The sequence below is a fragment of the Haemophilus sp. 27098_8_127 genome, assembly GCF_041433495.1.
Taxonomy (GTDB): domain Bacteria; phylum Pseudomonadota; class Gammaproteobacteria; order Enterobacterales; family Pasteurellaceae; genus Haemophilus_D.
The window spans coordinates 288358-336410 of the sequence record NZ_JAPWBP010000002.1 but is presented as its reverse complement, the minus strand read 5'-3'; the positions used below and the strand labels follow the sequence as shown (position 1 = coordinate 336410).

The following is a 48053-nucleotide window of genomic DNA, read 5'->3' as shown; positions in this document are numbered from 1 at the left end:
TCAGCTACTGCGGCAGCATCTTCTGCAACAGCAGCAGAAAGTTCAGCGAAACGTATTGAAGATTCAGGCTTGATCAGCAAAGATGGTAAAACCGCATTTGCAGCGGATAACACCAGCAAACGTGATAGTGCGAAAGCGAAAGGTAAAGATGCAACAGCGGTTGGTTATGGATCAAATGCAAGTGGCGAAAATGGCACTGCATTAGGTAATAACTCTCAAGCTTCAGGTAAAAACTCAACCGCTGTGGGACAGGGGGCGAAAGCAACTGCGAATAACTCAGTAGCGATTGGTCAAGGCTCTGTAGCGAATGAAGCCAATACCGTTTCAGTTGGTTCGGTCGGTAATGAACGTCGAATCACTAATGTTGCAGATCCAGTTCGTGGTACGGATGCGACGAATAAACAATATGTTGATCGTTCTGTTGGTGCCGTTCGTAGCGAATTGAAGAAAACTGATAAGAAACTTCGTGGTGGTATCGCAGGGGCAACTGCTGCAGCGAATATTCCACAAGTGACTAAACCAGGCGGTTCAATGGTTGGCCTTGGAGTCGGTAATTACAAAGGTGAAAGTGCCGTTGCAGTAGGTTACTCCCGTGCGAGTGATAACAATAAAGTTATCTTCAAAATGAGCGGAGCCGCAACTACACAAGGTGATTACAATGTCGGTGCCGGTGTAGGTTATCAATGGTAATGATCGACTAAACTAAATAAATCACTCGGGTAGGAATTATCCGAGTGATTTTTATTATTTAACTTATTGAAAAACAGTTTTATTTTTGGCCATACTTTTAGATAATTTAGGTAATAGAAGAAGGAAAAAAGCATGCGTAAATATAAAATTGGGATCACGTTTAATCTAGAGTCAAAAGTAACCGACATTTGGGCAAATGGTGCTAATCAAAATGCGATCCATCTTTTTCATCTATTTCAACATTCATCTATGGTGGAAGATGTTGTTTTTGTTTCTTGGGGACCAGAAAAACGAACTACTCCTCCAGATGGTTTTATGTTAGATGGATTGAATCTTAAATATGCCTATATTGAAGATGTCATTGATCAATTAGATGTATTAATTGAAGGTACATTAGTTATTGAACCTCATCAAGTTAGCCGTATGCATGAGCATGGTGGTAAAGTCGTTTGTTATAAAATGGGCAATGATTTTATTATGGATGTGGAAAACTTCCTTTTTGAGAAGGAAGTGGGCAGAGTATTTAATGGTACATTATTTGATGCTGTATGGATGATTCCACAACATGAAAATACTTGTAAATCTTATTTTTCTATTATGTATCGCTGTTCTACTTATGTTGTGCCTGCAATTTGGTCACCAGTATTTTGTGATAAAGTAATTAAACGAATCAAGGATCAGCACAATCTTATTTTTGGTTATAAACCAGATGCTGAGAAAAAAGCAAAACGTATTGCATCTTTTGAAGCAAATATTAATGTAGTGAAAACCAGTTTTATTCCTATTTTAATTGCAGAGCAGGCTTATAGAGAAGCGCCAGAAAAAATTAAAAATGTTTATATGTGTAATACTTACGACAAAAGAGATAATCCAACATTTTTTAATTTTATTGGTCGAACTAATCTTGTAAAAGACGATGTGATGACAGTAGAAGGGCGTTATCAAATGCCTGATTTTCTTACCCGTTATGTTGATGTAGTATTAAGCCACCAATGGGAAAATGGTCTGAATTATGCTTACAATGATGCGTTATATGGTGGCTATCCTTTTATTCATAACTCCAAGTTATTACCAAAAGGTGTCGGGTATTACTACAATGAATTTGATGCATTTGAGGGCGCAAAAGTTTTACTTGATGTGATTGATAATCATGATAAAAATCATGATAAATATGTAAAACGCGCAAATGAATATCTCGATTCGTTGTTACCAACAAATCCAATGAATATTTATCTTTACGAGAAAGAGCTCAAAAGACTTTTTGAATAAAAAAGAAAATCCTTTGCTAAAGTGGCAAAGGATTTTTTATTAAGACGTGATTATCTTGGTAACCTTGTTGTGGCTTTTAACGCTATATACCCCACAATCGCAGAAACAGTGGAGCCTAATAAGATCCCTAATCGAGAAAGGGAGTTAATGCTTTCACCAGCATCAGCATTAAAGGCTAGGCTTGCTAAGAACATTGACATGGTGAAGCCGATACCACACAAAATTGCCACGGCAAAAATTTGTTTGAAGTTGATGCCTTGTGGAAGTTTTGCAATGCCAAGTTTAACGGAAAGATAACTGAAACCAAATACGCCGAGTGGTTTTCCGATAATTAAGCCAAGCGAAATCGCGAGCAATAATGGTGATGTCAGCATGGTGAGATCAATGCCATCGAAGCTTACACCTGCATTAGCAAACGCAAATAATGGCAGGATAACAAAGGATGACCAAGGGGCAAGAATGTGCTCAAAGTCGTGTAATGGTGTTTCGCCATTTTTGCCTTTCAATGGAATACAAAATCCGATGATAACCCCTGCAAGAGTGGCATGTACGCCTGATTTTAATACCGAAGCCCATAAGATTGTTCCCACCAGCATATAGGCACAAAGTGCGGTCACTTTAAAGCGATTTAATGCAATAAGTACAGCAATTGCAATGGCAGCAAAGACGAGTGCTTGCACGCTTAATCCATGGGAGAAGAAGAGTGCAATCACGACAATTGCACCTAAGTCATCAATAATGGCTAAAGCAAGTAAAAAGATCTTGAGTGGGAGTGGCACTTGTTTACTTAATAACGCCATGATTCCAAGTGCAAAGGCAATGTCTGTTGCCATTGGAATTGCCCAGCCATCGGCTAAAGCAGGATCGTGTTGGGCGATAAATACATAAACTAATGCAGGAATGATCATTCCCCCCACCGCTGCAATAGCGGGGAAAATCGCTTGTTGATAGCTTGAAAGGGAGCCCTCAAATAATTCTCTTTTGACTTCCATTCCAACTAAAACAAAGAATACCGCCATAAAACCATCATTAATCCAGTGAATTAAGGTTTTATCGATAGAAAAAGTCCCTACTTGAATGCTGACTGGTAAGTTTAAAAAGTCGTTATAGCTTTGATTGAGCGATGAATTGGCTAATAACATTGCAACTACCGCTGAAAAAAGTAATAAAATTCCGCCAGCTGATTCCAATTTGAAAAAACGCTGAATTTGTTGAATCAAACTCAGTTTATTCATTCATTCTCTCCTAAAAAATTAATAAAAAATAATAAAGCTTAGATACTATCACAAATTTACTGATTTTGGAAAAAGCGTCGCTGGATAATGTGAGATTTAATCGGAGTGTGATAGATTTCGTGATCTATTTCACAAAATTTATTTTCATTTTTGGAATAAAAAACAATTTAATAGTAAAATTCTTAAAATTTATTTATTCGAGAATGCTTATGTTTTCAAAAAAAGACATCATCGTATTAGGTATGATGATTTTTGCTTTATTTTTAGGCGCAGGAAATATTATTTTGCCACCGATGGGAGGTTACTCCGCAGGTAACCATTGGGCAACCGCTTCGCTAGGATTTGTGATAACAGGCGTACTCATGCCATTTATTACATTAGTTGTTGTGTCAGTATTAGGACGTGGTGAAGAACTGACTAAGGACTTACCCAAGTGGGCAGGCGTATCCTTCTTAACCATTCTTTATTTAGTCATTGGTTCAACCTCTGCAATGCCTCGAATTACCAATGTCGCTTATGAAATGGCATGGTTACCATTGGGGCTCGTTGAAGATAGTGCGACGACACGTCTTATTTTCTCTGTGATCTTTAATATTATCGGCATGGGATTCATGATTCGCCCAAGTACCATTATTTCAACGGTGGGTGAAGTGATGACGCCAGCATTGTTGGTATTATTACTCGTTGTTGGGATCACGGTTTTTGTTTCACCTCTTTCTGACATTGTTGCCCCGTCGCAGGCCTATGCCGAGAATTCAGCATTAACCACAGGATTAATTAGTGGTTATCAAACAATGGATGTACTGGCTGCGATTGCCTTTGGTGGCATTGTTGCACGGGCGTTGTCTGCAAAAAATGTGACCAATCCACAAAAGATTGTTCAATATACGATTTCAGCGGGTTTTGTATCTGTCATTTTATTAGCTTGTCTATATTTTGCTTTATTCTACTTAGGGGCGACTTCTGATGCGGTGGCACAAGGTGCAACAAATGGCGGCCAAATCTTCTCTCGTTATGTGAACAGTTTATTTGGCACGGCGGGAACCTGGATTATGGCGGGTATTATTACTTTAGCAAGTCTAACCACATTAGTGGGCGTAACCAGTGCGTGTGGTGATTACTTCTCCAAGTTTTCGACGCGTTTTTCTTATCCATTTTGGATTGTATTCTTCACTGCCATGACGACAATTATTTCACAATATGGCTTAACAAAATTACTCCGAGTGACGATTCCTGCCTTGTTGTTGATTTACCCAATGGCGATCATGTTAGTAGTTTTACAGCTAGTGCGTAATAAATTGCCTTCTATTCGATTGAGCTATTACGTGACCATTTTAGTGACGGTTTGCTTTAGTTTAGTTGATAGTTTAAAAAACTTGGATGTCTTGCCGGAAGGCTTACATCAAATCATGACTCATTTCCCGCTCTATTCACAAGGGCTTGCCTGGCTTGTACCCGCATTATGTACTTTAGTGCTTTCCATGATATTCGGGAAAACGATTTCAAAATAATAAAAATGCTGATAATGATTTATCGGCATTTTTTATATTAAGTGCGGTTGTTTTTTCACGTATTTTTAGGCGGCAAGACGTTGTCTCACAATTTCAAATAAACATACGCCAGTCGCAACGGAAACATTCAGGGATGAAACTGAGCCCGCCATTGGAATACTAATGAGTTGATCACAATGTTCACGCGTGAGACGACGCATCCCTTCACCTTCGGCTCCCATCACCAAGGCTAGAGAACCCGTGAGTTTACTTTGGTAAATGGTTTCTGTTGCTTCGCCAGCTGTACCCACCACCCAAATATTATGATTTTGTTGTAGATCTCGCAAAGTACGCGCTAAGTTAGTAACACGAATTAATGGCACAGTCTCCGCAGCACCGCAAGCCACTTTACGTGCAATAGACGTGAGTTGAGCGGATTTATCTTTTGGCACAATAACAGCGCTCACGCCGGCAGCATCTGCAGTACGTAAACAGGCACCCAGGTTATGAGGATCTGTCACGCCATCAAGCACCAATAAAAGTGGATTTTGTTTACGAGTAAGAAGTTCATCCAAATCATGTTCATTCAGCTCTTTGGCTTCTTGCACACGCGCAATCACACCTTGATGTACTTCACCGTTGGATTTTTTATCTAATGTTTGACGATTAACAAATTGCACTGCAATGCCTAAAGCATAGAGTTCATTAAGTAAGGGTTGTAGGCGTTTATCTTCACGGCCTTTCAGCACAAATACTTCAATTAAACGCTCAGGGCTATTTGCTAAAATGCTGTTTACAGCATGGATACCATAAATATTTTCTGACATAGGGTTCTCTTATTTATTATTTTTTCCGTTTTCTCGTCGGTTTCTTAGAAACATCTTTATTTTTAACCGCACTTTTACGTTTTTTTGACGCGTTAGGTGGCAGTTCCTTAAAGACTTTTTTCGCTTTTTGTTTCGCTGTTTTTCCCACACGACGTGGTTTTCTCGCACTTTCGACTAAACTGAAATCCACCATTTTTTGTTCTAAATGAACGGCGACCACGCGAATTTTGACTTTATCGCCAAGTCGATAAATCATACCACTATTTTCACCGATTAAACGTTGTTTTGCCGCATCAAATTGATAGTAGTCGTTATCTAAAGTGGAAATATGGACTAAGCCGTCAATGAATAAATCATCCAAACGAACGAATAAGCCAAAGCCCGTTACAGATGAGATCACTCCGCTAAATTCAGCGCCCACGTGATCTTGCATATATTCACATTTCAGCCAATCTGCCACTTCGCGAGTGGCATCATCGGCACGGCGTTCTGTCATCGAGCAGTGATCGCCTAACAAATCCATTTCATCAAAAGAATAATGATAGCCGCCAGTATCCGTCGTTTTACGTTTAGCACCTTTTTCTTTCGCTAATAAATACTTAATCCCACGATGTAGGGTTAAATCTGGATAACGACGAATCGGGGAAGTGAAGTGTGCATATTCTTCTAATGCCAAACCAAAGTGACCGATATTATCCGCATGATAAACTGCTTGGCTTAATGAACGGAGCAACATGGTTTGAATGAGTTCGTGATCTGGGCGATCTTTCACTTGCTCTAACAATTTTGCATAATCTTTTGTGGTCGGTTTCATGCCGCCTTCAAGACTTAAACCGCATTCACTTAAGAATGCACGGAAAGACGTCAGTTTTTCTTCACTCGGTGTGGCATGAATACGATAGAGTGCAGGCTCTTTATGTTTTTCCATAAAGTTTGCTGCTGCAATATTTGCAAGAATCATGCATTCTTCAATGATTTTGTGAGCATCATTTCGCACAACAGGTTCAATGCGATCAATTCGTCCCATGGCATTGAAAATAAATTTGGTTTCAATGGTTTCAAAATCGATAGCACCACGTTGTTTCCGTGCATTGAGTAACGCTTGATAGAGATGATGTAATTCTTCTAAATGTGGTACTAGCCCTTGATAACGGGTGCGGAGCTCATCATCGCCGTCTAAAATCGCCGCGACTTTCGTATAGGTTAAACGTGCATGAGAATTCATCACCGCTTCATAAAAACGATAGTCCGTGAGTTTACCTTTGGCAGAAATGTGCATTTCACACACCATACACAAGCGATCAACTTGTGGATTCAGTGAACACAATCCATTTGATAAAATCTCCGGTAGCATTGGCACAACACGATTTGGGAAGTAAACGGAGTTACCTCGGTTATAAGCTTCAGTGTCTAGTGCAGAACGCAAACGCACATAATAGCTGACATCGGCAATCGCCACCCAAAGTTTCCAGCCTTTACCGCTTTTTTCGCAATATACGGCATCATCAAAATCGCGTGCATCTTCGCCATCAATGGTAACCAGTGGTAGATTGCGTAAATCCACACGGCCTTTTTTGGCTTCTTCAGGCACTTCTTCCGTGAATTTTTTAACGTATTTTTCGACCGCACTTGGGAATTGGTGAGGAATGTCATGATTACGAAGGGCGATCTCCACTTCCATCCCTTTTGCCATATTGTCACCCAGAATTTCGGTGATGATGCCAACTGGTTGAGTAAAGGATGCAGAGCGTTCCTGCAATTCAACCACGACAACTTGCCCCATTCGTGCCCCATTGCGGTGTTCATTAGGGACTAAAATATCTCGTCCGATACGACTGTCATCAGGCACCACATAGCTAAAACCATTTTCTAAGAAGAAACGGCCGACAATTTGTTTTTTGCGACTTTCAAGTACGCGAACAATACGGACTTCACGACGGCCACGACGATCTAAGCCAGCAGGTTGGGCTAATACAAAATCACCATGCATTACACGTTGCATTTGGTGATTAGGAATAAAGAGCTCCTCTTTTTTACCTTCGATTTGTAAAAAGCCATAGCCTTCGCGATGGCCAATGACCATGCCTTTGAATAAATCTAATTTTTCAGGCAAGGCATAGCGTTTACGTTTAGTGAAAACTAATTGTCCATCATTCTCCATGGCGCGCAAGCGGCGGCGCATGGCTTCTTGTTGTTCGTCACTTTTAATTGAAAGTGCGGTCAGAATTTCTTCCCGACTCATCGGGGCATTATTTTCACGGATAATTTGCAGAATGTAGTCTCTGCTTGGGATCGGATTACCGTATTTGGCTAATTCTTTTTGATAATTTGGATCCGCTTTTTTAAAAGATTTTTTGGTCATTTATTGTTTATTTTATGATTAATTTTTAAGTTGTGGGGTAGTTTACAGGTTAAAGGGGGGAATGCAAGCTTGTTATCAGACGTTTGTGGTAGGACGGTTTAAGACAAACAAAAACCGCACCAAAGTGCGGTTTTATTTTTAAGCTGTTTTAGTGCTTTAATTACGCTAATTTTTTGATTTGAGCAGCTAATTTAGCTTTGTGGTTTGCTGCTTTGTTAGCGTGGATTAAGCCTTTAGAAGCCATACGGTCAACAACTTTTTGCATTTCAACGAATGCTGCTTCAGCTGCTGCTTTTTCACCTGCTGCTACTTGAGCATATACTTTTTTGATGTAAGTACGCATCATAGAGCGTTGGCTTGCGTTGTGTTGGCGGCGTTTTTCAGATTGAACCGCGCGTTTTTTTGCTGACTTGATATTAGCCAAGGTCAAACTCCTAAAATTTCTGTTAGATGATTATGACAAAATAAGGGCGTAGAATATGCCGATTTTTTATACTTTTGTCAATGAATAATTTGTGTTGATTTCGGTGAGACACAACCGAAAGTAAGCATCGTTATTTAAAAAAAGCGCTTTCTATTGGCTCACACAAACGATGTGGGCAGGATTTTATCAGTTTTTTTCGTTGGAATATAGCGTAAAAACAAAAATTCTATACAATTAAGGCAAATTTTTTTGAAGAGACCCCTATTTTGAGTAAACGACTTTTAAAATCCGGCATTATCGTGAGTGGGATGACATTAGTGTCCCGAGTGTTAGGTTTAGTCCGTGATGTGGTTATAGCCCATTTGATCGGTGCAGGCGCGGCGGCAGACGTGTTTCTATTCGCTAACCGTATCCCAAACTTTTTACGTCGTTTATTTGCGGAAGGCGCATTTTCTCAGGCTTTCGTTCCTGTATTAGCCGAATATCAAAAATCGGGCGATCTTTCTAAAACCCGAGAATTTATCGGGAAAGTATCGGGTACGCTAGGTGGTTTAGTCAGTATTGTCACTTTACTTGCTATGGTAGGTTCACCTGTTGTGGCGGCGATCTTCGGGATGGGGTGGTTTACCGATTGGCTAAATGACGGGCCCGATGCACACAAATTTGAACAAGCGTCTTTACTCTTAAAAATTACTTTTCCTTATTTATGGTTTGTCACCTTTGTGGCACTTTCAGGCGCGATTTTAAATACGATAGGCAAATTTGGCGTGATGTCGTTTTCGCCTGTTTTACTCAATATCGCCATGATTGCAACTGCACTTTTCCTCGCGCCAAGATTAGACAATCCTGATCTTGCCCTTGCTATCGGGATCTTCTTAGGTGGTTTATTACAATTTTTATTCCAAATCCCTTTCTTGAAAAAAGCCGGCTTGCTCGTAAAACCAAAATGGGCATGGCATGATGAAGGGGTAGCCAAAATTCGTCGATTGATGATTCCTGCCTTGTTCGGGGTTTCCGTAAGTCAAATCAACTTGCTACTTGATACGGTCATTGCCAGTTTCTTAATGACGGGATCTATTAGTTGGCTTTATTATTCTGATCGTCTATTAGAGTTTCCACTTGGTCTATTTGGTATCGCCATTTCCACCGTGATTTTACCGACACTTGCTCGCCATCACGTGAATCGAGAAGACAATTCTTCCCAAAGTGCGGTTGATTTTCGCGATACCATGGACTGGGGCGTGCGAATGATTTTATTACTCGGTGTGCCTGCCGCGATTGGGATTGCCGTGTTAGCCCAGCCGATGTTACTGGTATTGTTTATGCGTGGCAGTTTTACCTTAACAGATGTGCACGCAGCCTCTTATTCTTTATGGGCATTCAATGCTGGTTTGCTTAGCTTTATGCTGATTAAGATCCTAGCTAATGGCTATTACGCACGCCAAGACACTAAAACGCCCGTGAAAATCGGGATCATCGCCATGGTGAGCAATATGGGCTTTAACGTATTGGCGATTCCATTTAGTTATGTGGGCTTAGCGATTGCTTCTGCCATGTCAGCAACCTTAAATGCTTATTTGCTTTATCGTGGTTTAGCTAAAGAGGATGTATACCATTTTTCACGTAAAAGTGCGGTCTTTTTTCTGAAAGTTTTAGGTGCAGCCTTAGCCATGGGCGGCTTGCTTTGGTATAACTGCCCATCAATTGAAGAATGGGCAGCCATGACATTTTTAATGCGTATCTATTGGTTAGCTTGGTTAATCGGACTGGCTGCGGTCGTTTATTTAGGTGTATTGGTGCTATTGGGTGTTCGTAAACACCATTTACTGACAAAACATTAAGTTACCGCTATAATGCACCGATTATTTTTCGTTTTTTGGAATAAGATGTAATGCAATTAATTCGTGGGCTTCATAATTCACAGCCATATTTGTCAGGGTGCGCATTAACCATTGGCAATTTTGATGGGGTGCATTTGGGGCATCAGGCGATTTTGCGTCATCTTCGTCAGAAAGCGAATGCGCTGAATTTACCCATGGCGGTGATGCTTTTCGAACCACAACCGCGCGAATATTTTATGGGCGACAAAGCGCCCGCACGCTTAATGCGATTAAGAGATAAGTTGCATTATTTGGCTCAGGCGGGTGTGGATGTGGTCATCGTCGCGAAATTTGACCGCACTTTTGCTAATCTTCCTGCAGAACAATTTATTGAAGATTGGCTTGTGCGCAAATTAAATGTGAAGTTTCTCAGCATTGGCGATGATTTCAAATTTGGTGCGAAGCGTTTAGGCAATTTTGCGATGTTGCAAGAAGCCGGAAAGCAGTTTGGTTTTGAAGTAGAAGACAGCCGCACCTTCTGTTTAGATGAGTTGCGTATTAGTAGCACCGCTATTCGTGAAGCGTTGGCTAAAGATGATTTACAGCATGCGCAAAATTTACTCGGCAAGCCTTATCGTATTTTTGGACGAGTGATCCACGGCAATAAATTAGGCCGAACCATTGGTTTTCCTACCGCGAATGTTCGTTTACATCGCCAAGTGAACCCAGTAAAAGGGGTTTACGCGGTGAAAGTGCGGTTGAAATCAGGTGAGATTTTTGACGGCGTCGCCAACATGGGGAAACGCCCAACCATTAACGGTACGATACAATTATTAGAAGTCCATTTGTTTGATTTTTCTAAGAATATTTATGGACAAATGGTCGAAGTGGAATTCTGCCATAAGATTCGAGATGAGATAAAATTTCCTTCTTTTGAGGCGTTGAAAGCTCAAATTGAACAGGATGTAAAAACAGCGAAAGCATTTTTTGCAAAATAGAATTATATTGAAATATAAAATTGGAAAATAACATGACAGTTGATTACAAAAACACGTTAAATTTGCCTGAAACAGGTTTCCCAATGCGTGGCGATCTAGCCAAACGCGAGCCTGTAATGTTAAAAAATTGGTATGACAAACAGTTGTATCAAAAAATCCGCCAAGCGACGAAAGGTAAAAAATCCTTTATTTTGCATGATGGCCCTCCATATGCGAACGGTAACATCCATATCGGTCACGCCGTTAATAAAATTCTGAAAGATATTATTATTAAATCTAAAACGGCGTTAGGTTTTGATTCGCCTTATATCCCAGGTTGGGACTGTCACGGTTTGCCAATTGAATTAAAAGTAGAAGGTTTGGTGGGTAAACCAAATGAGAAAGTGACCGCTGCTGAATTCCGTCAAAAATGTCGTGAATATGCGGCAGAGCAAGTAGAAGGTCAGAAAAAAGATTTTATCCGTTTAGGCGTGTTAGGCGATTGGGATAATCCTTATTTAACGATGAACTTCAACACCGAAGCAAACATCATCCGTACACTCGGTAAAGTGATTGCGAATGGTCACTTATACAAAGGTTCAAAACCGGTGCACTGGTGTTTGGATTGTGGCTCTTCTTTAGCAGAAGCAGAAGTGGAATACGAAGACAAAGTTTCTCCGTCTATCTACGTGCGTTTCCCTGCTGTAAGTGCGGTTGAAATTGAAGAGAAATTTAACGCAGTAGGCAAAGGCCATGGCAAATTATCAGCAGTGATTTGGACTACCACACCTTGGACAATGCCATCTAACCGTGCGATTGCGGTAAATGCAGACTTAGAATACAACTTAGTACAACTTGGCGATGAGCGTGTGATTTTAGCTGCTGAATTAGTGGAATCAGTGGCGAAAGCGGTGGGTGTAGAACACGTTGAAGTGTTAGGTTCAGTAAAAGGTCAAGCACTTGAGTTATTACGCTTTAACCATCCGTTCTATGATTTCACTGTACCAGTAATTTTAGGTGATCACGTGACCACTGATGGTGGTACAGGTTTAGTTCATACCGCGCCAGACCACGGCTTAGACGACTTTATTGTAGGACAAAAATATAATTTACCAATGGCGGGTCTTGTATCTAATGACGGTAAATTTATTTCAACGACTGAATTCTTCGCAGGCAAAGGTGTATTTGAAGCTAATCCATTGGTTGTTGAAAAATTACAAGAAGTGGGCAACTTATTAAAAGTTGAGAAAATCAAACACAGTTACCCACACTGTTGGCGTCACAAAACTCCGATTATTTTCCGTGCGACACCACAATGGTTTATCGGCATGGAAACACAAGGTTTACGCCAACAAGCATTAGGCGAAATCAAAGGTGTACGTTGGATTCCTGATTGGGGTCAAGCACGTATCGAGAAAATGGTTGAAAACCGCCCAGACTGGTGTATTTCTCGTCAACGTACTTGGGGCGTACCGATGACCTTATTCGTGCACAAAGAAACTGAAGAGCTTCATCCGCGTACTTTAGAGTTACTTGAAGAAGTAGCGAAACGTGTTGAGAAAGCCGGTATTCAAGCATGGTGGGATTTAGATGAAAAAGAATTATTAGGTGCGGATGCAGAAACCTATCGCAAAGTGCCTGATACCCTTGACGTATGGTTTGATTCAGGATCAACCTATTCTTCTGTTGTCGCGAATCGTCCAGAATTTAATGGCCAAGATATCGATATGTATTTAGAAGGTTCTGACCAACACCGTGGTTGGTTTATGTCTTCTTTAATGCTTTCTACGGCAACAGACAGCAAAGCACCATACAAACAAGTATTAACGCATGGTTTCACGGTTGATGGTCAAGGCCGTAAGATGTCAAAATCTATCGGTAACATCGTGACCCCACAAGAAGTCATGGATAAATTCGGTGGTGATATTTTACGTTTATGGGTCGCTTCTACCGACTATACCGGTGAAATGACCGTTTCTGATGAGATCTTAAAACGTGCCGCGGATAGCTATCGTCGTATTCGTAACACCGCACGTTTCTTACTAGCAAACTTAAATGGTTTTGATCCGCAACGTGATGCAGTTAAACCGGAAGACATGATTAGCTTGGATCGTTGGGCGGTAGCTTGTGCGTTAGATGCACAGAAAGAAATTAAAGACGCGTACGATAACTATCAATTCCACACGGTGGTACAACGTTTAATGCGTTTCTGTTCTGTGGAAATGGGCTCGTTCTACCTTGATATTATCAAAGACCGTCAATATACCACCAAAGCAGACAGCCTTGCGCGTCGTAGCTGCCAAACAGCGTTATGGCACATTGCGGAAGCTTTAGTTCGTTGGATGGCACCAATCCTGTCATTCACGGCAGATGAAATTTGGGGCTACTTGCCACAAACGGCGACGCCACGTGCTGAATTTGTCTTTACTGAAGAATTCTACGAAGGCTTATTTAGCTTAGGAGAGAATGAAAAATTAGACGATGCTTACTGGCAACAGCTCATTAAAATCCGTTCAGAAGTGAACCGCGTATTAGAAATCGCCCGTAACGACAAAGTGATCGGTGGTGGTTTAGAAGCAGAAGTAACAGTTTATGCTAACGATGAATATCGTGCATTGTTAGAACAATTAGGCAATGAATTACGTTTCGTGTTAATTACCTCAAAAGCAGAAGTGAAACCATTAGCTGACAAACCAGCAGATGTAGCTACGGGCGAGTTAGAGGGAATAGCTGTAAGCGTCGCACGTTCTAACGGTGAAAAATGTCCACGTTGCTGGCATTATTCTGACAAAATCGGTGTGAACCCTGAACATCCGACACTTTGTCCACGTTGTGTGGAAAACGTAGCGGGTAACGGCGAAGTACGTCAGTTCGCGTAAGCTTAACATCATAAAGAAAAAGAGCGGTCAAAATTGACCGCTCTTTTTTTATACTGAAATGAACAAAAATAAAAAAGGCTGACATGAATCAGCCTTAAAGATTTTATTGGTTAAAAGTATTACACACAGAAGGGTTGGCGCTTTGTAAGCCTTTTCTGAACCATTCTAGACGCTGTGCAGATGTACCGTGAGTGAAACTATCAGGTACCACATAACCTTGGCTGCGTTTTTGTAAACGGTCATCACCCACAGCTTCTGCTGCATTAAACGCTTTTTCTTCATCACCGCGTTCAAATAAACCACTTTTTACCGCTTGGCTCGCCCAAACACCGGCGAAGCAGTCAGCTTGAAGTTCTAATTGAACAGAAAGTTGATTTGCAGTTTTACGATCGCTGCTTTGTTGTGCGCGATTCACTTGCGGCAGAATGCCGAGCATATTTTGTACGTGGTGACCGACTTCGTGCGCAATCACATAAGCAAAGGCTGAATCACCAGCTGCACCCAATTTATTTTTCATTTCGTTATAGAATGATAAATCAAGGTAAACTTTGCGATCGCTCGGGCAGTAGAATGGACCCATTGCAGATTGACCCGTACCACAAGCGGTTGGCGTTACACCATTGTAAAGTACCATGGTTGGCTCGCTATAAGTTTTACCCATTTGTCTGAAATATTGTCCCCAAACGGTTTCAGTATCTGCTAATACAACTTTAGAAAGACTCGCAAGCTGCTGTTCTTCTTGGGTTTCTAATTGTTGAGAGCTTTGTCCTGAAAAATCAGGCGTACCCACTAAGCCTGAAAGATCCACACCATAATAAGCGCCGACTAAAAGAATGATAATACCGAGCACACCGGTCCCTCTTCCGCCACCGAAGTTACCGCCGCCAGAGCCACGTCTATCTTCAATATTTGAGCTTTCTCTACGACCTTCCCAACGCATAATTTGTCCTTTTTCAGTGAGTAAATTAAAAATCGGCGTATTCTATCAAAGTGCGGTCAATTTTAGATCAGTTTTCTTGAAATATTTACATAGCTTTACACTCTGATTTGTAGACTTCTGAAGGGAATTTCAGTATCGTAATACTCCCTTAAACAAACATACAAAAGGAACTTTAAAATGGGTTTATTTGATTTTGTCAGTGACATAGGTAAGAAAGTTTTCTCTAAAGAAGAAGAGGCGTCTAAAGCAGTGACTCAACACATCGCAGAAGACAATCCAGGTGTGGAAAACTTATCTGTTACCGTTGAAAATGGTGTAGCAAATATCCAAGGTGTGGCATCAACTGCAGCGGCACTAGAAAAAGCAGTATTAATGGCGGGTAACATTCAAGGTATCCACTCAGTAACGAGCGATGCAAGCATCAATAACGGTGAAACCTTAGGCAGTGATGAAACATTCTATGTAATCCAAAAAGGTGACACCTTGTGGAAAATCGCTGAGAAAGCTTACGGAAATGGCGCAAAATATACCGCTATCGTTGAAGCGAACAAAGAAGTGATTAAAGACGCGGATAAGATTTTCCCAGGTCAAAAAATTCGTTTGCCGAAAGGTTTATAATTCGATAAAAAGTGCGGTTATTTTTGACCGCACTTTTTTCTTTATCAAAAATTGTTGATAAATTGTGCAATTTTAGCCGGTTTTCCATTGAATTTTCCGGTTTCTATCGACTGTTTGATTTTCTTTCGCTATAATTTGGCAGTTTTTTATTTTTACAAACAATAACGTGTTCGGTGTGGTTTTTACCGAGTGCAACATTAATTGAGGTTACAAATGTCATTAAATATTGAAACAACTCAAGGTTTAGAGCGTCGTGTGACGATCACCGTTCCAGCTGAAGCTGTAGAAAAAGCAACTCGTGAAGAATTCAAACGTGCAGCAAAAAATGTACGTGTTGATGGTTTCCGTAAAGGTCACGTGCCAGCTCACATCATTGAACAACGTTTTGGCGCATCAATTCGTCAAGATGTATTAAACGATTTATTACCACGTCATTTCTTTGATGCAGTCATCGCTGAGAAAATCAACATCGCAGGTCGTCCAACTTTCGCTATTGAAACATTCGAACCTGGTAAAGATTTATCATTCACTGCAACTTTCGAAGTATACCCAGAAGTTGAATTAAAAGGCTTAGAAAATATCAAAGTTGAGAAACCAACTGTTGAAATCACTGAAGTTGATATCGATAAAATGATTGAGGTATTACGTAAACAACAAGCCACTTGGGTTGAAAGCAAAGCCGCAGCGAAAGCAGATTCTCGCGTAACCATCGACTTCGTTGGTTATGTTGATGGCGAAGAGTTCGAAGGTGGTAAAGCAACTGATTTCGTTCTATTCATGGGCCAAGGTCGTATGATCCCTGGTTTTGAAGAGGGCATCGTAGGCCACAAAGCAGGCGAACAATTTGATATCAATGTGACTTTCCCAGCGGAATACCATTCTGAAAACTTAAAAGGTAAAGATGCAAAATTTGCGATCACCTTGAAAAAAGTAGAAGAAATGGAATTACCAGAATTAACTGATGAATTCGTTGCTAAATTTGGTCCAAACACCAAAACTGTGGCAGATTTACGTGCAGAAATCCGTAAAAACATGGAACGTGAATTGAAAAACGCATTAGTTTCTCGCGTTAAACAACAAGTCATCAACGGTTTAATCGAACAAAACCCAATTGATGTTCCAGCTTCTGCAGTAGAAGAAGAAATCAATGTATTACGTAACCAAGCAGCACAACGTTTCGGTGGCAATGCACAACAAGCGGCACAATTACCACGTGAATTATTTGAAGCGGATGCAAAACGTCGTGTTCAAGTCGGTTTATTATTCTCTGAAGTGATCAAATCAAACGAATTGAAAGCGGATGAAGAACGTGCGAAAGCAATGATCGCGGATATCGCTTCTGCTTACGAACAACCAGCTGAAGTAGTTGAATATTACAGCAAAAATGAAGAGTTAATGAACAACATTCGCAACGTAGTATTAGAAGAACAAGCAGTTGATGCCGTTCTTGCTAAAGCTCAAGTGACTGAAAAAGCGTCTTCATTTGATGAGATCATGAATCCACAAGCATAATAATTGATAGAACGTGAATTAAATTCACAGGTATATCATCGAAAAGTGCGGTCGTTTTTTTCAATGAAAAGCGACCGCATTTTGTTTTTACTGATTTTCGGGTAGAATATTGCCCGATTTTTTAGCACATATTTAGGGGCAAAAATGAGTGTAATTCCTATGGTTGTCGAACAAACCTCTCGTGGTGAACGTTCGTATGACATTTATTCCCGCCTATTAAAAGAGCGCGTGATCTTCTTAAGTGGTGAAGTGGAAGATCGTATGGCAAATTTGATCGTGGCACAGCTACTTTTCTTAGAATCAGAAGATCCGAAAAAAGATATCAATATTTATATTAACTCACCAGGCGGTTCAGTGACTGCGGGTATGGCAATTTACGATACCATGCAATTTATTAAACCGGATGTGCGTACTCTTTGCATTGGTCAAGCTTGCTCAATGGGCGCATTTTTACTTGCAGGAGGTGCAGCAGGAAAACGTGCGGCATTACCGAATGCACGAGTGATGATTCACCAACCGTTAGGTGGTTTCCGTGGACAAGCATCAGATATTCAGATCCACGCACAAGAAATTTTAAAAATTAAACAAACCTTAAACGAGCGTCTTGCTTTCCATACTGGTCAAAGTATTGAACGTATCGAAAAAGACACCGATCGTGACAACTTTATGTCGGCAGAAGAAGCAAAAGCTTACGGCTTAGTGGACGATGTGTTGATTAAACGTTAAGGATTTAACATGACAACAAATGATAACGATCTTCACTGTTCTTTCTGCGGAAGAGAAAAAAGTGAAGTAGGTAAATTAATTGCGGGTACAGATGGTTATATTTGTAACGAGTGTATCGAGCTTTGCCACAGTATGTTAGACGACAGTGGTGAAATCGAAACACCTAGCGAACTGGCAGTTGAAGAAAAATTACCAACCCCACACGAAATTCGTGCTCACTTAGATGATTATGTGATTGGGCAAGATTATGCGAAAAAGGTCTTGTCAGTGGCGGTTTACAATCACTATAAACGCTTACGCACGAACCACCAAAGCAATGATGTGGAATTAGGTAAAAGTAACATCTTGTTAATTGGTCCAACAGGTAGCGGTAAAACCTTATTAGCACAAACCTTGGCGCGTCGTTTAAATGTGCCTTTTGCTATGGCTGATGCGACGACGTTAACTGAAGCGGGTTATGTGGGCGAAGACGTGGAAAATGTGCTGCAAAAATTATTGCAAAACTGCGATTACGATACAGAAAAAGCAGAGCAGGGCATTATCTATATTGATGAAATTGATAAAATTAGCCGTAAATCAGAAGGCGCATCTATTACTCGAGATGTGTCTGGTGAAGGTGTGCAACAAGCCTTGTTGAAATTAATTGAAGGCACTATTGCGTCTGTACCGCCACAAGGTGGACGTAAACATCCTCAACAAGAAATGTTGAAAGTGGACACCTCAAAAATCCTCTTTATTTGTGGTGGGGCATTTGCCGGCTTAGATAAAATTATCGGTAAGCGTACACAAACTGATACTGGAATTGGTTTTGATGCGAAAGTAGAGAAGGAAGAAGAGAAAGAAAATCTTTCTGAATTATTCCGTCAAGTTGAGCCAGATGATTTAATGAAATTTGGTTTGATTCCAGAATTTATTGGTCGTCTTCCAATGATTGCGCCATTAAGCGAATTAGATGAAGAAGCGTTGATTCAGATCCTTACTCAACCGAAAAATGCACTGACCAAACAATATCAAGCATTATTTGGCTTAGAAGATGTAGAGCTTGAATTTACACCAGAAGCATTGAAAGCGATGGCGAAAAAAGCTCTTGAACGTAAAACCGGTGCGCGTGGTTTACGCTCAATTGTTGAGGCTGTATTGTTAGATACGATGTATGATTTACCTTCAATCGAAAACTTGAAAAAAGTGATTGTGGATGAAGAAACGATCGTTGACAACAAACCACCAAAACTCGAATATAAAAATTAACAGAAAGTGCGGTTGTTTTTTCTGACATTTTTCATAGGCAATTCCGAAAGAAAATGCTACAATCGCACGTTCTGAAATTAATCTAAAAATTATTTATCCCTTATTTTATACGGATTCAATTATGGCAACTGAAATTGTTGAGAAAAAGAAACACGACCAAGAACAAGTCGTAGAAGGAAAATCAAAAGGCTTAAACACGCTTCTTTGGATTCTTTCTGTGGCATTTTTTACCGCAGCAGCAATTGGTAACGTTTATTTTAAAGAAGTCTTTTCTTTACCTGTGCGTGTAGTTGGCGTAGTTGTCGCCTTATTAATTGCCTTTGGTTTCGCTGCAATTACTAACCAAGGTACAAAAGCTCGTACATTCTTTAGCGAAGCAAAAGTTGAAGGTCGTAAAGTGGTATGGCCAACTCGTGCAGAAACACGTCAAACAACTTTAATCGTTATTGCGGTAACGGTGCTTACTTCTTTATTCTTCTGGGCAATTGATTCAATTATCATTGCATTGATTAACTTCTTAACTGATTTGAGATTCTAAAATGAGCGAAACTGAAAACGTATCCAAAAAACGTTGGTATGTATTGCAAGCATTCTCAGGCTTTGAGAGTCGTGTTGCAATCACATTGCGTGAATATATCAAACAACAACAAATGGAAGATCAGTTTGGCGAAGTGTTAGTGCCGACTGAAGAAGTCGTTGAAAACGTAGCAGGTAAACGTCGTAAAAGCGAACGTAAATTCTTCCCTGGCTATGTATTAGTTGAAATGGCAATGAACGATGACACATGGCACTTAGTGAAAAGCGTACCACGTGTAATGGGCTTTATCGGTGGTACACCAGATAAACCAGCACCAATTTCTAAACGTGAAGCGGATTTAATTTTAAATCGTTTAGAGCAAAGTGCTGAAAAACCACGTCATCGTAAAGAATATCAACCAGGTGAAGAGGTGCGTGTGACAGAAGGTCCATTCGCAGACTTTAATGGTACGGTTGAAGAAGTAGATTACGAAAAAGGCCGCTTAAAAGTGTCTGTATCTATCTTCGGTCGTGCAACACCAGTTGAGCTTGAATTTGGTCAAGTGGAAAAAACACGTTAATTTCCTTTTTCCAAAACAAGAGATTTAATGACCGCACTTAAACAATAAAGTGCGGTTGTTTTTCGAGTAGTTTTTCTACTTGAAATTTCGAGGCTGATTAATTAAAATACAGCCTTTCATTAACAGGGGAGCCGATTTCGGCGTTATCACCCATTTAGAGGAAACTAAAAAATGGCAAAAAAAGTCCAAGCATACGTTAAGTTGCAAGTTGCAGCTGGTATGGCAAACCCATCACCACCAGTTGGTCCTGCATTAGGTCAACAAGGTGTGAACATTATGGAATTCTGTAAAGCATTCAACGCTCGTACTGAGAGCATTGAAAAAGGTTTACCAATTCCAGTTGTTATCACTGTATATGCAGACCGTTCATTCACTTTCATTACTAAAACTCCACCAGCAGCAGTATTATTGAAAAAAGCTGCGGGTATCAAATCTGGTTCTGGTAAACCGAACAAAGATAAAGTGGGTAAAGTAACTTTAGATCAAGTTCGTCAAATCGCAGAAACTAAAGCAGCAGATATGACTGGCGCGACTATCGAAACTAAAATGAAATCAATTGCTGGTACTGCTCGCTCAATGGGCTTAGTGGTGGAGGAATAATACGATGGCTAAATTGACTAAAAAAATGAAAGCAATCAAAGCTGGCGTAGATTCTACTAAAGCATACGAAATCAACGAAGCAATCGCGTTATTAAAACAATTCGCAACCGCTAAATTCGTTGAAAGTGTTGACGTTGCAGTAAACTTAGGTATCGATCCTCGTAAATCAGACCAAAACGTTCGTGGTGCAACAGTATTACCACACGGTACTGGTCGTGAAGTACGCGTAGCTGTGTTCACCCAAGGTGCTAACGCAGATGCAGCTAAAGAAGCTGGTGCTGATTTAGTAGGTATGGAAGATTTAGCAGAGCAAATCAAAAAAGGCGAAATGAACTTTGACGTTGTTATCGCTTCTCCTGATGCAATGCGTGTTGTTGGTCAATTAGGTCAAGTATTAGGCCCACGTGGTTTAATGCCAAACCCTAAAGTTGGTACCGTAACACCAAACGTTGCTGAAGCAGTTAAAAATGCTAAATCTGGTCAGATCCGTTATCGTAACGATAAAAACGGTATCATCCACACAACAATTGGTAAAGCAAACTTCTCTGAAGTTCAATTAAAAGAAAACCTTCAAGCATTATTGGCTGCTTTAAACAAAGCAAAACCAACTACTGCAAAAGGTATCTTTATCAAGAAAGTAAGCATCTCTACAACTATGGGTGCTGGTGTGGCTGTTGATCAAGCTTCACTATAATTAAGCGTTAAAACTTAATTCAAATTAACCGCACTTTGGGTAACTAAAGTGCGGTTATTTTTTACATGCTTTTCAATAAAGTGAAATATTGAGAATATAAAAAGAACGGTCAAATTCAAAATACAATGGAATTTGACCGCTCTTTCTTATGAGAGGTTATTTCGCTAAAGCGAAAATGGCTTCAATAGCTTCTTTAGTATACGTTTTTTCCACTTTCGCTCTGATTGCAGTTTGAGCCGCATTTTCAATAATTTCAGCTAAGGTTTCATCATCAATACCAAGTTGTTCAAGACTCGTTGGTGTGCCGATTTTATCAAACCAGGCTTTTAAGGCTTGAATACCATCTTCAGCCTTATCTAAGCCAAATATTTCTTTAGCAAAGCGTTTGAATTGAGCAGGTCTTTGAGATTGGTACCATTGCATCCACGCAGGCATAATCACAGAAAGCCCTGCGCCATGTGGCACATCTGAAATCGCACTCATGGAATGCTCAATCATATGATTTGGGAAACCGTAAGGTGAGATACCTAAATGCGTTAAACCATTTAACGCAAGTGTAGCCGCCCAGGCAAATTCACCACGTGCATTGAGATCTTGTGGATCATTAAGCAAGATTTCGGTGGTGCGAATAACGGTTTTAATATTGCTTTCTACTAAGAAATCAATAATTTCAGGTCGATATTCCGCCGTGAAGTAGGCTTCAATAGAATGAGCAATAATATCCGCAGCAGAATACACTAAATAATCACGGCTGACGGTCGCTTGTAATTTTGGGTTAATTACCGATACTTTCGGGAATAAATGATTGTTGTGAATCGAATATTTTTGCTGCGTTTCTTCATTGGTAATGACTGAGCCCCAGTTCATTTCACTGCCTGTTGCTGCAAGGGTGATTACATCAAAAATCATCAATGCTTTTTGCACCGGTGTGCCTTTAAAGAAGTCCCAAGTATCACCGTCATAGCAGGCACCAGCCGCGATTGCTTTCGCACTATCAAGGCAAGAGCCTCCACCGATACTCAGCACACTATCTGCACCAAAGGCTTTCGCCATTGCAACAGCTTCACGGACTTTGCTGATTGTCGGATTGCTTTTCACCCCGCCACATTCAACGTATTCAATTCCATGCTCACGCAAGCTTTTCGCCACATCTTCAAATAAACCGGATTGTTTGACACGCTCACTACCATAGATAATTAAGGCCTTTTTTGCACCGTATTCGTGCATATATTTCCCCATCTCTTTTTCTTTATCGAGACCAAATTCAATGCGAGTAGGGTTTTGAAAACTAAATGGATACATATTTATCTCCTTATTATCTATTAAGTGCGGTCAGTTTTTGCGTTGTTTTTATTCTATAAAGTAATGCGGAATAAAGTGGCTATCATTGCCGGTAACTGGGGTAAAATCTTCTCTTAATCCGATGCCGCATGCCACATCACCCACTACCCAAGAACCAATCATAGGGTACATGCCATCAAAATTTGGCAGTTCAAATTTTTGTTGATAGATGTAACCAGCTTGATCGTAAAAGGCTGAATGTTCGCTACCTTTGGCGGCAAATTCTAGACCATTACGTTTTTCATAGTAAGAAACATTGGCCCCCTCACGGCCCAGCGTCGGTTTTTTCACCCATATTGATTGGCGATCGGTAATATCATGTTTACTAAAGTAAGCAGGTAGTAATAATGGGTGATTTGGGTACTTTTGCCATAATTTCGCCAATAGCACTTTATTGCTTAATAGTAATTTCCACGCCGGTTCAATAAAGGTGGTGGATGAGTTAAGCATGTGTGGTGCATATTCTGTCGTGGTCATCCATTCAAGTGGGTAGAGCTTAAATAAACAATCAATAGGTTGATTATTCAGATCGAGGAATTGCTGACTGTCTTTATCGTAGCCCACATCTTCAATAGCGAGCTGATGAATATGCCAACCTGCGTTGTAAGCCACATCCGCCAAGTAATCAATATTGCCCCAATCTTCACGTCCCGCTTCTTGCATGGCACTAAAATGGAAATTTTTTAGCCCTGTTTGCTGTTGAATAAACTGAAAGCGATTGAGCAATTCTTCGTGAATCCAATTAAATTGGTCACGATGCGCTAAGCCTTCAATTTGCTCTAACCATTGCCATTGCACCACAGCAGCTTCAAGCAGGGAAGTAGGGGTGTCGGCATTGTATTCAAACATTTTGAGGTTTTCACCGTCATAACCAAAATCAAAACGGCCATATAAGTGCGGTACGTTTTTAGCCCATGTTTGTTCAATCAGATTTTTCTGCAAATCGGTGAAGCGATAATGGGCATAATCACCTTGTTTGATTTGATCGGCAACAAAATCCATACACATAGCGTGCAATTCGTTGGTGGCGTCTTCAATACGATCGATTTCCGCTAGGGTAAATTCATATGCCACATTGTCCGACCAATAATGGGAGCCATCAGAGGAAGGTAGATTATAGTAATCAAAGCCCACATCTAATAATTGTTGCACCATATTGGGACGAGTAGGAAAGCCCGTGATTCGTTTCATATTTAACCGCCTGAACTACGGCTGCTACTTGAGCTTTTAAAGCCACCGCGTGAAACTGGTTTGCTGTAAGTGCTACCAGCATTGCCTTTTACTAATACAGGCTTACCAACAGAACGATTGGTTTGCGGTTGGATAACTTGCCCTGTTGGTGTTGAAACGGCACGGTTGCTTGGATTGTAGCTAGGCCCTAAAAATGAGCCCATCGTACGCGCGATCATATAACCCATTGCGGCACCTGCAATCGCACTACCCATACTGCCGTGTCCTTCTCCTGTTGCAGAGCTCGTGTGGCTTGTTCCCTCTGCGCTGCTTGAATCACCAGAGTGAGTTGCTCCATCAGGATTTAAGGTTTGTTTAACGGTCTGATTGTCTTCTGACCATTCACTATTATTGCTTGGACGTGTATTTAAATTGCCCGAGAGAGAGGAGCCAGAGCCAGCATGTGCTGTGGTGGTGCTGTTATTTTCATTAGATTGGTCAGCTTCGCATAATTCGATTTTTTGCCAATCGGCTAAACAATCCTCAAGGCTATTATAAACATCTCGTTGAACTTGCTCTTCTGAGCAGCCGCCCAATAAAGCCACAATGGAAAGGCTGACGAGAACTTGATTTTTCTTTTTCATCATAGGGTTAAAGTGTTAATAATTCAGTTAAATGATTGATTTCTAATGTAGGCAAAACACTTGCTTCAGTAAATGAATTGAGGTTTTTGCCTGATAAATTAATCCATACCGCTTGGCAGCCGGCTTGAATGGCGCCTTGAACATCCGTGGTTAAGTTATCACCGATGTGTAAAATTTCACTTGGTTTTACGCCAAAATAATGGGCGGTTTGGTGGAACAAATCTTGATGAGGTTTCGCTCTGCCTTGCTCTCCACCACGTAAGTTCAGCTGAAAGTGTTCAAACCCAATGCGTTTTGCAATTACATTACCATTGGTAATCACGCTAAGCGGGTAGCGATCTTTCAGTTGATTCAGCACTTCAATACTTTCTGCGGGTACATCAATTTTATGTCGCCATTCAATAAACTCTTCCATGGCAATCGCTAAAGTGCGGTCAATTTCAACCGCACTTTTACCATGATGCGTCAGTAAGTGCCGTAACGTTTCGACACGCCAGGCAATCACATCTTCAGCAATCAAGGGATCTTTCTCCGCCAGTTGCCATTTCCATTCTCGCCAATATTCTAGAGTGAAGTCGCTCAGTTGAGCCTGTTCTTGCACACATTGAAGAAAGCGTTCTTCGGCTAAACGAATGACGTCACTGTTATCGTAAAGGGTGTCATCAAGATCAAAACTCATGACCTTGAAAGGCTGAAGACCGCGGTAAAATCGCATAGTTAATCCTATTTAATGGAATTGACACCAAGCCATGCTGTTGCACGTTCATTGGTGATTTCTTCGTGTGTCCACATGCTCATTAAGTCAGGCTGAGGATGCTTGTTGGTGTTATAGCCGATCAAATGAGCAAAATCAAATACGGCATGTGGATAGCCGTTAATAAGCAATAAGGCTAAATAACCACTTTCATCCCAGCAGATTTCTAATTTACGTGCTTCGTGGTGATTGCGAGTGTTATCGACGTTATAAACATGTAAGCAATCGACAATAGGCTGCGCATTTTGACGCATATCTAACGCATAAAAATAGCCTGTTTCACCGTCATCTTCAAACATCACCGCCAGATGATCATGCACTGTCGAGTGTGTGCCGACTTGTTTTGGTTGACCGAGAAAGAGTTGATCTTCGAGGGTTAAATGTAACATGGTATTTCCTAATCAAATTGTGTAGTCCAGTGACTACTATGGTGTGCTTGAAAGCAAAGTTCAACCTGTGCGGGCGTATTTTTTTCTTCATTCATTGGTGGCAGTTCACTCAACGCAAAATAGGCAGATTGAACGGTTTCACTATTTGGTTGAAATTCACCACTTAATGGTTCGCACATGACGAAGGTTTTGAGTACAGGATGCGCAAAAGGCGGAAAATTTCGTTTATGTTGTTCGTGAATAGCAATAATGAAAGTCGGTTTAACATTAAGCCCCGCTTCTTCGCGTACTTCTTTAATCGTATTACTATGAATGGTTTCTAGCACATCTATCCAGCCGCCAGGCAGTGACCAAAGTCCATCATTTTCTTGTACTAATAAAATTTTATCATCTTTGAAAATAGCTGCGCGCGAATCGATTTTAGGGGTTTGATAACCTGCCTCATTGCAGAAAAGTGATCTAACGGTTTCTTTTGGGATTGCTGTTTTATAAGCGAGCATTTCAGCAGACAAATCCCGCAAGCGTTCATAGCGTTCAATATCATAGATATTTTTGCAATAAGTTAGCCCGTTTTGTGCAATGCTTTGAATTTCGATAGCCCAAGATAACCAAGGTTCAGTAAGCAGTGAATCAGATTGTGTCTTCATAAAAACACCTTAAAAAAACACCGCACTTTTGTGCAAAGTGCGGTGATATTTTATAGTAAATTCAGCGTGAATTACGCTTGACCTTTAACCGCTTTTAAACCTAAGAACGGAGCTGGTGTGCCAGCACGTTCTAATGCTTCTTCGATACGGATTAATTGGTTGTATTTCGCAATACGGTCAGAACGGCTCATAGAACCAGTTTTGATTTGACCTGCTGCTGTACCAACCGCTAAATCAGCGATAGTTGCATCTTCGGTTTCACCTGAACGGTGAGAGATCACAGCGGTGTAACCTGCATCTTTAGCCATTTTGATTGCTGCTAAAGTTTCAGTTAAAGAACCGATTTGGTTGAATTTGATTAAGATAGAGTTTGCAATACCTTTTTCGATACCTTCTTTTAAGATTTTGGTGTTAGTTACGAATAAGTCGTCGCCCACTAATTGAACGCGGTCACCTAACACTTTAGTTTGGTATGCAAAACCATCCCAGTCAGATTCATCTTGACCATCTTCGATAGACACGATTGGGTATTGTTTGGTTAATTCTTCAAGATAGTGTGTGAACTCTTGAGAAGTGAATGAACGGCCTTCGCCTTTCATTTCGTATTTGCCAGTTTCTTTGTTGTAGAACTCAGAAGATGCACAGTCCATTGCTAAAGTCACGTCTTTACCCAATACATAACCTGCTTTTTCTACAGCTTCTTTGATACATGCTAAAGCGTCAGCGTTAGATGCTAAGTTAGGTGCGAAACCACCTTCATCACCTACAGCAGTGCTCATGCCTTTAGATTTTAATACTTTCGCAAGGTTGTGGAATACTTCAGCACCAATACGAAGTGCTTCGCGTAATGTTTTCGCACCAACTGGTTGAATCATGAATTCTTGGATATCAACGTTGTTATCTGCGTGCTCACCACCGTTGATGATGTTCATCATTGGTAATGGCATAGAGTAAACGCCTGGCGTGCCGTTAAGTTCTGCGATGTAAGCGTAAAGAGGTAAACCTTTAGACGCAGCTGCTGCTTTTGCGTTTGCTAAAGATACCGCTAAGATTGCGTTTGCACCGAAGTTAGATTTGTTTTCAGTACCGTCTAAATCGATCATGATTTGGTCGATTTCAGCTTGGTTAGACGCTTCTTTACCCACTAATGCATCTGCGATAGGACCGTTTACAGCCGCAACCGCTTTTAATACACCTTTGCCTAAGAAACGAGATTTGTCGCCGTCACGTAATTCTAATGCTTCACGAGAACCAGTAGATGCACCTGATGGAGCAGCTGCTAAACCAACGAAACCACCTTCAAGATGAACTTCAGCTTCTACAGTTGGGTTACCACGAGAGTCGATGATTTCACGACCAATGACTTTAACGATTTTTGCCATTTTGTTTTCCTCTGTTTAAAGTTAATTAAAATTAGTTAGGCGAACCTAAAACGGGAATATAATAAAGCAAATTTAGAAATTTGTCTTGGAAAAATGACCGCACTTTGATCTGTATCTTATTTTTCAATCAAGTGCGGTAAGTTTTTGTCTCTTTTTCGCCAATTATTTCTTTTATTTCAGTGGAATTGCCTTCAAAAGTTGGTTACAGTTGCACGAAATTTCGTATTATTTTACGACGAATTATTTATTCTTAATTGAGACTTTCTTGCATTGAAAAAGGAATCATTATGTCTCTTTCGACTTTTTTTCACCAAACCAAAATACGAATAAAATCAGCGATATCAACTCATCCGATTGAAATCTTCATGATTGCTACGTTTGCTCTTGGGATTTGGTTTGTGGATATGAATTCAGAAAAAGATCATTTAGCTTATTGGCTATTTGAGCCGATGCTGTTTGCCTTTATTTATTTATCTCGCCCTTATGCTTGGTATCGCTTTTCGTGGATTGTGCCGCTCATTGCTGTTTTCACCATTTGGCAAGTAAATGATAATGCTGATTTTTATGCTTATAGCTCTAAGTTTTGGGGCGCTCAATTTATTGTATTATTGATATTATGTGGTTTTCCATTTGTCAGAAACAATCAAGCCTTTACTTATCGTAATTTTACGACGCTATATTACATCACGTCATCCATTGCTGGCTGGGGGCTCGTCTCTGGTTTGGTCGCTGCAATTTTGGCTTCAATCAGTGCATTATTTAATATTGATTTTAGTGAATGGTTTCAAAAGCATCTTTATTCCTCAATTACCGCATTTTGTCTTCCTTTGTTCTTTTTGGTCTTTCAACAGCGCCAAGAAAATACAGAGATGACGCTAAATCGTAGCGTTGAAATTTTAGTAAATTTTATCTTAGCGCCAACCTTAATGATTTTTACTGTTCTACTTTATGCTTATGTGGGCAAAATTATCTTAGCAGGGGCGTTGCCAAAAGGAATGGTGTCGAATATTGCGTTGCCTTACTTAGTTGGAGGTTTAGGTATTTACGCTTTACGTAGTATTAGTGTTAAAGCAAATTGGGACAGTTTCTTTAAGTTTTTTCCATACCTTTCCACTGTGCCCATTGTATTGTTATGGTTGGCCATTGACCGTCGAATTAGTGCCTATGCTTGGACTGAGCAACGGATTTATTTAGTGGCATTAGCCTCGGCGATTACGATTGCTTATGCTATTTTAATCATCCCTAAAATTCGTCAATATCGTTTGATTTCTGTCGTTGTAATGGCCGCAATTTTTGCCATGACTTGGGTGGTGGAACCCAAAGAAATCGCTTATCAAAGCCAAACAGAACGTTTTGAGCATTTACTCACAAAGCTTAATTTATCTGATGGGCAAGGAAAAATTCGTGATGATGTGGATTTTTTAACTCGTTTAGAAAATATGCCAGAAAACGAACGCCAAGATTGGAATGAATTAGATGATGTATCTGATTATTTAGTCCATCGTTTGGACTTAGGGGCTTATGACGGCTCTAATTATGAGGATAAACGAAAAGCCTTTGTACAAAGATATGGTGAAAAAGCGAATGAACTGATTTCATTGGATGTTTATGAGCATTCTTTCCGTATCAATGATAGCGACATTATGGCGCAGCAAAATAGTCCGATTAGAGAAGCGGAGTTTGAATGGTCATCAATTGATGTGAGTTCGTATAAAAAATGGATCCATGTGCCAGTCTATCAATTCTATCGAGTGGACGATAACAGCTCGAAAAAAGAAGAGAATGAGTCAAAAGAACGAGCCGAAGTTTGTTTTGTTGAAGAGCATGATAGATATTGTACTGATATGGATCGGCATATTAAACAGGTCTTTCAACAACATCATTTAGACTCAATGAAAAAACTGGCGGAATCAGATCTCAAACTCATCCGTAAAGACTTACTAAAAATTGATGCTCCAGATTTCGCGATCTATTTAGGTTCACTTGAAATGCAATTTAGTCAAGAAAAGGGCTATCACTACAAGGAATTAACCGTCGAAGCCATTTTTGAGAAATAGGTTAGATACGTAAAGTACGGTGATGTTATTGCAAAAAATTTGGCTAAAAATGACCGCACTTTGATATTAAAACGGATAAAAATTTCCCTAATCCTATTCAGATTGGGGAAGTAGTCTGATGAAGTAAAAGCTTTATTGCGTTCTTTGATACAAAAGCTTTTTCAAGAATTGTGTATGTGCATCTAAAATACTAAACATCGTTTCCCGATCTTCACCAAATAGTGAGATTTCATTATTTGAACGCACTTTGTCATAAGCTGAAAAGGCGATTTCAAACTCTTCAGTGCGTAATTTAATGCTTTTCCCGTGCAATATAAGGCTTAGTAAGCTGACTTCTTTAGATGTTAATTCTGGAAATAAATGACTTATCCATAGCTCCATAGAGTATTGAATAGACTCGCTAATTTTGTCATGTATTTTACTCGCTTGGCCTTGATGTATCCGATAAAACAATAATGGCTCTGGTAAATTCGCAAATTTCTTTTGATGTAATGCACATTGTACCCACATATGAAAATCGGGCGCTGTGGCTGTTTGTGCATAATTGATCGCGAGTGCCTTGATACTAGAATGTCGCCACATTGAAGAGGGATTAATGATATTGTCACGAGCTAAAGAAAAATGTGCTTTTATATCTTTATCTAAAAGAGGAAGTGTACTTACTTTAGACATTTTATCAGTTTGCCCATCATTAAAGAGCAGTGCATTACTTCCTAAAATATCAATTTCGGGATGCTCATCTAAATATTGAACTTGTTTTTCAAAACGATGTGGCACACAAATATCATCGGCATCCATGCGTGCAACATATTCAACATTCATATAGTTAAGCATATCCATGGCAAATTGCATGACAGCAGGTTCACCTTGGTTTTGAGGTAAATGGTAAACACGTAAGCGAGCATCTTTTGTCGCATAGCTTTCGAGAATGTCACCTGTGTTATCGGTAGAAGCATCATTAACTGCCAGAATACAAAAATCACTAAAGGTTTGATTCAACAATGAATCTAAACATTCAGTGAGAAAATTTTCTGCATTATATGCGGGTAAAATAACAGCAAGTTTCATTTTTAGTTATCCATTATTAAATGAGTGAATAAGGCACAGATGATATTATTCCCTATTAATACAAAGTGCGGTCAAAAACACAAGGATTTTTGACCGCACTTGTTCATTGAATTATCAGTAAATTATTTTTCAGTTTTTAACTGATTTTCTCTGGCTGCTTTGACAAAACCTTCGAATAATGGGTGGCCATCACGTGGTGTTGATGTAAATTCAGGATGGAATTGACATGCCACAAACCATGGGTGGTTTGGTACTTCAATGATTTCCACTAATTTACGATCCGCAGATAAGCCAGTCACTTTAAGACCTGCTTTTTCAATTTGTGGAAGCAGATTATTATTCACTTCATAACGGTGACGGTGACGTTCTTCAATGGTTTCTTTGCCATATAATGCACGCGCTTTTGAGCCTTCAATTAAATGACATTGTTGTGCCCCTAAACGCATCGTACCACCGAGATCTGAATTGTCATCACGGGTTTCAATGTGACCTTCAGCATCTTGCCATTCTGTAATCAAACCAACAACAGGTTGCTCACAGTTACGATCAAATTCAGATGAATTCGCTTTCTCAAGACCTGCAACATTACGCGCATATTCGATTAATGCAATTTGCATCCCTAAACAAATGCCAAGGTAAGGCACATTGTTTTCACGTGCATATTTTGCGGTCAAAATTTTGCCTTCTACACCACGATAGCCAAAGCCGCCAGGTACTAAAATACCGTCAACGCCTTTTAATATGTCAGTGCCTTTGGTTTCAACATCTTGAGAGTCAATATATTTGATATGCACGCTTAAACGGTTTTTTAAACCTGCGTGTTTTAAGGCTTCATTCACTGATTTATACGCATCTGGTAATTCAGTATATTTACCGACCATACCGATGGTCACATCGCCTACAGGGTTCGCTTCTTGATAAAGCACTTGTTCCCATTCTGAAAGGTCCGCTTCTGGACAGTCTAAGTGGAAACGTTGGCAGATGAATTCATCTAAACCTTGTGATTTTAATAACGCAGGAATTTGGTAGATTGAATTCACATCTTTTAATGAGATCACCGCACGTTCTGGCACGTTACAGAATAAAGCAATTTTTGCACGCTCGTTTGGTGGAATCATGCGATCTGAACGGCAGACAAGCACATCCGGCTGAATACCAATCGAAAGTAATTCTTTTACAGAATGTTGTGTTGGTTTGGTTTTCACTTCACCTGCAGTCGGGATGTATGGCACTAACGTTAAGTGCATAAAAATAGTATGCTCACGTCCTACTTGCACGGCAAGTTGACGCAGTGCTTCTAAGAATGGAAGTGATTCAATATCACCCACAGTTCCGCCTACTTCCACGATGACCACATCATGGCCTTGCGCACCAGCAATCACGCGATCTTTGATTTCATTGGTGATGTGCGGGATAACTTGAATTGTCGCACCTAAATAATCACCACGACGCTCTTTGCGTAATACTTCAGAGTAAATTTTACCGGTGGTGAAGTTATTGCGTTTTGTCATTTTGGTACGAATAAAACGCTCGTAGTGACCTAAGTCTAAATCGGTTTCCGCCCCGTCTTGTGTCACGAACACTTCGCCGTGTTGGGTTGGGCTCATTGTACCCGGGTCCACGTTGATGTAAGGGTCTAATTTCATAATAGTCACGTTTAAGCCACGTGCTTCTAAAATTGCTGCCAATGATGCTGCAGCAATACCTTTACCTAACGATGAAACCACACCGCCTGTGACGAAAATATAATTTGTAGCCATAGTGAGAGACCTAAAATGTTGGGATAAAAATGATTATAGCCAATCATCTTTTATGCAAATTTGTGCAGAATACTGAAAAGTGCGGTCAAAAATAAAAGAAAAAGATGATTAGCTATCAAGACGGGAGGATAGTTTACAGGATTTGAAATTTTTATACAATCTTGTCTTGTCAGGAATGTATGAAAATTAAATGGCTTATCATATTCTCCATTCTACGATAGAATACGCCGGCCTTTCAGCTATATATGATGCATAAATAGAGTTAAGGACACTGAATCTAAATATATTAATTATTCTAGGTAAAAAATAGATTACCTAATTTATAAAATAAGTTAAATTTAGCAAGATTTTCATTTCACTTGCTTGATATAAAGGAATCAAGATGACTACATTACAGCTTGGCATAGACCTAGGTACAACGAATAGCCTGATTGCACAATTTATTGATGGTGAAACTAAACTTATTCCTAACCGTTTGGGGCATTTTTTAACTCCATCTGTTGTTAGTATGGCTGAGGATGGCACTATTCTTGTTGGTCTTGCAGCTAGAGAACGTTTATCTACGGCTCCAGGTCATACTGCTGCTGCATTTAAACGTTTTATGGGTACAGATAAACGTTTTCATCTAGGTAATCAGCAGTTTAGAGCTGAAGAGCTTTCGGCATTAATTTTAAAAAGTTTAAAAGAAGATGCGGAAGCATATTTACAACAAGAAGTTAGAGATGTAGTAATAACCGTACCTGCTTATTTTAATGCAATCCAGCGTCAGGCAACACAACAAGCAGCACAGATGGCTGGGCTTAATGTATTGCGATTACTTAATGAACCAACAGCTGCTGGACTAGCCTATAATTTACAGGAAAAACCAGATAATACTCGTTTCCTTATTTACGATTTGGGTGGTGGTACTTTTGATGTATCAATTTTAGATTATTTTGATGGTGTTGTTCAGGTTTCTGCTAGCGCAGGGGATAATCATCTCGGTGGAGAGGATTTTTTGCAAGCTTTGAAACATTGTTTCTTGCAACGCTGCACTGAGCTTTCTAAGTCAGATATTGAAAAATTGAATTTACAGAAAGATATTTGGCAACCACTTGAAATAGCTAAACGTCAATTGAGCCAAGAGTCAGAGGTCGATATTTCGATTAACTTTGAAGGGAAAGAATATAAAGCAAGAATTACTCGAGAAGATTTTCAACAAGCTTCTAGTGTTCTTTTTTCTCGGTTACGCCAGCCATTAGAACGAGCCTTACGTGATGCTCGATTAAATCCTGAACAAATTGATGGTATTATCCTCGTAGGGGGGGCAACCAGGATGCCAATGATTAGCCGTTCGATTGTTCAACTGTTTAAAAAAATTCCCCAGTTAGGAGTTAATCCTGATGAAGCTATTGCAAGAGGTGCGGCAATTCAGGCTGCATTAATTTTCCGTAATCAACATTTGGATGAAGTGATTTTAACAGATGTAATGCCTTTTTCTCTTGGTACTGACACGTCAATTAATCTTGGTAATGGGCGTATGTCTCATGGGCATTTTAGTCCAATTATTGAGCGTAATATGCCAGTTCCAGTTTCTCGTTCTAAAAATTTTGTTACTGCTCTGGATAATCAAACTGAAATCAAATTTGATATATTGCAAGGTGAATCACCTTTAGCTAGAGAAAATCTGCTATTGGGTGAGATGATTATCAAAATCCCTCCTCTTCCAGCAGGTGAAATTAGTATTGATGCAAGATTTAGCTATGATATCAATGGGTTGTTGGAAGTTGATCTTATTAACCAAGAATTAAATATTAATGCAAATAAAGTTTTTAAACAAAATGCGCTTACATTAACCGAGGATGATATTAAGCATTCTCGTGCTAGGTTAAGAGCTTTAAAAATTCATCCTAGAGATCAAGAAAAAAATATTTATCTTATTGAAAAAGCCAAACGTATATATGAAGAATATCTTGGTGATAATCGTCATATGATAAGTCAATATTTGGCTCATTTTGAAAGTGTATTAGATAGCCAAGATCAAGTAAGTATTTTACGCGAACAAAAAGACTTTGAAGCGTTTTTAGCCAAGTTTGACGGTGGATGGATACTATAAATGAATTGTTGGGAAGTTTTAGAAATTGAGCCTACAACAGATGAGCGTGAAATTCGTCGTGCTTATGCTAAAAAACTAAAAGTAACTCGTCCAGATGATGATCCAACTGGTTATCAAGTGCTTAGAGACGCTTTTGATGAAGCGTTAAGAATAGCACCTTATCTTGATAAATTGGAGGACGAAGTCGATATTAAGGAAGATTTTTGCGAGAAATCTAAATCTGAAAATACGATTGATTTTTTCGGAGATTTGTCAAAAAACGCACCACTAGAAATTCAACCATATGAACCTGAAGATCCTTATGATGAATCTCAATATGAGTTCGAAATTCGAGATATTAATCAGTCTGGTGCTAGTGAATTTACTTATACTGAATCTGATGCATTACTCAATGAGGTTTATCGTATTATCAATATGGAAGGTGAGCAAGAGTTAGAAAAACAATGGAATAGATTTTATCTTGCCTTAAATCAACTTCCAATGGAACAAACAGAATATATTTCTTGGCAGATGTGGAATTTGCTGCTGGATGTTCGGCTTGAAAATGTATTTGTTTGGAAACAATGGTCAGAGTATTTTAACTGGCATAGTGATTATAAGTTTGCACAGAATTGCAATCCAGAGTATTTGATTTATATTCAAGATAAGGTTCAATTAGCAACGGATCTTATTAAGGATAAAGAGGATTACACGACAGAGCTAAGGCAAATACCAATGCCAATATTAAAAGCTGTGTATCAAAGAATATCTCAAAGAATGAGTTATATATTGACATTATTTTATCTTATTCTGATTTCTCCCTTTACAAAGGCGGAAGAGGCTAGATATCAGTGGGAATATAACCAAATAACAAGTCAAATCCCTAGATTGCAAGATGTTTTCCTTTATGCTGTTATCTGTAGAGCAACATTACTAATAGGAATAATGATTTTTTATGTACCTTATATTATGTTTGAAAGTACAGGGTTTGAATATAATACGAAAATTAGATTGCTAAGGTTTTTAGTACAGTCATACGCATCTTTTTTTATTATATTAATTATAGGAGGGGTACTTGCTTCGTTGATTATTTATGCAAAATCTCTTATCTATAAGCCTTCTCTGCAAGTAACAGAAAAGAGTATGATTATAGAAGGAATAATTCCTCTTATAATTTTGATTATCTCTATATCCCTTGTATCTGACATGGTTAATAATCCAGTTTATAATTTTATTATTACTTCAATAATTGCTTTGGCTATATCAAAATCTTTAGATGAAGACTATAACTTTTGGGCTTCACATTTTGTGCCTGGGGCTATTATTGTCGTTATTTTATTAAGCTTTGGTATTATAACTATTTATAGTTTCTATATCGTTATCGCTAGTATTGTATTGTGGGTAAATATTAATATCTTAGTCGTTAATTTTAAATTTAGTATTATTAAGCGGTTTATGGATGTTGATTATGGATTGTCTGATAAGTTATTTACTTTAACTAATATCCTAAGATTACCAATTAACTTTGTTGGTTTGATTTTCTATTGGATTTTCTTTTTACCATTTCATTCGGCAAGATTGTATTTTTATGTTCGAACAAGAGTAGTTTTCTTCGATATTACAGTGTTTGCGTTGATTTTAAGCCTTCCATTTTTATCTTTTGTTGGGGATTATTATGCTTTCTTTTATGCCTTAATGATATATTTCTCAGTCATTATCCAATTTCAAATTAAGAATTGGGTGTTTAGGCAGTTAGGTATTGTCTTGTAGTTTATTAGGCACATAATAGTAATTTTCATCTATCGATATGTTATGTCAAAGATAAGTGCTTATCAGTTTGTTCTACGATAGAATGAATAAAATTTTAGTAGTAAGGGGAATTTATGACAAATAAAGCATTAAGCGTGGTGATTTTAGCGGCTGGTAAAGGCACTCGTATGTATTCTGATTTACCTAAAGTCTTGCACAAAGTGGCAGGTAAACCGATGGTAAAACATGTGATCGATACGGCAAATCAATTAGGTGCGGAAAACGTGCATTTGATTTATGGTCACGGTGGCGAATTAATGCGTGAGCGTTTAGCAAATGAAAGCGTGAACTGGGTGTTTCAAGCTGAACAATTGGGAACAGGACATGCTATGCAACAAGCAATGCCTTTTTTCCGTGATGATGAAAATGTTTTAATGGTGTATGGCGATGGCCCAATGATTACACCGGAAACATTGCAAAAATTAATCGATGCGAAACCTGAAAATGGTATCGCAGTGTTAACGGTCGTATTAGATAACCCAACAGGTTATGGTCGAATCGTACGTGAAAATGGCAAAGTTGTAGGGATTGTTGAACAAAAAGATGCAACGCCTGAGCAACTCAAAATTCAAGAGATTAATACAGGTGTATTAGTTTCAGATGGTGCAAGTTTCAAAAAATGGTTAGCGCGTTTAGATAATAATAATGCTCAAGGCGAGTTTTATATTACTGATGTAATTGGCTTAGCTCATCAAGATGGTTGTCCGATTGTGGCTGTTCAAGCAACTGATTTTATGGAAGTTGAAGGGGTAAATAATCGCCTACAATTAGCCAAAATGGAACGCTATTATCAACGTAAACAAGCAGAAAAACTTTTACTTGCAGGCGTGATGTTGATTGATCCTGAGCGTTTTGATTTACGCGGCACATTAGAGCACGGTAAAGATGTTGAAATTGATGTGAACGTGATTGTGGAAGGCAATGTGCGCTTGGGTGACCGTGTAAAAATCGGTGCAGGTTGCGTATTGAAAAACGTGACTATTGGTGATGATGTTGAGATCAAACCTTATTCTGTTTTAGAAGATGCGACAATTGGTGAGAAAGCGGCGATTGGTCCATTCTCTCGTTTGCGTCCAGGTGCTGAATTAGCCGCTGAAACCCATGTGGGTAACTTTGTAGAAATTAAAAAATCCACAGTGGGTAAAGGCTCTAAAGTCAACCATCTGACTTATGTTGGTGATACCGAAATCGGTGAGAACTGTAATATCGGTGCGGGTGTGATTACTTGTAACTATGACGGTGCAAATAAATTTAAAACAATCATTGGTAACAATGTTTTTGTTGGCTCAGATACGCAGTTAGTTGCGCCAGTTACTGTAGCCGATGGCGCAACGATCGGTGCGGGCTCAACGATTACTCAAAATATTGAGAAAGATGAGCTTGTGATTACTCGTGTGCCGCAACGCCATATTCAAGGTTGGCAAAGACCGGTGAAGAAAAAGTAATTAACATTGCAAGGCGAACTAATGTGTTCGCCTTTTATAATTTGATGTCTTTTACTTTATAAAGGCTATTCGAGTTGTTAAAATCATCGTCCATTTATAAAGACAGATAATTTCCTATGACAAAACATAAAACAGGACTTTCATTCCTTTGGTTAAGTGCGGTTGCATTTATTCTCGATTTACTGACTAAATATATTGTGGTGCAACGCTTTGATCTCTATGAAAGTGTGAACATATTGCCCGTTTTTAATTTAACCTATGTGCGTAACTATGGCGCAGCGTTTAGCTTCCTTGCTGAACATGATGGTTGGCAGAAATATTTCTTTATCGTGCTTGCGATTGGGATTTCTTTAATGCTGGCTTACTTTATGAAAAAGAATTCTGTAGAGCAAAAATTACAAAACTCAGCTTATGCACTGATTATTGGCGGTGCGTTAGCCAATATGGTGGACCGTGTGTATAACGGTTTTGTGGTGGATTTCTTAGATTTTTATTGGGATATTTATCATTATCCGGTATTCAATGTGGCAGATATTGCGATTTGTATTGGTGCGGGTTTATTAGCATTAGATGCCTTTAAAGGTGATAAAAAGAGCGGTCAAAAATGAAGATAATTTTAGCCAATCCTCGCGGATTTTGCGCGGGTGTCGATCGAGCCATTAGCATTGTTGAATTAGCGCTTGAAATTCATGGTGCACCGATTTATGTCCGTCACGAAGTGGTGCACAACCGTTTCGTGGTAAATGGTTTGCGTGAGCGTGGAGCGATTTTTGTGGAAGAACTGAGCGAAGTGCCTGATGGCGCTATTGTGATTTTCTCCGCTCATGGTGTGTCACAAGCCGTTCGTCAAGAAGCGAAAGATCGTCAGTTAAAAGTGTTTGATGCAACTTGTCCGTTGGTAACCAAAGTGCATATGCAAGTGGCACGTGCGAGCCGTAAAGGGACAAAAGCGATTTTGATCGGGCACAAAGGGCATCCAGAAGTGGAAGGCACAATGGGGCAGTATAATAATGCTGAAGGTGGCATTTTCTTAATTGAAAGCGTAGAAGATATTGCTCGTTTGCCGGTTCAAGAAAGTGATGATTTAACCTTTATGACGCAAACCACACTTTCTCTTGATGATACGGCGGAAACTATCAGTGCATTGAAAGACAAATATCCTGCGATTCAAGGCCCACATAAAAACGATATTTGCTATGCCACAACTAATCGCCAAGAAGCGGTGCGTGAATTAGCGAAACAATGTGATTTAGTGGTGGTTGTAGGCTCTAAAAACTCATCGAATTCTAATCGTTTAGCTGAGTTGGCATCGCGTATGGGCGTGAAATCAAAATTGATTGATGATCCAAATGATGTGACGGCAGACTGGTTTGAAGGCGTTGAAACAATTGGCGTAACAGCAGGCGCTTCAGCACCAGAAGAGTTGGTGCAATCCGTGATTGCTCGATTAAAAGAATTTGGTGCCGATACTATTGAAGAGCTTCAAGGCTTAGAAGAGAATATGTTCTTTGAAGTGCCAAAAGAGTTAAGAATAAAAGAAGTGAACTAATTCGATTAAAAAAGTGCGGTTAATTTACCGCACTTTTTTTGTGTTATTTTATTTTTTATTGTGTACTTTAAGCCATTTTTGCATTTGTTCAATTTCTGCTTGTTGAGCGTTAATAATATTCTCAGCAAGCTTACGCATCTCAGGATCTTTTCCGTATTTTAATTCAACTTCCGCCATTTTTACTGCACCAATATGGTGTGGCAACATACCTGCTGCAAAAGCGACATCAGGATCTTGATATTGCATAGCTGCCATCATGTCCTGATGCATTTGATTCATACCTTGCATTAATTCTTGTTGCATTGCAGAACCTGTTGACATTGGCATATTCATGTGTGCTTGGTGCTGTTGTTCATTCGCTTGGGCACAAATTGAAACTGCAGCAGCGCTAAGTGTAATAAAAGTCATAAGTTTTTTCATGTTTTGCTCCTATGTGGTAACTGAATGAGCGCAAATCATAAACGTTAACCTAAGGTTAAGGTCAATATTTATTCCGAAATTTTTTGGTGAGATGCTAAAATGAGATAACGTTTGATATGAAGGATAAAATCATGAAACAAAAAATTGTGCTTGCTACAGGTAATAAAGGCAAAGTAAAAGAAATGGCAGATGTATTAGCAGATTTTGGTTTTGAAGTCATTGCTCAGACAGATTTAGGCATTGAAAGTCCAGAGGAAACAGGCTTAACGTTTGTTGAAAATGCGATTTTGAAAGCGCGTTATGCATCTGAAAAATCGGGTTTACCGGCCATTGCAGATGATTCCGGTCTTGTGGTGGATGCGTTAAATGGTGCGCCAGGATTGTATTCTGCTCGTTATGCAGGTGTGGATGGTGACGAAGCTGATGCGAAAAACCGAGAAAAATTATTGGCAGAATTAGCTGATGTACCGACTGAACGTCGCCAAGCAAAATTTGTGAGCACGATTGTGTTATTACAACATCCAAGTGATCCTTCTCCGATCATTGCTCAAGGTGAATGTGACGGGCAGATTATTTATGAAGAGAAAGGTGAAAATGGCTTCGGTTACGACTCGCTCTTTTTTAGCCCGGAAAAAGGCTGTACCTTTGCCGAATTAGAAACCGTAGAGAAAAAGAAAATCTCTCATCGTGCGAAGGCATTGGCCGTTTTAAAATCAAAATTAAGCGTCTAAAGTGCGGTTGATTTTCAACGAGAATTAAAGGATACAAAATGATTATTACCACTACGCCTAATATTGAAGGTAAACAAATCGTCGAATATAAACAAGTCGTCTTTGGAGAAGTGATTGCTGGGGCAAACTTTATACGTGATTTTTTTGCGGCTATTACCGATGTGATTGGTGGTCGTTCGAGTGTTTATGAGCGTCGTATTAGTCGTGCACGCCAAGATGCCTTGAAAGAGTTGGAAGAAAAAGCAATTGCTTTAGGGGCAAATGCTGTGGTTGGCGTAGAGATTAATTACGCAACAGTAAGCAATAAAAGTATGTTTATGGTGATTGCAAGTGGCACGGCAGTGGTGGTGCGCTAAGGTCTTTTTTTTATTTACTTAAATGTAATTTTTGCGATCAAGATCGCAAAAGTGCGGTCAATTTCTTGCGTGTTTTTGGAGTTTCTTAAAAATGTCGCTGTTGATATAAATCAACGGTACTTTTTGTTAATAAAGGGCATTTTTATGAAATTGATGAAACATTTATTTAGTTCATTATTTATTGCAGGCGCGATGTTGGGTACACAAGCGCTTGCTGAAGAAAATACATCTGAGCAGGCTCAACCGCAAACGCAAGTGCAGCAACAAACTGCTGTACAAGCACCATCACAAACTGTACAACAAACGGTGAGTGATAAATTAAATATTAATACTGCTAGCGCATCAGACATTCAAAAAGCGTTGATTGGTATTGGGGCGAAAAAAGCAGAAGCCATTGTGCAATATCGTGAAAAACACGGTAATTTCACTGTGGCAGAACAACTACTTGAAGTACAAGGCATTGGCAAAGCTACGCTAGAGAAAAACCGAGATCGTATCGTGTTTTAATGTTGTTATTTTTATATGAAAAGCGGAATAGTGATATTTCGCTTTTTTTTATTTTAGAGCAGAAAATTTACCAAAACTTGCAAAATATCAAATTTTTTTGGAATAAGTTGGGGATTTCTTGCAATGGTTTTATAAGAGAGTAGAATACCAAATGGGTATAGGAATACCTATGTTGTAGTATAAGAAATAATAAACCAACTATTTGGAGTTAGATATGGCATCAGAAAATTTAAATCAATCTTCTGTTGCTCTCACACCAGTTGAAGCAACGGATTATGCTGAAAGCGTCGCTGCGTATAAAGCGCAAAAACGTCCATTTTTGTCATTTCTGTCAGGTATTAGTGCTGGGGCTTGTATTGCTTTAGCCTTTGTATTCTATACGACGACACAAACAGCGAGCGCTGGCGCACCTTGGGGACTGACCAAGTTAGTCGGAGGGTTAGTCTTCTCTTTAGGTGTAATTATGGTGGTGATATTAGGATCTGAATTATTCACCTCTTCTACTTTAACCTTAGTTGCCCGTGTAGGCGGTAAGATAACCACAACGCAAATGATCCGAAATTGGATTGTGGTATATTTGGGTAACTTTGTCGGCGGTTTATTTATTGCTGCAGTGATTTGGTTTGGGGGACAAACCATGGCAGCAAATGGTCAATGGGGTTTAACCATTTTGGCAACCGCTCAACATAAGATTCACCATACTTGGTTTGAAGCATTTAACCTTGGTATTTTATGTAACATTATGGTGTGTGTAGCGGTATGGATGTCTTATTCAGGTAAAACCGTTACAGACAAAGCATTTATTATGATCATGCCGATTGGTTTATTTGTTGCATCAGGTTTTGAACACTGTGTGGCAAATATGTTTATGATTCCGCTTGGCATTATTACAGCACATTTTAGTACACCAGAGTTTTGGCAACAGATTGGTGTAGACCCAATGAAATATGCAGACTTAGATCTCTATCATTTCATTGTGAAGAATTTGATTCCAGTAACGTTGGGAAACATTGTGGGTGGTGCGGTTTGTATCGGCTTATTCCAACGTTATTTAACCAAAGCTCACTAATGTACTAACGAACTAAACAGACTTATTTTTTATCAATTAAAAAAGGAAATGACTATGTCAGAACTTAATGAAGCACAAAAAGTTGCGTGGGCAGGATTCGTTGCCGGTGATTGGCAAGAAAACGTCAACGTGCGTGATTTTATTCAAAAGAACTACACCCCGTATGAAGGTGATGATTCTTTCTTAGCAGGTCCAACCGAAGCGACAACCAAACTTTGGGAAACCGTTATGGAAGGAATTAAAGTTGAAAACCGCACACATGCGCCATTAGACTTTGACGAACATACGCCTTCAACGATTACTTCTCACGCACCAGGTTATATCAATAAAGACTTAGAGAAAATCGTAGGTCTTCAAACCGATGCTCCATTAAAACGTGCCATTATGCCATTTGGTGGTATTAAAATGGTGGAAGGATCATGCAAAATTTACGGTCGTGAATTAGATCCTGAAGTGAAAAAAATCTTCACTGAATATCGTAAAACCCACAACCAAGGTGTATTCGATGTTTATACGCCAGACATTTTACGTTGTCGTAAATCAGGTGTATTAACTGGTCTTCCAGATGCTTATGGTCGTGGTCGTATCATCGGTGACTATCGTCGTGTCGCACTTTATGGTGTTGACTTCTTAATGAAAGATAAATACGCACAATTCACTTCTTTACAAAAAGACTTAGAAGATGGCGTAAATCTAGAAGCAACTATTCGTTTACGTGAAGAAATCGCAGAACAACACCGTGCATTAGGCCAAATGAAACAAATGGCAGCAAGTTACGGTTTCGATATTTCTAACCCTGCAACTAACGCTAAAGAAGCAATTCAATGGATGTACTTTGCTTACTTAGCAGCAATTAAATCACAAAATGGTGCAGCGATGTCATTTGGCCGTACTGCAACCTTTATCGATATCTATATCGAACGTGATTTAAAAGCAGGTAAACTTACTGAAACTGAAGCGCAAGAATTAGTTGACCACTTAGTCATGAAACTTCGTATGGTTCGTTTCTTACGTACACCTGAATACGATCAATTATTCTCAGGTGACCCAATGTGGGCAACTGAAACCATCGCAGGTATGGGTTTAGATGGCCGTACATTAGTCACCAAAAATACATTCCGTATTTTACATACCCTTTACAACATGGGGACTTCTCCAGAGCCAAACTTAACAATTCTTTGGTCTGAACAATTACCTGAAAACTTCAAACGTTTCTGTGCAAAAGTATCGATTGATACCTCATCAGTTCAATACGAAAACGATGATTTAATGCGTCCAGACTTTAACAATGATGACTACGCAATTGCATGTTGTGTATCACCAATGGTTGTTGGTAAACAAATGCAATTCTTCGGTGCGCGTGCAAACTTAGCAAAAACATTGTTATACGCAATCAACGGCGGTATCGATGAAAAATTAGGTATGCAAGTTGGTCCGAAAACTGCACCAATCACTGATGAAGTGTTAGATTTCGACACAGTCATGACTCGTATGGACAGCTTTATGGATTGGTTGGCAAAACAATATGTGACTGCCTTAAATATCATCCACTATATGCATGATAAATATTCATACGAAGCCGCATTAATGGCATTACATGATCGTGATGTATACCGTACCATGGCTTGTGGTATCGCAGGTCTTTCTGTTGCAGCAGACTCTCTTTCAGCAATTAAATATGCGAAAGTTAAACCAGTTCGTGGCGACATCAAAGATAAAGATGGCAATGTTGTAGCAAGCAACGTAGCGATCGACTTCGAAATCGAGGGTGAATATCCACAATATGGTAACAACGACAACCGTGTAGATGACATCGCTTGCGATTTAGTTGAACGTTTCATGAAGAAAATTCAAAAACTTAAAACTTACCGCAATGCTGTGCCTACACAGTCTGTATTAACCATTACTTCTAACGTGGTTTATGGTAAGAAAACAGGTAACACCCCAGATGGTCGTCGTGCAGGCGCGCCATTCGGACCAGGTGCAAACCCAATGCACGGTCGTGACCAAAAAGGTGCGGTAGCATCATTAACTTCTGTGGCTAAACTTCCATTTGCTTACGCTAAAGATGGTATTTCTTATACCTTCTCAATTGTTCCAAATGCGTTAGGTAAAGATCCAGAAGCACAACGTCGCAACCTTGCTGGCTTAATGGATGGTTACTTCCACCACGAAGCTGCAGTAGAAGGTGGGCAACACTTAAATGTGAACGTATTAAACCGTGAAATGTTATTAGATGCGATGGAAAATCCGGATAAATATCCGCAATTAACCATCCGTGTATCTGGTTACGCAGTACGTTTCAACTCTTTAACTAAAGAGCAACAACAAGACGTCGTCACTCGTACATTCACAGAATCGTTCTAAAACACGATAAAATTTAACCGCACTTTAGCGGGAACATAAAAATTATGAGCCTGATTTAAGTCAGGCTCATTTTTTATAGATAATATTTTTGATAAAATTTAGCTAGATTTATTTTTTGGAAATTTATGTATGTCTGTTTTAGGAAGAATTCACTCCTTTGAATCCTGTGGTACCGTAGATGGTCCCGGCATTCGTTTTATTTTATTTATGCAAGGCTGTTTAATGCGTTGCAAATATTGTCACAATCGTGATACTTGGGATCTTGATGGTGGTCGCGAAATTAGTGTGGAAGAACTCATGAAAGAAGTCGTGAGCTATCGCCATTTTATGAATGCAACCGGTGGTGGTGTAACAGCATCTGGTGGTGAGGCTATTCTTCAAGCTGAGTTTGTACGAGATTGGTTCCGAGCTTGTAAAGCAGAAGGGATTAATACTTGTTTAGATACCAATGGTTTTGTACGTCATTATGACCATATTATTGATGAACTGATCGATGTAACTGATCTCGTTTTGCTTGATTTAAAAGAACTGAACGACAAAGTACACCAAAATCTGATCGGCGTACCAAATAAACGGACACTGGAATTTGCGAAATATTTGCAAAAACGTAATCAGCGTACCTGGATTCGTTATGTAGTCGTTCCAGGTTATACCGATAACGATCATGATGTTCATCTGCTCGGACAGTTTATTGAAGGTATGACCAATATTGAAAAAGTCGAACTTCTTCCTTATCATCGATTAGGGGCTCATAAATGGAAAACCCTTGGCTTTGAATATGAGCTCGAAGATGTTTTACCACCGACGAAAGAATCACTTGAGCATATAAAAACAATCCTTGAAGGATATGGACATACGGTAAAATATTAAGCTAAGGTGTAAAAAGATTAACAGCAGGCTTTAGAAAGCTTTAAGGAGGAAAAATGAAAAAATTAGCATTAACGTTTTTAGGTGTAGCCCTTTTAGCAGGCTGTTCAGCTGTTCAATCGCCAGTTACACAAGAAGAGGTGACCTTAACGCCACCTTCAAAAGATAGAGTAGGGTATATTCGATTAGTAAAAGATAAAAATTACTACATTGATACCGATTCAATTTGGGTGGATAACCAAGATTTAAACCAAGTGCATTTTGATGCCGTGGTGAATTTGGATAAAGGTTTATATGTGTATCCAAATGAGAAAAGACGTTATGCACGTTCTGTTCGACAATATAAAATCTTAAACTGTAAGAACTACCATTTAACCCAAGTTCGTACTGATTTTTATGATGATTTTTGGGGCGAAGGCTTGCGTGCCGCACCAAAAAAACAAGAGAAATACACAATTAGCTTAAAACCTAATACAACGCTCTATGCGGCTGCACAAGTTATTTGTGTGAACTCAGATAGAAAACCTTCTTTAGATTTAGAAGGCTCAAAAGTAAAATAATCAATCAAAGTGCGGTTAGAAATAACCGCATTTTTTATTTCTCTGAAACGAATGAACACGTAATAAAAAAACGGTCAATATTCATTAAATATTGACCGCTCTTTTCATCTCACCATGAAAGATTATTTCACACGAGAAACGTATTCGCCTGAACGAGTATCAACTTTGATTACTTCGCCGATTTGAACGAAAAGAGGTACTTTCACCACAGCACCAGTACTTAATGTTGCAGGTTTACCACCTGTACCCGCAGTATCACCTTTAAGACCTGGGTCAGTATCGATGATTTCTAATTCTACGAAGTTTGGTGGGGTAACAGTAATTGGCGCGCCGTTCCATAAAGTCACGATACAATCTGCTTGGTCTAATAACCATTTTTCAGCATCACCCACTGCTTTTGCATCAGCAGAGTATTGTTCAAATGTTTCTGGGTGCATGAAGTACCAGAATGCATCATCTTTGTATGAATAAGTCAGGTTAAGATCCATAACATCAGCAGCTTCAACCGAAGTACCAGATTTGAAGTTTACATCTAATACTTTGCCTGAAATTAATTTACGAATACGAGTACGAGTAAAAGCTTGGCCTTTACCTGGTTTAACGAATTCGTTTTCAACGATCACACAAGGCTCACCGTCTTGCATAAATTTTAGACCTGGTTTGAAATCACTGGTAGTATATGTAGCCATATTAAAAATATCCTAAAAAATAGAGATTGTTTGAAAGTGCGTATTTTAACCCGAAATATTGCGATTAGAGAAGAACAAAATTGGTTAGAAACCCTAAAAAATGCGATTTCTGATCCGAAAATCTTGTTAAAAACCTTAAATTTGCCTGTTGAGGATTTTGCCGAGGATATCGCTGCCCGTAAACTTTTTGCTATGCGAGTGCCTTTACCTTTTGTTGAAAAAATGGAAAAAGGGAATCCTAAAGATCCACTTTTTTTGCAGGTAATGACGGTCCAGCAAGAATTTATTGAAGCGGAAGGCTTTAGCCAAGATCCTTTAGATGAGCAGCAAAAAAATGCCGTGCCTAATATTCTGCATAAATATCAAAATCGCTTGCTATTCATGGCAAAAGGAGGCTGTGCGGTTAACTGTCGTTATTGTTTCCGTCGCCATTTTCCTTATGATCAAAACCCAGGCAATAAAACGAGTTGGCAACAAGCAATAGACTATATTGCGGCCCATTCAGAAATTGAAGAAGTGATTTTTTCGGGTGGCGATCCGATGATGGCAAAGGATAGTGAATGGGCATGGCTATTAGAACGCCTTGAAAAAATACCGCACTTACAGCGTTTACGTATTCACTCTCGTTTGCCTGTCGTGATTCCGGAGCGAATTACGGATGAATTTTGTGATTTATTGCTAAAAAGCCGATTAAAAGCGGTGTTTGTCACGCATATCAATCATCCAAATGAAATTGATGAGGTACTTGCTTTCGCTATGCAAAAACTGGCAGGCGCTAAAGTGACCTTACTCAATCAATCAGTCCTTTTAAAAGATGTGAATGATAACCCACATATATTAAAAGTATTAAGCGATAAGCTGTTTCAATCAGGTATTCTGCCTTATTACTTGCATTTATTGGATAAAGTGCAGGGGGCGAGTCATTTTTATATCTCAGATGAGAAAGCATTACAAATTTACAAAGAATTACAGGCGCTCACATCTGGCTAT

General features: G+C 39.4%; 44 protein-coding genes (1 of these 44 running past the window's edge). 28 read left to right on the top strand and 16 right to left on the bottom strand.

Annotation, left to right across the window (positions count from 1 at the left end):
* Together O3746_RS04230 and O3746_RS04225 are read left to right on the top strand one after the other, a co-directional pair.
* On the top strand, positions 1-690 hold a 690-nt coding region (locus O3746_RS04230), incomplete at its 5' end, for a YadA family autotransporter adhesin (RefSeq protein WP_371447868.1).
* A gap of 132 nt (positions 691-822) precedes the next feature.
* A complete protein-coding gene (locus O3746_RS04225) occupies positions 823-1959 on the top strand; it encodes a DUF2827 family protein (RefSeq protein WP_371447867.1) in 1137 nt (378 codons plus the stop codon).
* Between the two features lie 50 nt (positions 1960-2009).
* Here the strand turns inward: O3746_RS04225 and nhaA are convergent, their stop codons facing one another.
* On the bottom strand, positions 2010-3194 hold the full coding sequence (nhaA, locus tag O3746_RS04220; protein WP_371447866.1) for a Na+/H+ antiporter NhaA: 1185 nt from the start codon (positions 3192-3194) through the stop codon (positions 2010-2012).
* Between the two features lie 209 nt (positions 3195-3403).
* Here nhaA and brnQ point away from each other — a divergent pair, with 209 nt between their 5' ends.
* Complete coding sequence (gene brnQ / locus O3746_RS04215; protein WP_371447865.1) at positions 3404-4705, top strand: branched-chain amino acid transport system II carrier protein; 1302 nt, start codon at positions 3404-3406, stop codon at positions 4703-4705.
* Positions 4706-4770: 65 nt separating this feature from the next.
* Here the strand turns inward: brnQ and rlmB are convergent, their stop codons facing one another.
* The 3 genes from rlmB to rpsT all read right to left on the bottom strand — a co-directional run bounded on the left by rlmB (position 4771) and on the right by rpsT (position 8297).
* Positions 4771-5511, bottom strand: coding sequence for a 23S rRNA (guanosine(2251)-2'-O)-methyltransferase RlmB (gene rlmB, locus O3746_RS04210; RefSeq protein WP_005698098.1), 741 nt, complete (start codon positions 5509-5511; stop codon positions 4771-4773).
* A 16-nt stretch (positions 5512-5527) separates the two neighbouring features.
* Positions 5528-7873, bottom strand: a complete 2346-nt coding sequence (rnr, locus tag O3746_RS04205; protein WP_371447864.1) for a ribonuclease R — start codon at positions 7871-7873, stop codon at positions 5528-5530.
* A gap of 160 nt (positions 7874-8033) precedes the next feature.
* The gene (gene rpsT, locus O3746_RS04200) at positions 8034-8297 is read right to left on the bottom strand and encodes a 30S ribosomal protein S20 (protein WP_005695217.1); all 264 of its coding nucleotides are present in this window, start codon (positions 8295-8297) and stop codon (positions 8034-8036) included.
* A 266-nt stretch (positions 8298-8563) separates the two neighbouring features.
* Between rpsT and murJ the strand changes: the two genes are divergently transcribed.
* From murJ to ileS, 3 genes are read left to right on the top strand one after another with little or no spacing between them, the layout of a single operon-like run.
* On the top strand, positions 8564-10138 hold the full coding sequence (gene murJ / locus O3746_RS04195; RefSeq protein ID WP_371447863.1) for a murein biosynthesis integral membrane protein MurJ: 1575 nt from the start codon (positions 8564-8566) through the stop codon (positions 10136-10138).
* 50 nt (positions 10139-10188) lie between these two features.
* Positions 10189-11115 (top strand): bifunctional riboflavin kinase/FAD synthetase, encoded by a 927-nt coding sequence (gene ribF / locus O3746_RS04190; RefSeq protein WP_371447862.1) that lies wholly within the window; start codon positions 10189-10191, stop codon positions 11113-11115.
* A gap of 32 nt (positions 11116-11147) precedes the next feature.
* Positions 11148-13973: an isoleucine--tRNA ligase gene (gene ileS / locus O3746_RS04185; RefSeq protein WP_371447861.1), complete on the top strand. Its 2826-nt coding sequence runs from the start codon at positions 11148-11150 to the stop codon at positions 13971-13973.
* Between the two features lie 103 nt (positions 13974-14076).
* Here the strand turns inward: ileS and O3746_RS04180 are convergent, their stop codons facing one another.
* Positions 14077-14913 carry a neutral zinc metallopeptidase gene (locus tag O3746_RS04180; RefSeq protein ID WP_371447860.1) on the bottom strand — a complete coding sequence of 279 codons (837 nt, stop codon included), beginning with the start codon at positions 14911-14913 and terminating at the stop codon, positions 14077-14079.
* A gap of 177 nt (positions 14914-15090) precedes the next feature.
* Here O3746_RS04180 and lysM point away from each other — a divergent pair, with 177 nt between their 5' ends.
* The 8 genes from lysM (at position 15091) to rplA (ending at position 21408) form a co-directional block, all read left to right on the top strand.
* A complete protein-coding gene (lysM, locus tag O3746_RS04175) occupies positions 15091-15531 on the top strand; it encodes a peptidoglycan-binding protein LysM (RefSeq protein ID WP_065244619.1) in 441 nt (146 codons plus the stop codon).
* Between the two features lie 213 nt (positions 15532-15744).
* Positions 15745-17043 carry a trigger factor gene (gene tig / locus O3746_RS04170; protein WP_371447859.1) on the top strand — a complete coding sequence of 433 codons (1299 nt, stop codon included), beginning with the start codon at positions 15745-15747 and terminating at the stop codon, positions 17041-17043.
* A 144-nt stretch (positions 17044-17187) separates the two neighbouring features.
* Positions 17188-17769 (top strand): ATP-dependent Clp endopeptidase proteolytic subunit ClpP, encoded by a 582-nt coding sequence (gene clpP, locus O3746_RS04165; protein ID WP_049364030.1) that lies wholly within the window; start codon positions 17188-17190, stop codon positions 17767-17769.
* Positions 17770-17778: 9 nt separating this feature from the next.
* On the top strand, positions 17779-19017 hold the full coding sequence (gene clpX, locus O3746_RS04160) for an ATP-dependent protease ATP-binding subunit ClpX (protein ID WP_371447858.1): 1239 nt from the start codon (positions 17779-17781) through the stop codon (positions 19015-19017).
* A gap of 121 nt (positions 19018-19138) precedes the next feature.
* Positions 19139-19555, top strand: coding sequence for a preprotein translocase subunit SecE (gene secE, locus O3746_RS04155; protein WP_070868343.1), 417 nt, complete (start codon positions 19139-19141; stop codon positions 19553-19555).
* 1 nt (position 19556) lies between these two features.
* Positions 19557-20114, top strand: coding sequence for a transcription termination/antitermination protein NusG (gene nusG, locus O3746_RS04150; protein ID WP_005695227.1), 558 nt, complete (start codon positions 19557-19559; stop codon positions 20112-20114).
* A gap of 171 nt (positions 20115-20285) precedes the next feature.
* Positions 20286-20714, top strand: coding sequence for a 50S ribosomal protein L11 (gene rplK, locus O3746_RS04145; protein ID WP_005695228.1), 429 nt, complete (start codon positions 20286-20288; stop codon positions 20712-20714).
* Positions 20715-20718: 4 nt separating this feature from the next.
* Positions 20719-21408 (top strand): 50S ribosomal protein L1, encoded by a 690-nt coding sequence (rplA, locus tag O3746_RS04140; RefSeq protein ID WP_005695230.1) that lies wholly within the window; start codon positions 20719-20721, stop codon positions 21406-21408.
* Between the two features lie 156 nt (positions 21409-21564).
* Here the strand turns inward: rplA and O3746_RS04135 are convergent, their stop codons facing one another.
* The 7 genes from O3746_RS04135 to eno form a co-directional block, all read right to left on the bottom strand.
* Complete coding sequence (locus tag O3746_RS04135) at positions 21565-22710, bottom strand: iron-containing alcohol dehydrogenase (protein ID WP_371447857.1); 1146 nt, start codon at positions 22708-22710, stop codon at positions 21565-21567.
* Between the two features lie 48 nt (positions 22711-22758).
* Complete coding sequence (locus tag O3746_RS04130) at positions 22759-23940, bottom strand: glutathionylspermidine synthase family protein (RefSeq protein ID WP_371447856.1); 1182 nt, start codon at positions 23938-23940, stop codon at positions 22759-22761.
* A 2-nt stretch (positions 23941-23942) separates the two neighbouring features.
* Positions 23943-24563 carry a hypothetical protein gene (locus tag O3746_RS04125; RefSeq protein ID WP_371447875.1) on the bottom strand — a complete coding sequence of 207 codons (621 nt, stop codon included), beginning with the start codon at positions 24561-24563 and terminating at the stop codon, positions 23943-23945.
* 7 nt (positions 24564-24570) lie between these two features.
* Entirely contained in the window at positions 24571-25278 is a 708-nt protein-coding gene (locus O3746_RS04120) for an HAD-IA family hydrolase (protein WP_070590071.1), read from the bottom strand.
* Between the two features lie 8 nt (positions 25279-25286).
* A complete protein-coding gene (locus tag O3746_RS04115; RefSeq protein WP_371447855.1) occupies positions 25287-25706 on the bottom strand; it encodes a DUF2251 domain-containing protein in 420 nt (139 codons plus the stop codon).
* An 8-nt stretch (positions 25707-25714) separates the two neighbouring features.
* Positions 25715-26353, bottom strand: a complete 639-nt coding sequence (locus tag O3746_RS04110) for an NUDIX hydrolase N-terminal domain-containing protein (protein ID WP_371447854.1) — start codon at positions 26351-26353, stop codon at positions 25715-25717.
* Between the two features lie 71 nt (positions 26354-26424).
* Entirely contained in the window at positions 26425-27735 is a 1311-nt protein-coding gene (gene eno / locus O3746_RS04105) for a phosphopyruvate hydratase (RefSeq protein WP_005627703.1), read from the bottom strand.
* A 365-nt stretch (positions 27736-28100) separates the two neighbouring features.
* Here eno and O3746_RS04100 point away from each other — a divergent pair, with 365 nt between their 5' ends.
* Complete coding sequence (locus O3746_RS04100) at positions 28101-29792, top strand: DUF4153 domain-containing protein (protein ID WP_371447853.1); 1692 nt, start codon at positions 28101-28103, stop codon at positions 29790-29792.
* 132 nt (positions 29793-29924) lie between these two features.
* On the opposite strand, the gene O3746_RS04095 is transcribed toward O3746_RS04100, so the two are convergent.
* Entirely contained in the window at positions 29925-30860 is a 936-nt protein-coding gene (locus O3746_RS04095) for a glycosyltransferase family 2 protein (protein ID WP_371447852.1), read from the bottom strand.
* Positions 30861-30982: 122 nt separating this feature from the next.
* On the bottom strand, positions 30983-32620 hold the full coding sequence (gene pyrG, locus O3746_RS04090) for a glutamine hydrolyzing CTP synthase (protein ID WP_371447851.1): 1638 nt from the start codon (positions 32618-32620) through the stop codon (positions 30983-30985).
* 382 nt (positions 32621-33002) lie between these two features.
* On the opposite strand from pyrG, the gene O3746_RS04085 reads away from it, so the two are divergent.
* The 5 genes from O3746_RS04085 (at position 33003) to ispH (ending at position 39497) form a co-directional block, all read left to right on the top strand.
* Positions 33003-34715, top strand: a complete 1713-nt coding sequence (locus O3746_RS04085; RefSeq protein WP_197545947.1) for a molecular chaperone HscC — start codon at positions 33003-33005, stop codon at positions 34713-34715.
* Positions 34716-36464 carry a J domain-containing protein gene (locus O3746_RS04080; RefSeq protein ID WP_294838277.1) on the top strand — a complete coding sequence of 583 codons (1749 nt, stop codon included), beginning with the start codon at positions 34716-34718 and terminating at the stop codon, positions 36462-36464. It begins immediately after the preceding gene.
* Positions 36465-36577: 113 nt separating this feature from the next.
* Positions 36578-37948, top strand: coding sequence for a bifunctional UDP-N-acetylglucosamine diphosphorylase/glucosamine-1-phosphate N-acetyltransferase GlmU (gene glmU / locus O3746_RS04075; protein ID WP_049371771.1), 1371 nt, complete (start codon positions 36578-36580; stop codon positions 37946-37948).
* 116 nt (positions 37949-38064) lie between these two features.
* Positions 38065-38556 carry a signal peptidase II gene (gene lspA, locus O3746_RS04070; protein WP_294838282.1) on the top strand — a complete coding sequence of 164 codons (492 nt, stop codon included), beginning with the start codon at positions 38065-38067 and terminating at the stop codon, positions 38554-38556.
* Positions 38553-39497: a 4-hydroxy-3-methylbut-2-enyl diphosphate reductase gene (gene ispH / locus O3746_RS04065; RefSeq protein ID WP_294838285.1), complete on the top strand. Its 945-nt coding sequence runs from the start codon at positions 38553-38555 to the stop codon at positions 39495-39497. The genes lspA and ispH overlap by 4 nt, the downstream gene beginning before the upstream one ends.
* A gap of 48 nt (positions 39498-39545) precedes the next feature.
* On the opposite strand, the gene O3746_RS04060 is transcribed toward ispH, so the two are convergent.
* Positions 39546-39917: a DUF305 domain-containing protein gene (locus tag O3746_RS04060; RefSeq protein ID WP_178163589.1), complete on the bottom strand. Its 372-nt coding sequence runs from the start codon at positions 39915-39917 to the stop codon at positions 39546-39548.
* Positions 39918-40048: 131 nt separating this feature from the next.
* Here O3746_RS04060 and rdgB point away from each other — a divergent pair, with 131 nt between their 5' ends.
* The 7 genes from rdgB to O3746_RS04025 all read left to right on the top strand — a co-directional run bounded on the left by rdgB (position 40049) and on the right by O3746_RS04025 (position 46374).
* Positions 40049-40648 carry an RdgB/HAM1 family non-canonical purine NTP pyrophosphatase gene (rdgB, locus tag O3746_RS04055; protein ID WP_294838290.1) on the top strand — a complete coding sequence of 200 codons (600 nt, stop codon included), beginning with the start codon at positions 40049-40051 and terminating at the stop codon, positions 40646-40648.
* 38 nt (positions 40649-40686) lie between these two features.
* Complete coding sequence (locus tag O3746_RS04050; RefSeq protein ID WP_005695251.1) at positions 40687-41004, top strand: heavy metal-binding domain-containing protein; 318 nt, start codon at positions 40687-40689, stop codon at positions 41002-41004.
* A gap of 144 nt (positions 41005-41148) precedes the next feature.
* Positions 41149-41511 carry a helix-hairpin-helix domain-containing protein gene (locus tag O3746_RS04045; protein ID WP_371447850.1) on the top strand — a complete coding sequence of 121 codons (363 nt, stop codon included), beginning with the start codon at positions 41149-41151 and terminating at the stop codon, positions 41509-41511.
* Positions 41512-41725: 214 nt separating this feature from the next.
* Positions 41726-42580, top strand: a complete 855-nt coding sequence (gene focA, locus O3746_RS04040; RefSeq protein WP_049384830.1) for a formate transporter FocA — start codon at positions 41726-41728, stop codon at positions 42578-42580.
* Positions 42581-42634: 54 nt separating this feature from the next.
* Positions 42635-44947 carry a formate C-acetyltransferase gene (gene pflB, locus O3746_RS04035; protein ID WP_049371761.1) on the top strand — a complete coding sequence of 771 codons (2313 nt, stop codon included), beginning with the start codon at positions 42635-42637 and terminating at the stop codon, positions 44945-44947.
* A gap of 129 nt (positions 44948-45076) precedes the next feature.
* Positions 45077-45817 carry a pyruvate formate lyase 1-activating protein gene (gene pflA / locus O3746_RS04030; RefSeq protein ID WP_371447849.1) on the top strand — a complete coding sequence of 247 codons (741 nt, stop codon included), beginning with the start codon at positions 45077-45079 and terminating at the stop codon, positions 45815-45817.
* 53 nt (positions 45818-45870) lie between these two features.
* Positions 45871-46374, top strand: coding sequence for a surface-adhesin E family protein (locus O3746_RS04025; RefSeq protein ID WP_371447848.1), 504 nt, complete (start codon positions 45871-45873; stop codon positions 46372-46374).
* 122 nt (positions 46375-46496) lie between these two features.
* On the opposite strand, the gene efp is transcribed toward O3746_RS04025, so the two are convergent.
* Positions 46497-47063, bottom strand: coding sequence for an elongation factor P (gene efp / locus O3746_RS04020; RefSeq protein ID WP_005695259.1), 567 nt, complete (start codon positions 47061-47063; stop codon positions 46497-46499).
* Positions 47064-47099: 36 nt separating this feature from the next.
* On the opposite strand from efp, the gene epmB reads away from it, so the two are divergent.
* Positions 47100-48053 carry the 5' portion of an EF-P beta-lysylation protein EpmB gene (epmB, locus tag O3746_RS04015; protein WP_371447874.1) on the top strand. It continues 63 nt past the right edge of the window, so 954 of the gene's 1017 nt are visible here — the first part of the coding sequence; its start codon is at positions 47100-47102; the stop codon falls past the right edge of the window.

Excerpts from the sequence above, each read along its gene's own strand:
- O3746_RS04135 (WP_371447857.1), bottom strand. The coding sequence starts at position 22,710 with ATGTATCCATTTAGTTTTCAAAACCCTACTCGCATTGAATTTGGTCTC.
- focA (WP_049384830.1), top strand. The coding sequence starts at position 41,726 with ATGGCATCAGAAAATTTAAATCAATCTTCTGTTGCTCTCACACCAGTT.
- O3746_RS04125 (WP_371447875.1), bottom strand. The coding sequence starts at position 24,563 with ATGAAAAAGAAAAATCAAGTTCTCGTCAGCCTTTCCATTGTGGCTTTA.
- nhaA (WP_371447866.1), bottom strand. The coding sequence starts at position 3,194 with ATGAATAAACTGAGTTTGATTCAACAAATTCAGCGTTTTTTCAAATTG.
- O3746_RS04100 (WP_371447853.1), top strand. The coding sequence starts at position 28,101 with ATGATTGCTACGTTTGCTCTTGGGATTTGGTTTGTGGATATGAATTCA.
- nusG (WP_005695227.1), top strand. The coding sequence starts at position 19,557 with ATGAGCGAAACTGAAAACGTATCCAAAAAACGTTGGTATGTATTGCAA.
- O3746_RS04045 (WP_371447850.1), top strand. The coding sequence starts at position 41,149 with ATGAAATTGATGAAACATTTATTTAGTTCATTATTTATTGCAGGCGCG.
- ispH (WP_294838285.1), top strand. The coding sequence starts at position 38,553 with ATGAAGATAATTTTAGCCAATCCTCGCGGATTTTGCGCGGGTGTCGAT.
- pyrG (WP_371447851.1), bottom strand. The coding sequence starts at position 32,620 with ATGGCTACAAATTATATTTTCGTCACAGGCGGTGTGGTTTCATCGTTA.
- rlmB (WP_005698098.1), bottom strand. The coding sequence starts at position 5,511 with ATGTCAGAAAATATTTATGGTATCCATGCTGTAAACAGCATTTTAGCA.
- O3746_RS04085 (WP_197545947.1), top strand. The coding sequence starts at position 33,003 with ATGACTACATTACAGCTTGGCATAGACCTAGGTACAACGAATAGCCTG.
- O3746_RS04130 (WP_371447856.1), bottom strand. The coding sequence starts at position 23,940 with ATGAAACGAATCACGGGCTTTCCTACTCGTCCCAATATGGTGCAACAA.
- rnr (WP_371447864.1), bottom strand. The coding sequence starts at position 7,873 with ATGACCAAAAAATCTTTTAAAAAAGCGGATCCAAATTATCAAAAAGAA.
- eno (WP_005627703.1), bottom strand. The coding sequence starts at position 27,735 with ATGGCAAAAATCGTTAAAGTCATTGGTCGTGAAATCATCGACTCTCGT.
- O3746_RS04180 (WP_371447860.1), bottom strand. The coding sequence starts at position 14,913 with ATGCGTTGGGAAGGTCGTAGAGAAAGCTCAAATATTGAAGATAGACGT.
- O3746_RS04115 (WP_371447855.1), bottom strand. The coding sequence starts at position 25,706 with ATGTTACATTTAACCCTCGAAGATCAACTCTTTCTCGGTCAACCAAAA.
- tig (WP_371447859.1), top strand. The coding sequence starts at position 15,745 with ATGTCATTAAATATTGAAACAACTCAAGGTTTAGAGCGTCGTGTGACG.
- O3746_RS04120 (WP_070590071.1), bottom strand. The coding sequence starts at position 25,278 with ATGCGATTTTACCGCGGTCTTCAGCCTTTCAAGGTCATGAGTTTTGAT.
- O3746_RS04050 (WP_005695251.1), top strand. The coding sequence starts at position 40,687 with ATGATTATTACCACTACGCCTAATATTGAAGGTAAACAAATCGTCGAA.
- lysM (WP_065244619.1), top strand. The coding sequence starts at position 15,091 with ATGGGTTTATTTGATTTTGTCAGTGACATAGGTAAGAAAGTTTTCTCT.
- O3746_RS04025 (WP_371447848.1), top strand. The coding sequence starts at position 45,871 with ATGAAAAAATTAGCATTAACGTTTTTAGGTGTAGCCCTTTTAGCAGGC.
- O3746_RS04080 (WP_294838277.1), top strand. The coding sequence starts at position 34,716 with ATGAATTGTTGGGAAGTTTTAGAAATTGAGCCTACAACAGATGAGCGT.
- pflA (WP_371447849.1), top strand. The coding sequence starts at position 45,077 with ATGTCTGTTTTAGGAAGAATTCACTCCTTTGAATCCTGTGGTACCGTA.
- ribF (WP_371447862.1), top strand. The coding sequence starts at position 10,189 with ATGCAATTAATTCGTGGGCTTCATAATTCACAGCCATATTTGTCAGGG.
- lspA (WP_294838282.1), top strand. The coding sequence starts at position 38,065 with ATGACAAAACATAAAACAGGACTTTCATTCCTTTGGTTAAGTGCGGTT.
- O3746_RS04095 (WP_371447852.1), bottom strand. The coding sequence starts at position 30,860 with ATGAAACTTGCTGTTATTTTACCCGCATATAATGCAGAAAATTTTCTC.
- efp (WP_005695259.1), bottom strand. The coding sequence starts at position 47,063 with ATGGCTACATATACTACCAGTGATTTCAAACCAGGTCTAAAATTTATG.
- O3746_RS04110 (WP_371447854.1), bottom strand. The coding sequence starts at position 26,353 with ATGAAGACACAATCTGATTCACTGCTTACTGAACCTTGGTTATCTTGG.
- pflB (WP_049371761.1), top strand. The coding sequence starts at position 42,635 with ATGTCAGAACTTAATGAAGCACAAAAAGTTGCGTGGGCAGGATTCGTT.
- O3746_RS04060 (WP_178163589.1), bottom strand. The coding sequence starts at position 39,917 with ATGAAAAAACTTATGACTTTTATTACACTTAGCGCTGCTGCAGTTTCA.
- clpP (WP_049364030.1), top strand. The coding sequence starts at position 17,188 with ATGAGTGTAATTCCTATGGTTGTCGAACAAACCTCTCGTGGTGAACGT.
- clpX (WP_371447858.1), top strand. The coding sequence starts at position 17,779 with ATGACAACAAATGATAACGATCTTCACTGTTCTTTCTGCGGAAGAGAA.
- rplK (WP_005695228.1), top strand. The coding sequence starts at position 20,286 with ATGGCAAAAAAAGTCCAAGCATACGTTAAGTTGCAAGTTGCAGCTGGT.
- secE (WP_070868343.1), top strand. The coding sequence starts at position 19,139 with ATGGCAACTGAAATTGTTGAGAAAAAGAAACACGACCAAGAACAAGTC.
- brnQ (WP_371447865.1), top strand. The coding sequence starts at position 3,404 with ATGTTTTCAAAAAAAGACATCATCGTATTAGGTATGATGATTTTTGCT.
- rdgB (WP_294838290.1), top strand. The coding sequence starts at position 40,049 with ATGAAACAAAAAATTGTGCTTGCTACAGGTAATAAAGGCAAAGTAAAA.
- glmU (WP_049371771.1), top strand. The coding sequence starts at position 36,578 with ATGACAAATAAAGCATTAAGCGTGGTGATTTTAGCGGCTGGTAAAGGC.
- ileS (WP_371447861.1), top strand. The coding sequence starts at position 11,148 with ATGACAGTTGATTACAAAAACACGTTAAATTTGCCTGAAACAGGTTTC.
- O3746_RS04225 (WP_371447867.1), top strand. The coding sequence starts at position 823 with ATGCGTAAATATAAAATTGGGATCACGTTTAATCTAGAGTCAAAAGTA.
- rplA (WP_005695230.1), top strand. The coding sequence starts at position 20,719 with ATGGCTAAATTGACTAAAAAAATGAAAGCAATCAAAGCTGGCGTAGAT.